Raw genomic sequence first — 57,671 nt, forward strand, 5'->3', positions numbered from 1 at the left:
ATATTGCTCATCTGCGCCCGGCTTGGCCAGGCATTGAGGTCCACTGCGAAGCGGTGCTTGAGTCGTCTCATGAGCGAACATTGCGCTTTGCTGTGCAGGCTTCCCAGCAGGGGCAAGTGGTGATGAGAGGGCATCATGAAAGGGTGCGTGTCGAATTGAATCGTTTCCAACCGCCTGCACCAGAAGCTCATTTGGTTGGCGAGCTCGACTTTTTCTTCGACTTTCACAGCCCATGGTGCTACTTGGCGATACCACGACTGCGGGAGATATGTGCAGCCCATGGGTATTTGATCCGTTGGCGGCCTATGCATTTGGCTAACCTTATTGACCGCATCCAGGGACGCAGGCCATTGGAGGCGTCAGAAGCATTCGTGAGTTGGTTTAAGCAGGACATGCAGGACTGGGCACGGTTGAGGCGATTGACCGTTCGATACCATCCAGCCTTTCCGCTACGTCCGGCGCGTGCGCTACGAGCGAGTCTCTACGCAGTGGAGCAGGGGCTGGGAGCGGAATTCATCTCTCGTGTGATGCAGGCTTACTGGAGTGATAGTCAGGATATAAGTGACCTTGAAGTCATTGGGGATCTGGCTGCCGCTGTAGGGCTGAGCCGAGAAGGGGCTATTCAGGCTGCGGGGGATGAGCGTTTCAAGCGGGCGTTAGAAGACACTACGTCCGAAGCAATTGAACAGGGGGTATTTGGAGCGCCCACCATGGTCGTGCACGACAAATTATTCTGGGGAAATGATCGGTTGGAGATGTTGAATGGTTTTTTGGCAGCCACCCCTCCCGCTTTGCAGGCCACGTCAGATTGCTGACTAGGTTTGTGACTGCACTTACTCTCTATTCTTTGTGAGTAGCTGATGGTGACTTTCGGCGAGGGAGTGAAAGTCGCGCATCTCCCGTGATCGCTCTCGGCGTTGACTGGGCGCGCTACGTATTGAGCGTGATCCGGGCTCGAAACGTGCCGGCGACACCCTGGTGCAAGCGTATTACCAGTCGGTGTTGTTCAGCGACAAAGTGGTCTTGCTGACGGGCATTACACTGGCGGTTGTGGTGTCGATCTCGGCTTTCTCACTCATCAAGTTCCTGGCCGACATGGGTATTTTGTTGGCGTGCATGTTCCTGGTGAAAATGCTCGGCGCATTGATCCTGCTTTTTGCTGCTGCTGCAGAAGGTCTTGGCAAAAAAGCCTGAGGCGACGCTGACCACGGAGTTAGTCCAGCAGCGCTCAAGCGTTTGACAACGTGGCACGCCGCGGCAATGCGCCGGGAGTTCCGCAGCGTTGTCGCATTGGGATCGATTCGGCAGTCAATAGGCTGGCTATGACCGGAACCAGTGGATTCACCAGATCTAGTCTTTGTCGCAGAGTCTTAACGACAGCAGGGAGGAGCGTTCCGCAAATGATATGGTATGGCTAGCCTTATTCCACCGTACCCCAGAGACCGATAAGCGTTTGGCTAGTGCCATGATGCTCTCATTCGCTACAAGCTGTGTGAGCTCGCCATAACATGCCCCCGCGCGCATGAGAGAGATTTTCCATGCCTGTATTTCAGACATGTGGGGCTGAGACACACGAATTACCTCTTTGTGCCCTGAGCGGACGAAATGGATCTCATACTGGCTATCCATGCATGCGTCCTTCACCATTCAACCAATTCCTACGTTCCGACGTTACAGATCAGAGTCGATAGCGGCCATTTGCCTTAATTAATGGCGGATATTGAAATTTTCTATAAGTTGCTGTTCGCGTTGTCAGATGTGACCTCCCAAGCGGGGTAAGTGTCGTGACCAACCGCAAAGACTAGGTCAGCGTGGCTTATTGGCGTTAACGTGTCCTGTGGACGCGCTTGGTAACGGTAGAGTGTGATTCGGTAGATCAGCCGCTAGGGGCTGAGATTCTACAATGTCTTCAGCTAGGTGGGGAACTTATGATCTGTCCTAGCATTACTAGAAACCGGAAAAATACAACGACGTGCCACGTCAAGGAGCTTTAATGTTGTGTTCAAGCGCCAGCGAATATTTTTGAGCCCAGGCTTAAGGGCGGGGACACCAAGCCCCGGGTGTACTTATCTAAAAGCCTGGGCTCCGACGGCGTGCGGAAGGAGCATGACAATCCGTTGTAGCTAGTTTAGATAATCTGTATGTTGGTCCTGTATTTGCGGCCTTTTATGTCCAAGCACATCCCGACTTGCGTGCCTCATTCGACCCAACCTATTGCGGTATTAGAAGCGACATCAGACTCATCCAGCTTCGAAGCAAACATGCTCACAGCCTCAACGGCATCACTCGTTCCAGTGCGGATTTGAAGAATTACGAGGCCGGCCTGATCTGCTAGCGTGACACCTCGCTGCGCTCCATCTTGGGTTGCACTCATACTGGTTACAGCGTCTCTGGTTTCAGAAAGTATCTTGCTGATTAGATCGGCAATTTCGGCTGTTGATCGACTTGTTCGTCCTGCCAGTTGTCGCACCTCATCGGCAACCACGGCAAATCCTCTTCCTTGTTCGCCTGCTCTGGCAGCCTCAATGGCTGCGTTTAGGGCAAGTAAATTGGTTTGATCGGCGATGCCTCGGATGGTGTTGACGATGGCAGTGATTTGTTCAGAGCGATCACCCAATTGTCCTACCAGCCGTGCCGAAGTACCAATGTTCTCTGCAATCAGGCGCATCTCTCTTGCCGTCTGTTGAATAACTTCAGCGCCTTGTCCGGCGACCTTTTCGGTTTCGGTGGAGATATGGTACGCCCGCGATGCGCTGCGTGAATCCTCTTCAAATCGCTCAACTCGTTCGGTGATGTCACTGGCAAACTTTACGATTTTTCCCAATTTTCCATCGGCGTCGTAGACAGGGTTGTAGGTCGCTTCCAGCCAGACAACCCTGCCGTGTTTACCGATGCGCTTGAACTGGCCGCTGAAAAATTCACCTGTATTCAAACGACGCCAGAATTCGCCATACTCGTTGCTGTTAACTAAACTGGGCTCACAAAACAATCGGTGGTGTGTGCCCTTCAGCTCCTTGGCGGTGTAACCCATTGTATTAAGGAAATTGTCGTTTGCAGTCAGAACATTCCCGTTCAAATCAAACTCAATCACTGACATGGCGCGATCCAGCGCTGCCAGCTTCGCACGTGATTCCGTATCCTTAGTCACCTGTTGGGTAACGTCCAGCGCGTACTTGACCACCTTGAAGACCTCCCCGCGCTCATCCTTCACGGGGTTATAGCTAGCTTCCAGCCAGATACTCCGCCCTTTCCCGCTGAAGCGTTGAAACGTTCCTGACACAAATGTTCCCGCTCGCAGTTGACTCCAAAAATCGTTGTACTCAGCACTGCGCACCAAGGCGGGGGAGCAGAAATCACGGTGCGACATGCTTGACACTTGATCTGCTCGGTAACCCATGGCATTGAGAAAATTGTCGTTGGCTCGCAGAACCTTGCCATCCAGACTGAACTCGACTATCGCCATTGAACGGTCTAAAGCAGCAATCAACCCTTTGTAAGCAGCAACCTCTGATGTCCTGGCTGCCAATTCACGTTTCAGCGCCCGATTGAACATGACATTACTCCAGAATGTAGATTGGCTTACGGTCTGATTTGGCGGTTAGCAATGAAACCTTTATGTGACGTCACCCACCTCACTGCACGGGGTATTCGTTACTCGGTAGGGAAACCTGAATAGACTTCAGTGATTTTGTCGAGGTAGCAGCCAATCGGCATGACTACAATCAATGTATTTAAGCCGCTCTAACAGGTCGAAAAACTCCTGCTCACCGCTGAGTATGCGCGTAAAGGCAGCACACTGACAGACAAGCGAATCCAGCAACAATCGCTGCTCTAATGCAGTGCTGCACTCTATAACGCCCGAAAGAATGAGCGCGTATGCACGCTCCGCATGAATGCTGGGCTTGGTCGCATTTTCGGCATGATCCATACCGGCACCTCCATGGTTGCTTGAGCCACCGTCGAAAGCGAATGGTGGCGACCCGCAGGGGTGAGAAACCGGCAAGAGTCCACCGGCCAGGCGCGAACGCCTGCCCTGCGGACCGCCATAACGCGACCCGCAGACTCTTGATCGGGTTCTCACACCCGGCGCCGATGAGCGGCGCATGGCAAGGATTGCACAAGGCCAATTGCCTGGGCAACTAAAAGCTTGAAATCTCAAGGTTATACTTGGTGATGCAGCCCATCTTTGTCGTTCCAAGTGGTATGTACAGCAGGCAGGGTACTCGCTTGCATTGAATCGTCCGGGAGCTTGTCGAGACTTTCGAATGGCTGGGCTTGGCCACTTGGAATTTTTAAGGAGGGAGAGGGGCGTTAGCAGCTACTCAAAGATATTTTTTGAATGTCGCCGCAGTGATTGCCACCATACATCCAAAAAACGCAGCACATGGCAGCAACACCCAGTTGGGATTGAGCGACCAGGGGAGGGAAAGGTAGATCATCCAGGGGGTGACGATCAGGGGGAGCAGTGCCCGTTTCGCTCGGTGGTAGACGAAGCTGCTCTCACGGCCTGCCCCAAACTTACGCAGATCGCGGCGCATCAATCCGTCGACCGCGCCGGTGATTGCAGCCATTAGGAACAGTGGCATGGCCAGCGTAAGGACGGCCACGCGAACTATAAATGTGAGGACGGTGAATAGGGCTGCCAGCAGATACTCCTGTACCGCAACGTATGCCTGAGCAAGCTCCCCCTTTAGCGACGTCTCGCGGCTGAACAGCTGCAGTTGGGCGTCGGATCGAGCCCATCCAGAGCGAGCCCAGACCCAGTCATTCAGATGCTCAAGAATGTTGGCGATCGCTTGCGCTGGATCTTGTACGAGCAGCGATCGCTTGAAGTGGTCGCTGAGCCAGCCCAGTTCACGGACCCACATCGCATGGCTGTGATGCCAACCTTGCTCTGGCCAGAACCACAGCATACCCACAAGCTCTAGCCCGATGGAAAATAACAGCGAAGCAAACAACAGGCCGAGCATACATAGGCACAACTCGACGATGCCGATGATGAGTCCTGGGCGTCGCGGTGCTGGACGAGGGATGGCTGTGGTGGTGGGCATAGGAACTCCAAATAATCGGCTGTCGGCGCGAGGCTCATGCGGCACGTCTGCGCCCAGGTGGTGGTATCTCGGGATCAAAATCGATCGTAGGCGCACCGCCTGAGCTGCTCCACCAACTCCCCGCATTGGCGTTGTATGACTCGCGCATGCGCGCAGCCAGGGTCTGCAGATCCGCAGGCATCGCATCGTCGCTGGCTGGCTTCGGTAGTGGCATGCGCACCTTCCACAGCTGGCCGCCTTCCTGTAACGAGAACATCTGCCCCTTGGGCAAGGCGATAATGTGCGCCGGTTCGATCAGCGGTACCGCAGTGGTGGTGACCCGGTCCTGCGAGGACGAAGTGAAGTCGGTTCGCGCATCAGGATCTGCGGTGTCCGTCGCCCCGGACACCAGGGTGCGTGTCTGCACGTTGACCTTGGGCAACTGATTGGTCAACAGTTCCGCGGTCGCGGTTTCCCGTACGCGCAGCATCTGCAAGGTGTTGAAGTTGCCGATGACCTGGCCAGCTTTGGCCCGGTTGCCGATCCGTGCCTCGATGTCGCTCAAGGTCTGGGTGTAGGCGGTGACTTGGATACCGGCACCGCCACCCTTGTTGATCAGCGGGATAAACTCGTCGCCCATCAACTCGTTGAACTCGTCGGCGTGCAGGTTGATCGGCACCTTGTCTGCTGCGCTGGAGGAGCCTGGCAAGCCGTGGTCGATGCCGTGCTTGTAGATGTGGCCAGCGACAGAGACCAGGTCGGCGAACATCGAGTTGCCGACGGCGGCAGCCACTTCGGCATCCGACAACGCATCCAGGCCAACGTAGACGATGCCGCGTTTGCGGATGACCTGTAGCCAGTCGAAGATCGGCCGCGGGTCCTCCAGGTCGGAATAGTTCGGTGCCAGCAGCTGCGCGGTCTTGCCGCTGGTGAGCTTTTCCAGCAGCGGCAGCAGCGACGCCACGATCTTGTCGAAGTAGGTGCGGTCGTAACGCACGGCCGAGCGCAGGCCGTCCATGACGGGGTCGAAAATACGCTTGGCGCTCAGGTACTGCTCAATGGCAACGACGCGCTTTTCCCGGCCAACCATGTGCCGCGGAATGTTCTTCTCGTTTAGGCGGCCTTCGATCTGCACGATCGCTTCCCAGGCCTGAGGATCATGGCGGGCGAAGAAGTGTTGGGCGTACTCGATGAACAGTGCATCGATGTTCACCACATGGCGCTGGATCTGCAGGTAGTCCGGACGCCGGCCAAGTTCGATCAGCGCCCGGGCGATGATGTTGACGAAGCGCCAGGCGAACTCGCGGAAGGCCGCCGAATTGCCCTCGCCACTCAGCTGGCCGGCGATCCGGGTGGCCACCTCCGAAATCCGCCCGAAGCGGCCGATGGCGTTGTAGCGTGCGGAGATCTCCGGCCAGCCTAGGTGGAACACATAGAACTCGTGCTCACGGCCGGCGCGACGGGCCTCGACGTACATGCGCTTGAGCAGGTCGGCATCGCCCTTGGGGTCGAAGACGATGACCACTTCCCGGCTCGGTCGATGGATGTCCTGGGTGATATACACCTCGGCTAGGCGCGTCTTGCCCACCCGTGTGGTGCCCAGCACCAGGGTATGGCCGACGCGCTCGCCGAGCGGCAGGCTGGCTTCCTGTTCCTTCGGTTCGACGCCGTGCAGCAATGGCGAGCCACCCACCGGCGGCAGAGGACGTACCGGGTTGAACGGGCTGTCCCAGGCGGTCAGGCGAGGCAGCAGCGACAGCCCCGGCGGTGCCTTCTCCAGCAGCTGTTCCATCCGTCGCGCCCACAGGTGGGCAGCCGACTGGTTGACGTAGTGGGCCAGCGCCGGGTCCTGAGCTTCGAGCAGGCGCTGTGTGTGCAGGCGCGTCCAGCGGAAGCCGCGGCCCATGAACAGGCGCTTGCCGCTCACCGGAATCTGCCGGCTGGTCAGCGAGTAACGCGGCAGGCGGCGGATATTGCGCCGGTAGCGCAGGACGATCCGCGCCTCATTGAGCCGCTTCAGACCGAACGCGGTGTACGCCAGGGCCATGCCAGCCCCCACCTCAGGCGACAGGGCCACGGCCCAGGGCGAGTGCAGGCACAGCGCACCGGCGCCGGCGCAGATGCCCACGGTGTAAAGTTCCACCGCCGGGCGCAGCAGGGATTCCATCGCGTGCTCGGCCATGAGGTGTCCTCACTGTTCCAAGCCGGTGGGCGTGATCAGCACCGGGTAGTGCTCCAGCTCCAACCGCTCGGCGATGTCGTCACCGCTGACCGGCCAGATGTTCAGCTCGGGCGCAGTCATCTGGATGCGGCGCAGCGCCCGCACGTCGTCCACATCAACCGCCAACCCATTAGCGCCCAAGTCTTGTAGCGCCTGGGCGTGCCGCGACAGCCACTCCAGGGAAGTAGTGTCCTGCCCAACCATAAATAGCGGCGTCATGCTGGGAAGGCTCAATGCCCTGGGCGGCACGATTCCGGGCGAGAGGCGAGCGCTGCGCACCGGCAGCACCCAGTTCAGCGTGGTGGGGGCGGGCAGACTGCTGGGCTCAGCGCTCGCGGCAAACGACAGCCAAGGGCAGAGGGCCAGGGCCACCAAGCGCAAGCAGCTCATGGCAGCGACCCTCCTGGTGCAGCCGCGATTGACTGGACGCGTTGCCAATGACGGCTGAATTGCCGGCGATAGCGCGCCGCAGGATCACCACCGGCAGGCCGATGATAGCGGCCGGCAGCGACAACCCAGTCACCGGTGTCGGCATAGTGCGCGCGCAACAGTTCGGCGGTGACCGCGAGGTTGGCGCGGGGATCGAGGGCATCGCAGGCGCTCGGGTAGCGGTCGGGGTGATATCCCAGGTTGGTCTGTCCCAGCCCGACATCGATACGCTTGGGATCGTGGCGACTGAGTGCTTCTCTGAGTGCGGCACACGCCTCGTCGCGTCGAGCAAACCGCAGCGGTGACCCAGCGACATTCAGGGTCCAGGGCCAGGGCATGAGGTGACCGCGCAGCGGCGTGCCACTTTCCTGCAGAGCAATGGCGAACAGCACCGAGGCGGGGATACCGGCACGCGCGGCCGCCATTTGATACGCCGGCGGCGGCAAGGTACCTGCGTGAGCGGCGGTGGCGCCGACCATCGCCAGGGCGAGAATCAGTCGAGGCGCTGCCATTTTCCATCCACCTGCTGGTAGCGGGCTGGCAGGGGCCGGCTGGCACCCAATGCAAACCAGCGGCCGCGGTCATGGTTCAAGGTGACCTGGCCGCCGCTGACTTGGGCGACAGTGATGCCTGCGCCCTGCGCCCATTGGCGCAATCGCGTGTCGTTGCCTTGGCTGCCGACCAGGTACACATCCAGCCGCGCACCGGCCTGTAGCCATCGCTGGAGGCTGCTCACACAGGCTGTGCAGTGCTCTTCCACGAACAGTGCCGTGCGGCTGCGGCTTGAAGGGCCAGCATCATCGCTCATCCCCTGCACGGGCTGCAGCCCCGGAAACAGCCGTGCCCAGGCTGCGGTGTAGGCTTTTTGGTAGGCCAGTTCGCGCTCGGCACGCCTAGCTTCCAGACGGACCTGCAGCTCGGCGTAGCGCTGCCGGTCCTGATCCGAGTTGGCCTCGACACCCAGGGTGGTGAGCGGGTCAAGTTGCGGCGACCAGTAATGGCGGGGACCGGTCTGCAGGCGCTCAAAGGTGGCCCATTCGTCATCTGTCAGGCCCCAGGCCTTGGCTTGGTCAGCTGCAGACGCCTGCCGCACCAGCGGCGACTGCTCGCTGAACTGCACCTGAGCGTCGGCATGCTTGGGGACGCTCGAGCCCTGATCGGAGAACACGTAAGCCGGCAGCAGGATGAGCGCAACAGCGGAATACCTAGTCACGTTCACCTCCTCACGGGATGGGCAGGATGCGATCGCCATGGCCAGGGACGTGGAACACGGCCTGGCCCTCGCGAATCGCCCGCAGTTGCCAGCCGTTCAAGCTGTCACCGGGCTGGAGCAGATGCACGGTGGACAGTGCATGGGCGCCGGCAGGCAACGCGGTCACGAACCTGATGGTGCCGCGCGTCTCGATACCCTGCAGGGTGAAAGGCGGCTGCAGCGCCTTGATTATTGGTTTTTCGCGGATGGAGGCAGATTGGGATGCGGCGGTAGCTTCTGGCACCTTAGGCCCGGTCGACAGCTTCTCAAGTGCCGCTTCTGCCACGCCCATGCGTTGCGCCAGGGCAGTCAGATCGGCTCTGCTCGGTCCTGGCGGTAGCGCTTGCAGGACCCTGACGGAGGTCGCCAGCTCGTCGAGTTGCTGGCCGAGCGTTGTCTGCGCACTGGTGTGCTGGTGCTGGGCGTCTTTCAGGGCCGCGACCTGTGGCGACAGCGTGGACAGCGTGGTGTGCAATTCGCCGATGTCGCGACGCAGTGACGGGCTGGGGTCGTCCGGCGCATTGCGCGCTGCAGTCTGCAGTTCAGCCAGTTGCTGATGCTGGTTGTAGCTTTCAGCCGCGAGGACGGCAGCACCCAGGCACAGCACGCCGATCACCAAGGCCTGAAAATGGTGAACCTTCATGGTGCGGTCTCCAGTGTCGAGAAGGGTGGTTCGGGCGTGGGCAGGCGCAGGGCGTAGCACACGATCCGCTCGACCGGATCAATATCGAGTCGCCAGGCGGGGCCGCCAATGATGGTCAAGGCATCCAACAGCGAGATCGGCCCGAGGTCGTGATGCACGGCCGGCAAGGGGCGGCGGAACAACCGCGTCACGGCAGGGTTGTCGGGACAGAGGGAGTAGCCCGAGTGCTGCAGCACGTGGTGCAGCGCTTCACCGACCGTTGCGTGCAGCGCGGGCACGATCTGGACGTTGATCAGCTGATACAGCGGTTGGCGCTGCTCCAGTGTTGGCTGGGTGCTGGCCAGGGTGTAGCGGTCCTGTCGGACCCAGGCGGGTACCGGGGACATTGGCTTGGCCACTGAGGCCGGGGCGGGTGTGGGTGGTGCAGGGGCGGGCGCCGGTGGCGGCGTGCTGCAGCCCAGCAACGAGAACATCAGTCCGAGCAAGAATAACGTGGGGGTATGCATGACCAGGTCTCGACAAAAGATGCCGACACCATGGCGAAATCCAGAGCGTGCCCCCACTGAAAAACCGAATTTCGCCGACCGGATTATGCTGGCGTGACCATGAAAAAAAGGCGCCCAGGGGGCGCCTTGAGGTCAGTCTTCGGTGAACAGGGGGAGCTCGGGCAGCGAGGTAGCATCGGGGTCAAAGATCAACAGGCGGGTGTCGGCCTCACCGGCCAGCAACAGCAGGCGCCGCAGCACCGGTGGTACATGATCTGCGCGCAGGCGTGCAGTCACTTCCTCGGCGCTGCAGTAGCTGCCGCCCGCGGCGATGTTTTTGAGCCACGGCGTCGAGTACAGCTTGCAGCCCACCGCGTTGTTGCTGCTCAGCTCGAAGCACTCGAAGTAACCCGACGGTGAGCGGCACCAGGCGCACACCTGCAGGAACTGGAACTCATCTGCTGGTAGGTGCGCACTGCTGATTTCCCAGTTGCGGCTGTAGTGCCCGGTGGCGAATGACAGCTGCTCAATCAAGTGCTGTGCAGCTTCTTCGCTGGGGAGATCGCTGACGTGTTGGCGGCGGCCATGGTGCACACCTGTGACCTGATAGAGCACCTGGCTGACGATGCCGTCGGCAGGGCACGGCATACGGACAAACTCGGGCACGCTTTCGCCGTCGGTGATCACCGCGAAGTCATCATCGAACAGGCACGGCTGGAAATTGATGCCGTCATCCGGCAGGTCATGCAGCGCAGGGTGAAGGGATCGGTAGCAGGGCGGGCAATCGTCGGCGTAGCTGATCTGTACCACGCGTTCGTAACTCAGGTCCTGGAAGCCGCGGAGGAATGGATTGCGAAGAGGTGTGGACATGATGGCGCTCCGAAAATGTGAAGGTCACCCCGTACAGGCGGTGACCCTTCAAGTGGTGGGTGTGGTCAGATCCAGCCGTAATCGGCCAACGACAGCGGCGTGCCTTCACCCACGATGATGTGGTCCAGCACACGCACCTCAACCAGGGCCAAGGCCTCGATCAAGCGGTTGGTGAGCACCCGATCAGCGCCGCTTGGTTCCGAGCAGCCGGAGGGATGGTTGTGGCTGAAAATCACCGCAGCAGCGTTGTGCTCGAGTGCTTTGACGACCACCTGGCGCGGGTACACGGAGGCACCGTCGATGCTGCCGGTGAAGAGGATGTCGAAGCTCAGCACGCGGTGCTGCGAGTCCAGGCAGAGCAGCGCAAACACCTCATGGTGATAGGGTGCCAGCTGCAATTTCAGATAGGACGCTGCATCGCACGGTGAGATCAGTTGCTCGCCGCGCTGGAAATAACGTTGATCCAGCAACTCCAGCGCTTCGGTCAGTAGCGCATCCTCGCGGGCACGCTGGGCCAATGCAGGTTTGAGTCGCTCGACCCGGTTGTGGGCAGTGTTCATGGGCAATTCCTCGTGGGAGGCGGAGCGCCCCCTGGGGGAGTGCCCCAGGCTGGTGAGAGAGGTGAGTCACAGACGTGTAAAACGATGACGCGCACCGTGCAGCGGGCTGTGGCAGACCTCGCACGGGTGGGTGGAAAAGGCCTGAATGCCTGCGCCGCTGTGCGGATCGAAATCGGCGCTCAGGGGCAGCAAGGCCTGCAGTTCGATGCGCAAATGGGTGATGCGTTGTTCAACTTCAGCCCCGCTGTAGTAGAGCGACAGCGCGCTGAAGTCGTCGTAGGCAATCGCCTGCAGGCAGTCCTCACAGAGCCAGAAGCTCTCCATGGTGACCTCCGACATAGGTGAGTTACAGACGCTCGCGAGAGCGCCTGTAAGTGGGAGTCAAACTGCCTCAGGCAGACTGACGGGCTGCGGTGGGTTTGCGCGCGGCGGTCGGAGTTCGCTGACCCTGATCGGAGTCACCGTCAGTGTCTGCCTTATCTCCATCCGTCTCCGCGTGCTCAGCTCCCTCAGCAGCGGCGGCAGCGTCGGTGCGGGCGGGCGCACGGTAGCTGAACTGGCCATCGACCTTGATCCACTCGATGAAGATCAGTCGGCCTTTGAGGCTGGCGCCGGGTTGTCCCTTGCGTTCGCCTTTCTCATACAGGAACGGATCGACCCAAAGATCGCCGATGCGAAACGCGATGAGGACCTTGCGTTTCGCGCGGACGTCTTCCAAGTGCTCACGGATCAGCCTATCGGCTTCGCCGCCGGCGACCTTGCAATCGAAGCGGGTGTACTCGACGTCGTCCGAGGCACCGTGCAAGGCAGCGATGTCACAGGCCATGAACGCTTGTCCGCGGCGGACCGGGACTTCGCGAACACGGTTCAGATAACCAATGCCTTGGGTGTGCAGATTGAAGTAGGTGGTGGGGGCGTTATTACTTGCATTAGTCATGGTGGAGCTCCTGTTCAGCAGAAACGCGGACATCCACCGGCCCTGGCGGCTGGTGAGTTCCGCAAGGGAGAGGTGCAAAAACGTGATCGGTGTAGAGGGCGCTCATCACCGACGGATCGGCGACCGTGCGAGCTGCCGAGCGCGAGTCGCACTTGGGGAGAACCACCCGAAGCGGGCGCAGCCTTGAAGGTCCTGGCTACCTGGGTGCTGTCAACGACAGCGGAGTGCAACTCATCTATAAAACGCTGCAAAAGGCGCGTCAACCGGACATTGCAGGCAGTCTGGGCGAGCGGAAGTGGGTGGTTCTCAGTGGATTAATGACGGCGAAAAAATAGCCTGACGGTCATCAGGCTAAGAGGAGAGGGACCACCTTTGACCCGGCGATGTGACACCGGAGTTCGTCGCTAAATCTCCGTTGCCGATCCACCTGGATCAACCGACCCTTGTCGTGGCCTGGGCCGGAACCAACTGGCACGCATCCGCGCACAAAAGGTGCCCAGTATTTCGCCGGCGGGCACCGGGGCTGAGCATCGTCGCCGAAGCGGATGACCCGTACGGCCTAGTGCAAGCTGCATGGGTCATCCGCCTAGAGGACTTGGAACGCTGAGAAGGCCTCCGAAGAGGTGGTGAGGGTGGCTCCGAACTCAATGAGTCTGACCGAACTGCCCGAAGCGAATCGGTCTGGGGTCGCCAAGCGGCGAGGGGCCTGATCACTACACCAGCGCTGCGGGGTGCCGTCAAGTCATGCTTTTTTTGCCCGCTTGGGTTTTGCCACCGGCTTTGTGCCCTTGCATTCCGGATAGCGGATGCAGGACCAGAAGGTGCCGCTACGGCCTTTGCGCTGACGCATGGCGCTGCGGCATACCGGACAATAAGGCCCCTTGCTGGGTGGTGTGCGCAGGGTGAGCGAGGCGTTACTGCGCACCAATCGGGTCAGCCACTCGGCCTGCTTGGCGAGAAAGCTCTCCACGCTCAACTGTCCCGACTCGATGCGGTCTAGTGCCTGTTCCCACAGCGCCGTCAGCACCGCGTCGGCCACTTCCGGCGGCACCGCTTCGATCAGGGTGTGGGCCGCGGCTGAGGCGGCCAGGCTGCGTTTCTTCTTGGACAGGTAACCATGGTCGATCAGGCCCTGGATGATCGCCGCGCGGGTGGCTTCGGTGCCGAGACCGCAGCTGTCTTTGAGCTTCTGCTTGAGTCGCGGATCGTTCACCTGGTTGGCGATAGTCTTCATCGCCTTGACCAGCGTGCCTTCGGTGTAGGCTTTCGGCGGCTGCGTGCGCTGGGCAATGGCAGCGGCGTCAGTCAGCGCCACCGAAACGGACTCGCGGAGTGTGGGCAAGCGCTGCGTCTGTTCGCCGGGCTCATTGCCGTGGGTTTCGTTGATCACCGCTTTCCAGCCGCGGGCTAGGATCTGCTTGCCGCGCGCGAGTAGTGGGTCGGCTTGGCACTGCAGCAGCACCTGGGTCTTCAGGTACTCATGCTCAGGGAGAAACTGCGCGAGGTAACGGGCGCGTATCAGTGCATAGACCGACCGTTCAGATTCGGAAAGCTGCGTCAGGTCGAGCGTGATCGCGGTAGGAATGATGGCGTGGTGCGCGGTGATCTTGCCGTTGTTCCAAGCACGAGAGCGCCGGCAAGGGTCGATCTCTTTAATCGCCTGCCCCAGTGAAGGGCTGGCGGCGACCAGGGCATGGAGGATGCGGGGCATGTCGTCGAACATGGTCTCGGGCAGGTAGCCGCAATCGGTTCGCGGATAAGTCGTGGCTTTGTGGGTTTCGTACAGGGCCTGGGCGATCCCCAAGGTTTCCTGGGCACCAAGCCCGAGTTTGGCCGAGCAGACCTCCTGCAGCGTGCCCAGGTCGAACGGCAGCGGCGGGCTCTCACGGACCTGTTCGACCTCGATACTCTGAACACAGGCCGTCCGTTGTTGGCACAGGCGCAGTGCGGTTTGCTTCGCGGCCGCTTCATCGAGGCAGCGGCCAGCGTCATCGCAGACCGTCGCTGGCGGTTGCCACTGAGCTTTAAAACTGACGCCGTCAGCCTCCAGCTGAGCGTCAACTCTCCAGAAGGGTTGCGGCACAAAGCTCGCAATCGCTCGGTCGCGCTCGACCACCAGGCGCAAGGTGGGGGTCTGTACGCGGCCCACCGGCAACAACCCATCGAAACCGGCACGGCGACCGAGGAGAGTAAACAGTCGGCTCAGGTTGATGCCCACCAACCAATCCGCGCGGGAGCGGGCCAGCGCACAGTGATACAGCGGCAAGGTCTGTTCTCCCGGGAGCAGGCTGGCCAGCGCCCGGCGAATCGAAGCCTCATCCAAGGCGGACAGCCACAGGCGCAGGATCGGCCCTTGGTACTGACAGCGCTCGAGAATCTCCCGTGCGATCATCTCACCCTCACGATCCGCATCGGTGGCGATGACTACTTCGGCACAGGTGCGCAGCAGTTGGCTGATCACCTTCAACTGGGCGGCAACCTTCGGCTTGGCCACCAGCTGCCAGCAGTCGGGAATGATCGGCAGATCGTCCAGCGACCAGCGTTTGTAAGCGCCATAGGCTTCAGGTGGGGCGGTTTCCAATAGGTGTCCAACGCACCAGGTGACGGTGACATTCGGGCCCTGCAGGCAGCCATCGCCCCGCCGGCTGGCCTGCAGCACCCGAGCGATGTCGCGGGCTTGAGATGGTTTCTCGCAAATGAACAAGCGCATACGCAGACCCTCTCGGTGGGTACCGACAGGGTGGGGGAATGGGAAGAGAACGCTAGGGTAAAGCCGAAATCGGCGAGATCAGTTCGCCGGCTGGTGCACACGTTACTTCCATTGAGCGAGATCGCTCGCCAGGATCTTCGGAAATTTCAGGGCGAATTGCTTATCGGGGGGCAGCTTCTTGATGATCTAAGTAATTTGGTGCCCAGGTCCTGAGGGTGGGGACTGATGGTCAGCAGCTCATCGGCCAGGCATCCTTACAGGTCGGCCAACTGCGGCAGTTTCGTCACGGAAAGGTCAACCAGTCCATTCGCCTCATGTGATTGATTACCCACCCCGAGATAAGAATGACTCAGAGAGATGCCCCTTATGAGGCATAGCACCAAAAACAAGCGTATGACCGACCCGTCCGCACTGAGGGATCTTGCACCGATCACACCAGAGTCAAGCAGATAAGCTAGCGATCAAGGCCTACGAGTTGTTCATGCCACCCATCTGGAACCCGACACTCCGCGAGTGCGAGTGGAGTTGATCGCCTGGATTCAGGAGATCCGGCGCACTAGCGGGCACTCCTTGCCCTGGACCAGTGCCTGGCGGAAATGAAGGAGTTGCTGGATAGTGAGCAGCGTGAGAAAGCCCGGCGAAGTTGAACCTGCAGCAAGGCTCAGTGCTGCACGCCGGGGGAGCTGCGCAGCCCCTGCGAAAGCGCGCAGTGACCGATTGTTCCACTGAGTTCCACGGATCAGACGGCCTTGCGCGGGGCCTTCTTGCCACCGCCTTTACCATTGGCGCTGGGTTTATCCTGGGCTTTCTCACGCATGGTTACCGACGCCAAGCGGTGCGGCAGGATACCAATGCGCCGCGCCTCGACTTTGAACGTCACTCGCGCGTTGTCGTCGCTGTCCTCCCATTCCTCCTTGACCGTGCGGCCTTCGACCAGGACGCGCATGCCTTTTTGAAACAGCGTGCTCCAGTGTTCGGCGTCGCGGTGCCAGAGCTCGACGGGCGCCCAATAACCCCCGCGGTCCTCGTAACCACTCTCGCGCGGTACCGGGTTGTCGAAGTAGACGTTGAGCCGCAGCAGGCGTCGCGGTTCATCCGGGTTGGTGTTGAACTCCTGGTATTCCGGAACGCTGCCGATGTTGCCTTCACCAACAAACAAAGTACTCATGCGGATTACTCCTCGGAGGGGGAATGGGAAAGGGCGAGCTCGGCGGCCTGGAGCTTGCTGGCACCGGTAATGGCCTGGCGATACAGCGACTGCAGGCTGCTCATCTGCAGGTTCAGCACCACGCGGTTGGTCTCCAGCTGGTACAGCGCCTGCCGCAGACCAGCGTGCAGATGCGGCTGAACCACCGTCTCCTGCCACACCTGCACGCCCATGCGCTGAAAGTCCGGGCTACGCCAACGCAGGAAGTCAGTGCCCGTCGCGCTGTGCTGCACCACCAAGCGCAGATTCAGCAATGTGAAGGGTGGCTGCGCCATGATCGCCAGCATCACCGCCATCAACTCGGCGACCTGGGTGCGCAGGCGCAGGATCGTCTCGGCGAACTGCTGCAGCTCTCCCTTACCCTTAAAAGGCTTTAAAAGGCCTTTTAGGGAGGCACTTTGTGCGAGCTCGCGATAGGCATCTGCTGACAAGCGCCGGGCGATTGCATCGGCCAGGGTCATGGTTCACCCCCTTCGGACGGCTCATCCGGTGTCGGGAGCGCCTCGGCCTCTGGCGGGTCCGGTTGATCTGCTTGACCCAGCTCATCGGGAGTTGGGCCGCTAGTGCTTCGTGTGATCGGTGGGGCGAATTGGGAGCGGTGGCTGCCTTCGAGCACTTTGCGCGGGGGCGTGCCGAACTTGTCGATCGCGTCACGGGCGCGAGCATTGTTGGCGGCCATGTCCTCCCGGCTCACGCCGGCCAGTCGATAGCGCTGGGCCAGACCGAACAGGCTGCGCAGCTCGTGGGCACCGCGATCGATCCAGGTTTCCATGTCAGGACGACCGATCAAAGCCGTGTGGTGGGCGAGTAATACGCGCCGCACCAGGGTGTCGTAGTCGGTCAGCAGGTAGACCGCGAGAAAGCCGAGCTGGCTGCCGATGAACAGCGGCAGGGTGACGGGATGGATGTTGAGGTTTTTGCCGATATCGATCTGGGTGGGCAGGGCGCGCTCCACTCGACTGACCTGTTTGGTCAGCGCGCGCATTTCGGCCTTGGCCTGCAGCAGCTTGTCCTCCAGTTGCAGCATGAACCAATCAGCAAACGGATCATCCTGGCTGCTGGCATGCTTGAGCAGGTTGGTGACGCCGATGTAGCCGGCCATGCCCATGATCGGATGCACGCCTTCGCGGCCCATGCGGCCTTGCCATAGCCGCGCCGCGTGGTGGGTGTGCAGGGTGAGGGTGATGCTGCTGCGCAGGGAGCCCAGATTGAGCTGGTAGTGATCGGCCATCGCCAGTTACCTCGCCGTCGGAATGACGCCGACGATGGGCTGATCCGTAGAATCCGACGCGGATCAACGCGAAGGTGGTTCGCTCGCATTTTCAAGTAGTGGACGTCCCTGGATTTGATGGCATTGGCATCAAATCCACTGAGCTCCACTCCCTAGGTTGCTGTGCCGATGCCGCGGCAACGTTGCTTGAGTTCCTCCAGGCAGGAAAGGGCGAGGGGCGAGGCCGTGCGCTGACCACTGCGCTTGCTTCGTTCGGCTGGCTCTGTGGGTGTGGGGCTCACTGTGCGCGAAGGCGGGGTCTTGGGGGCCGAGGTCTCGGCACGAGCCGCCCACAGGGTGAATTCGCCCTGGCAGGCGCGCTTGATCAAACCCATCAGGTAGGCGACCGGTTTTCGGATCTCGCCGTGGGCGCAGCGAACCGCAGCTTCATTGATCACCGCTTGTTGCTGTTCGGGTTCGAGCTGACGCATCGCCTGGGTGGCCATGCGCCGCTCGTTCGAACTCAGCGGTAAATCCTCTGGCCATCGTGCCCGGCCGAACTCCACCTGCGCCAGTACCGTACTTTTTTTGCTTTGGTCTTTCTGTACTGTACGGCCGGCGTCGGCATTCCGAATCACAGCCGAAACCGGTGCATTGCGGCAGGGTTCGGAATCGGTGGCCGAGGGCTGAGAATTCCGAACGGGGTGGCACTGGCTTGGTTCGGAATTTTCTGCATACGCCCCTTCGTTCATTAACGGCAGTGCACGCTGCTGTGCTGGCGGCAGCGAGCCGAGTCTGTCCTTGTCGATCTGGGCGACCTTTGGGTCGGCTTGAATCTCGGCGATTACATGCTGTGTGACATCACGCACGCCCTTGGTGGCGTGGCTGAGATTCTGCTGTAGCAGCCCCGCATAGCCGCCATCCAGTTCCAACTGCTCGGCTGCGGTCAATGGATCGCCGTGCAAGACATAGACGCAACCGCGCAGGCAGCCCTGGGCATCACGCGAGCGGTCGACCAAGCTCAGCCAGCGGGTGGTTCTCAGGACGTTGAGTGCGCGGGCGATGGTCTCGCGCGATGCCTGGTTACCGCAGGGGCTGGCGGCCAGATACGGCTGCAGGTCCTCATACCGTGGCGTTTTGACCTGGCGCTCGGTGATCAGCCAGCGCAGCACCTGCCACGTGTTGCGCTCCAGCGGGGTCAGCCGACGATCGAGGAGTAATGCGTGTGGTAAGGGATTGTTGTCTCCGTAGTAGATCGTGCGCATTGCCGGCGGCGTAGCTGCGGACGCCTCTTGAGCTCTCGCCGCCTGCCATTCATTGCGACGCCGAAGGGCGTCGTAGCACTGACGCACCACATCCTGCCAGTCAACCTCGTAGAAGCTCAGCATGTCGTGCCTCCGTATAGCTCAACCTGTTGCCAGACCAGGGTTAGGCTGATGTGTTGTTCCTCGGCCAGCATCATCATGGTGTCCAGTGGGTCGTTGTCTGGATCCTCCGTGCGCAACTGGCTCCAGCGGTTCCACACGGCATGTTCCTGCGCTTCACTGAGCTGGACTGGCCGGCCGCGGTGGGTTTCGATTTTCAGCACGCGACGGCGCAGCGCTGTTTCCGAATGGTCCAGACCGAAGCAGCGGTACATGATGTTGGAGCTGGCGCCGAGCTTGAGGGCCCGGTTGATCAGGCGTTCGTTCTGTTCGTCGCGCTCGGCCTGGGCGATCAGCCGGCGAAGTACGGTGATATCGACCTTGACTTCGACCCAGGCGATTGAGGAGTGCGCCAGGTGGGACAGGGTGGTCGGCGGCAGCGACTGCAGGACCTCGATGTCTTCGTCGGCCAGGCCCAGGGCTTTGCAGCGCTGCAGGCGGCCATGGCGCAGCTCATGCAGCACCTGGTTCAACATCGCATGGTTCAATAGGTTGAAGGTCGTGCTCAAGAGGTAATTCCTCATGTTAACGATTGGACGACAGCGTCAGCTCGATCAACTGCCGGGCGTGGCGAATCAGGGAGTACAACTGCTCCAACTGGGCGTCGGGGAGTCGCTCAAGGCCCACGGTCAGGGCAGGGCGCTCGGCGAAGGGCAGGTCGTAGGCGCCAATCAACAACTGGCCAAACAGCGCGGCCGGCAGTTGCTGGCGTTGTTGCCAAGTCACGTCGTCCTGCAGGCGCAGCAAAGCCGAGAGCAACAGCTGAATGCCGGTGTGCCGGGGACTGAGGTTTCCGCCGTGTTCGAGCGTGAGAGTGAAACCCAAGCCGTCTGCGTGCGGGCAGACCATGGCACTGGCATCGGCATACTTGGCCAGGCCCGTGGCCAGCACGGCACAGCGCTCGCGCAAGATATTGATGTCATCCTGAGCTGGGGCAGGGGGAGAGAGTGAGCTCGAATGTGATTTGCTGATCTCAACGGTGGTTACCGGGGCCGCGATGAGTGGCTCGTCATCATTCAACGCCTCGCGGATAGTGGGTAGGCGGAGCTCCGGGGGCATCCAACTGTCATCGGCGCTGCTCTCCGGGTCCGCTACGGGCAGCTCACGGGCAGTTTCTGGCGTGTCCTCGATGGCAGGGGGCGGAGAGGACTCGGCGTGTGTCTCCTGCCTCAGCGCCTGAGGCATGTCCGCAGGAGGTGGTGAGCGTTGAGGCTCCTGATGCATCTCCAAGGCAAGCAAACGAGGTGTTTGCTTCAAAAAGACTGCCATTTTGGCAATCAGCTCGTCTTGCAGCTCACTTGAATCCAGTTCAGGCTTTTCACCGTCAAATGCTGACAGCACTTCAAACCACAGCAGCGCGAAGTGCTGAGGATTCCCCAGATACTGGTTCCAGATCGTCTCCGCCCGGCGTCGCAAGTTGATGATACGGCCGATGGCTGGTTTGCCAAGGCCTGCATATAACACTTGCGGAATGACCGGTAGCAGGTGTTCAAGCGTATCGAACATGCGGCTGATATGTGATTGCGAGATCGGGTAACCGCCCTTGCTCAACCGTGTGGAGAGCTCACGCTGGCTGAGTGGAGCACCCGGCGCCTGGAACATGTCCTGGAGTTTCGCCACCGCTAGGGCACGCTCGATGAACGTGAGCTGTCCATGCAGATCGCTCTCGGTCAGGTGCCCAAGCAAAGCATCCGACTCGGATTGCCAAGGGCGGAATAGGCAGTGGATGCGAAAGAAACGCTCGTCACGGGTTTCCTGCCAAAGTTCGCCGAGGATACTCAAGCGTGTGTTGCCGCCGTTGCGAATGATGAAGTGCGCCTCACCCGGGCGGCGGGTAATCGCAGGCGGTTGATCCAGGCCGCGCTCGCGGATCGACGCCTTGATGTCATCGTATAGCGGGTTGCGGACGACGCGCGGGTTGAGCTCGTAAGGACGCAGCTGTTCTAGGCTGACCAGCATGGGCGTGTCGCCGACTGGCGCCGGGGAAATCTCGCGACCATGCTTTTGCGGAAAATGCGTCTTCTGCAGTTGACGGGTGATGTCATCGGGCGTCAGCGGCTTCATCACTCACCCTCCAATCAGCCGCGACGGAGCAGTCGGCGGCCGGCAATTGAGGGTTGGCCGGATGCATGCGTGCTCGAGGCGGCCAGTCGCTCAGCCCACTGCGGGAACAACTCGACTGCAAGGGCGCGCATGACTGCTGCGGCGCAAGGACTGCGACCGCCAGGCGGCGGAGTGGGTTCGACACGGTGCGCAGGCAGCCCCAGTGAAGCGGCATTGGTATAGGCGACACGGTCTGGAATCACCGTGGTGCAGATGTTGACATGGGGATCGTCCTGGAAGGAGGCCTGTAGGCTCTGCATGATCAAGCGAGTGTCGCTGCGGTTGGCATTGACCTGATTGAGCAGCAGCTTCATCGGCGGCAAGGCGATGCCTAAATAGCGGTAAGGCTCCAACTCTTCAAACAGCCCCAGCGTGCCCCGGCGCAGCTCGCGCGCGGCGAGCATTTCTGGCTGGACCGGGCACAGTGCGCAATCGGAGGCGAGGATCACCATTTCCACGACCACGCTGCGCGCGCCTTGAGTATCGATGATCAGCACGTCGTAGTGATCCTCAAAGGCCGGCAGCAGGTTGCGCAGGCGCAGGCGCCCATCGGCCGCGTGCAGCAGGAGGGTACTGATGTGCCCGGCGCGGTCGTTGGACACGATGAGATCCAGGTGTTGGATCACGGTAGCGGAAATCACCTGCTCAGGTGCCGTGAGTCGCTGCGTGATGAGCTCGTAGCTGCCGGACTCTCGGGCTTCGCGCAAAGCGTAATAGCTGGACAGGGTTGGCTGGCTGTCCAAATCCAGTAGCAGGACATGCAAGCCGGCGTCAGCCAGTACACCGCCCAGGTTAGCGGCGACGGTTGTCTTGCCTGCGCCGCCCTTGGTCGAGATCAGCGAGAGGACGTCCATGATTCAGAGCCCGCTAGACAGCCGGTCCTGTACCCACTGCTCGATTTCCAGTGAGTCCCAACCCACGGCGCGCGTGCCGATGCGTCGACACTGCGGGAACTGGCCAGCCTTCATCAGGTTGTAGATGTGCGAGCGCTTGAAGCCTGTTTTTTGCTCCACTTCATCGCGGCGCATGATGTGCCGATCGGCAGTCAACGGTGCAGGGCTAGATGGTTGCATGATGTCACTCCTTAGCACCGGATGGCGCATGGTGGGATGTGACATTCAGTCAACAACGTGACTCGTTAAAAGTCATTGCCGGGCAACACGAAAGCATTGCCAGGCAACGCTCATTCATGGCTTGGGATAAAGGCTTCGGTTCGCTTCAGCGAAATGCCGATCTAAGGACCGCTTGCTAAGTCCGGCAACATCAGGATAGCGAATCATGATCTCATCAACGATCGCGGCTTGGCTTTTGAAACGGGACAGTGCCTGTCCGCTACTTGAAGTACCCAGCAAGAGTTGCAACAGTGCCGCGATTGCTCGATTTTTCACTGTCGCGCCTTGTTCACTCAGTGGCTCATGCTGCTCCAGTCGTGCTGCTAACACATTGCATTCGAGGTTTTTCGCTTCAAGTGCCTCTACTAGGTTTCGGCATTCATGACGGGTAGCAAGCAGCTCGCGTTCAGCATGTTTTTTGTCAGACAGCAGGCATAAATGAGCGCCCAAACTCACGTCGATTCGAGGATGATCACAGTGCTCAAATAGAAACCTGGGTAGGTCATCCGGATAGTAAAGCGTCACCCAGCGTCGTAGGTCAGTATGGCGAACGGTGAGAAAGGCACGTTCGATCGGCTGTCCCGGGGGAATAGCGTGGCCCAGCCAGCTGGCAGGAAGGTCATTCCACTCAATCGCATCGTATATACGGTCGATGTATTTTGGGAGATCAGGCCATTGAGGAAACAATAGACTCAGCTTTTCCGGGTATCGGCCAGCAGCCACTAGGATTTCGTGCTCATGTGTAATGAGATTGCTCCATCTCACGGCTGCTTCGAGCGGGGTGTAGTAGGTTTTGGATGAGTCCACGATTGACCTCCCTTCCTGGGAATGGACCGGTATGTTAAAAGGGGATCGTCAGCTCCCTAACCTTTTTCAAATGTGAGATGGGCGCTCTGGGTAGGCCTTCTCAGTTAATCCATTAGTTGGATGCATGCATGAAGACCGCAAATGGCTTTTTTGGTTCAGCGTCTACTGTGGTTAAGCGAATGAAAATAGAAAAAAATCATGGCCGTAGGGAAGTGGATATGGACTTTAAAATTAGATGTTCATTCTTTTTCAGGGAGTTAGGTGTCTTGATGCATTGGTAGTCAAAAAATAATGTAGAAGTGCTTTACCTTTTCTCGTTGGTGTGATGTGCCAGTGCCATCGGCAAGGTCACCAGGTAACACTCGTATTCCAGATTTTCCGGCTAACAAGCGAGTCCATGTGGTCTCGGCGCCACATCCCAGTGGCCCAACGATGCCTATTCCTGTCACCACGATTCGTTTTGTATTTTGAGTGCTCATATCATCACCGCTCATTTCATCTGTGCGACGTCTCACAACGAGCACTGTTGGGTAAATTCTCAAATTGCCAATTTGATTAGGCTCCGCGCTTCTCGCCGGCCTTCAATCAGTGGTTGCGACGTCGAAGATAAAGCAGGTTGTCGTTGCATGGGCGTACAGCTTGCCTTGCTCATCTTCGATGTGAGCTTCGGCCGTAGCGAGACGCCTGCCTCCGTGGATCAAGCGACCAGTCGCGCGAAGTGGGCCGGTCTTGTGTGAGGCCGGCCGCACGATGTTGATATTCAGTCCGGCCGTCCTGTAGGAACGCCCGGCGGGCAGCATAGTCTGTACCGCGCAACCTAGCACCGAGTCCATAAGCGCGGAAAACCACCCACCATGCACGCTTCCTAGCGGGTTGTAGTGCTGTAGCAGTGGAATACCCTGAAACACCGCATGCCCCTCGCCGACCTCCAGCAGCGTCATATTCATGGTTTCATTCATGGGCGGGTAAGGCAGTTCGCCGGACATCATGGCCTCAAGAATCTCTCGGCCGCTCTTGCCGACGAGCTGCTCCATTTGAGCGAGACCAGGTAATCCACCGCCATCGCGAATACGCTGCATCGCGTCTGCCTGTTGGCGTCTCCATAGAGGTGTTGCCTGATTATTCCCCATGACTGTCTCCTATACGTTCTACAAACGATCCATTCCTATGCGCGTTCAGAACTCGCATCGAAGGTTTGGGATTTAGCGATGGCTGCGGGCGATGTGTTCACCGGCAAGCACAGGACTGCGGTGAGCAGTGACAAGCCGATATGGCACAGATAGATGGCATTGAAGTCGGCGCGCTCCAAGCTGGGACTGCCGAGGAGCAGAACGGTCAGTGCAACGCCCATGACCGATCCGATCTGTCGTATGGCCTGGTTGATCGCGCCGCCCACGGCATAGTGGTCAGCCGGCAGGCGACTGACGGCCGCGCCCGACAGCGACGGCATCACCATGCCGATGCCGACTCCACTGAGTAACATGCCCGGCAGCCACTGCGTGAGGTAGGCTGGCTCAACGCCTGGTACGAACAGAAACCACAAGGCACTGACCGCATAAATCAGGCACCCGGTCAGCAGCAGCGGACGGTGCCCGTACCTGCCCGCCACGCGACCCGAAAGCGCTGCTACCGGCACCACCGTCAGTGGTCCAGGCATCATGGCCAGGCCGGCCAATGGCAGCGGATACTTCCAGATCGCGCTCATGTAGAAGAAGAATGCGAAAAACATCATCGAGAACGCGATGCCGAAGCTCAACGTTGCGAGATTGACGTAGCGGTATGTGCGGTTGCGGAACAAGCGCAAATCAACGAGCGGGGCAGAGGCAGTCTGCGCCCAAACGACGAAGCCGATGATGCAAACCAGCCCGATGCTCGCTGCGCCCAGCAGTTCATGGCGTGACCATGCCTGGGACTCCGACTGCACAATCGACAGTGCCAAAGCGCCGATGCCGGTGATCAGCAAGCACATGCCGACTAGATCCAACGGGCGTCCCTTGGTCTGTAGCTTCGTCTCCGTTAGCAGCCTGGCTCCTTGCCAGATCGCCAGAATCCCCACAGGCACGTTCAGGTAGAACGCTAACTGCCAACCAAACGATGCGATCACGAACGAACCCAGGCTGGGGCCGACCGCCGCAGCCAGACCGCCGACCGCACCCCATAGACTCACTGCCACCGCGCGCTTGGTGGTTGGGAACGCTGCCAGCACAAGCGAGAGCGAGGCGGGCGTGAGCAAGGCGGCGCCAATAGCTTGCAGAGCTCTTGCTGCCACCAGCCATTCCACACTGTTCGCAAGGCCGCAGGCAACGGAGGCCGCCACGAACAGTGCGACACCTCCGAGGAACACCTTCTTACGCCCGTGCCTGTCCGCCAATCCGCCCGCCGGAATCAGCATCGCCGAATAGACTACAGTGTACGCATTGAGCACCCAGGATAGGTCTGCCGGCGTGGCTTGCGGAAATCCCACCCGCAAGGCATTGAATGCCGCGAAAAGCATGGTGCCATCCATGGACACGAGAAACACTGCGACGCTGACCACCCAGAACACCGGCCATGGCGAAATGGCGCCGGGCGGATTGAATGTGGGGGCCTGTTCGCTGCGGGGCGGCGAGGCTAGGGTGGTATGGCTGTCCAGGGGGGGCATGGCGCGGCTCCGCTTATTGGGTGCAATTGATCTCTCGGAGCTGAGCGTATGGAGTGATCGCCGCTACGATATGGCACGGATTGGCTCAGGCTAACCCAAACGTCTTTCTCAACCCCTTCCCGACGGGGCCGGCAGGCATGAAGCGGCGCAGCTTGGCCAGAAGCGATGCTTTTCCTTTGGGGGTGCGTCGCATCTTCCAGGCCCCCAACGCCGCATCGACGATCGTGCTGGCCACGCCTTCAGGGTCGGGCGCCTTCTGGACATTCTTCTGGATGGCCTGGGTGACCATGCCGAACTGTTGGCTGTAGTCCGGGATCTTGCGAACGGTCTGCGGTGCGTTGAGATCCAGGTTCGTCCTGGTGAATGAGGGTTCAACCAGTACGACACGAACCCCAAACTGGCGCACCTCGTGATCCAGGGTTTCGGAGAGTCCTTCCACAGCGTGCTTGGATGCTGAGTAAAGCGCCATGTATGGCGCCGGCAGAAAGCCCAGCACGGAACTCACATTGACGATGCGACCGGAGCCTTGCGTGCGCATGTGGGGCAGTACTGCCTGGATCGTGCGAAGCAGGCCGTAGAGGTTGGTGTCGAACAACGTCTGAGCTTCGGCAACTGACGTTTCTTCCATTGCGCCGAGCAGGGTGACGCCTGCGCTGTTGACCAGGACGTCGATCCGCGCGGCCTGTGCAATGATGGACTCGATGCCACGTCGCACCGATTCTCCACTGCGGACATCCATTTCGATGAGCGTCACGCCGGAGATCGCCTGTGCCTTTCCCGTATTGCGCACGGTGCCGAACACGCGGCAGCCATGTGCTGCAAACTCGATAGCGGTAGCGCGTCCGATACCCGTTGATACGCCTGTGATGAGAACGACTTTGGATTTAGACATGGCGGATCCTTTTTGTGTGATGGGTTGGAGAGAGGCGATCAGCTTTGCGAAGGAGCCGGTCTGATCTTGAACCAGATGGAGTACATTGCCGGCAGGAACACTAAGGTCATGATCGTGCCCACGAACGTGCCGCCAATCAGGGTGTAGGCCAAGGTGCCCCAGAACACCGAGTGTGTAAGCGGGATGAACGCCAGGATGGCGGCCAGCGCCGTGAGCAGAACCGGCCGTGCGCGTTGCACCGTTGCCTCGACCACGGCGTCGAAGGGCGCAAGGCCTTCGAGCTGGTTGTGTTGAATCTGGCCAATCAGGATCAACGTGTTGCGCATTAGAATCCCTGAAAGCGCAATCAAGCCAACCAGTGCGTTGATCCCGAAGGGCTGCCCGAATAGCAGCAGCACCGGTACCACACCGATCAATCCCAGCGGCGAGGTCAGGAACACCATGACCATTGCAGAGATCGAGCGCACCTGCAGGATAATGGTCAGCAACGTCAGGGCAATCATGATCGGCAGCAGCGGAACAATTGTCTGGCTTGCCTTGCCCGACTCCTCGGTGGAGCCAGCCATTTCGATCTTGTAGCCGCTTGGCAGCGAGCTGATGATCGGCTGCAGGTCTTTCCAGATGGCAGCGGATACATCAGGTGGCTGCAGCCCCTCGGCGATATCGCCGCGCACAGTCATGGTCGGCGTGCGGTCGCGGCGGCGCAGGATGGGGTCTTCCATACGGATACCCACCTCGCCGATTTGCGAAACCGGAACTCGCTGGCCGTTCGCGCCCACCAGGGTAAAGCTTTCGATCTGGGCAGGGTCGAGCCTGACCCGGCCAGCGGCGCGGCCGACAACCTGCACCGAGCGGATATCTTCCCTGACCGAGGTGATCGGCACGCCGTTCAGCAGAAACTGCAGCTGCTGCGACACCGAGGCGGACGTCAGGCCAACCGACTGCAGGCGGTCCTGGTTCAGCGCGAAATGCAGCGTAGGCACCAGCGGGCCCCAGTCGGTGTTGACGGTCTTCATCATCGGGCTTGCCTGCAGCACGCCTTGAACCTGGGCTGCAATCTGGCGCAGTTGCGCGGTGTCGGGGCCCATCACCCGGTACGCGACGGGGTAGGGTGAGTAGGGGCCAAACACCAGCTGTGCGACCCGAACTTGAGCTTCCGGCGCCAAACCTTCGGAGGCTGCCTCCCGCAAGCGATGCTTGAGGCGTTCGCGAGCGTCCTGGTTTTCCGTCAGCACGACGATCTTGGCGAAGGACGGGTCGGGCAGCTCAGGTGCCATGGCCAGGAAGAAACGCGGTGGGCCCTGGCCGATGTAACTGGTGACAATCCTGGCTTCTTCCTGCTTGCGCAGCCAGGCCTCGACCTTGATTGCGGTGGCATTGGTCTGCTCGATGGAAGTGCCGTAGGGTAGCTGCAACTCCACCAGTACTTCGGGGCGGTCGGAGGTTGGGAAGAATTGTTTCTTCACCACCCCCATGCCCAGCACGGCAATGACAAACGTGGACACCACGGAGCCTGCTACGAGCCATTTGTGGGCGATCACCCAGCCCAGTAAAAGGCGGAAGCGGTTGTAGTGACGGGTGTTGTAGATAGCCGCGTGGCCGCCTTCGACCGTCTTGATCTGCGGCAGCAACTTCACCCCCAGATAAGGCGTGAAGGCGACTGCCACCACCCAGGACGCAATCAAGGCGATGCCGACAATCCAGAACATGTTGCTGGTGTATTCGCCGGCGGTGGACTGGGCAAAACCGTTGGGCATAAAGCCGATTGCGGTGACCAGGGTGCCGGCGAGCATTGGGGCAGCAGTATGGCTCCAGGCATAGGCCGACGCCTTGATGCGGTCGTAGCCTTCCTCCATTTTCACCACCATCATTTCGATGGCGATGATTGCATCGTCGACCAGCAGCCCCAATGCCAGGATCAGCGAGCCGAGGGTGATCCGGTCGAAGTTCTTGCCCGTTGCGGCCATCACCACGAAGACGATCGCCAGGGTCAATGGCACCGCGGCTGCCACCACGACACCGACGCGCCAGCCCATGCTGACGAAGCACACCAGCATCACCACCAGCAAGGCCACGAAGAACTTGACCATGAACTCGTCGACGGACGAGGTGATGTTTACCGCCTGGTCGGTCACCTTGCTCAGCGTCATGCCCAACGGCATCGCTGCGTTTATCTGGGCGGTTTCCTGCTGCAGGGCTTTGCCCAGGTCCAGGCCGTTCCAGCCTTCGCGCATGACAATACCCAGCAGCAGCGCCGGTTCTCCGTCATGGCGTACCAGGAATGTCGCGGGGTCTTCGTAGCCACGTTCGACGCTGGCCACATCGGCAAGCTTGAGTGTGCGGCCCTTGGTCACCACCGGCGTTTCGCGGATTTTTGCCAGTTGGTCGAAGGCGCCATCGACCCGCACCACCACTTGCGGGCCGCGGGTTTCAACGGACCCTGCCGGCGACAGCGCATTCTGGCTGTCCAGCGCGGCAAAAATATCCTGCGGGGTGACCCCGAGCGTGGCCAGGCGGTCATGGGAAAACGACACGAAGATCCGCTCGGCCTGCTCGCCAATGATGTTGACCTTCTTGACGCCGGGCACATGCAGCAGTTGCTGGCGCAGGGTTTCGGCATCGCGTACCAGTTCGCGCTGGGGCTCGCCCTTGGCCTTCAGCGCGTACACGGCAAAGGTGACGTCGGAAAACTCGTCGTTGAGCATCGGGCCAAGCACACCGGCAGGCATGAGCCTGGCTTGGTCACCGACTTTCTTGCGGGCCTGGTAGAACTCTTCCTGCACGGCGGACGGCGGCGTCTTGTCCAGCAGCGAAACCATGGTGAAGGCCAGGCCAGGTCGGGTGTAGGTTTCGCTGCGGTCGTACCAGCGCAGTTCCTGCATGCGCTTTTCCAGGGGTTCGGCGACCAGGTCCTGCATCTGCTGCGCAGTGGCGCCGGGCCAGGCAGTGATGATGGTCATCTGCTTGACGGTGAAGGGCGGGTCTTCGGCACGACCCAGCTTGAAGAAAGCGAGCGTGCCCGCAAAGGCGATCAGCAGGATCAGGAATAGGGTGATCGACCGCTCGCGGACTGCCAGCGCCGACAGGTTGAAACGCGACTGGCTCATCGCGGCTGCTCCGTGGCCTGGGCGACCTGAGCCTGTTCCATGACCTCGGCACCGTCGCGCAGCAGGTGCGCACCCAGCGCCACCACCCGGTCGCCGGGGTTCAACTCTCCCTTCACTACAGCGTTCTCGTCACTGACACTCAGTACATCGACTGCGCGTCTGGTCACCTTGGCCGGCTCGCCAGCAATCACCCACACGCTTGCACCTGCGCCCTGGTCAAAGAGTGCACCGACGGGCACCTGTCTGGCCCCGGATGGGCTACTGGCCTTGGCAATATCAAGCGTGACGGTTGCCCCCAGCGGGGCGCTCGCCAAAGCCCCGGTCAGCACGTACCGGGCCTCGAATGTCCGCGTGGCGGGATCGGCGGCATCGGAAAGCAGGCGCAACTTAGCGGGCAAGGCCTGCGCGGGCTTGCCGAACAGCGTTGCAACGGCGGTAGAACCTAATTCCGGTCGCAGGGTTTCCGGCAAGTGCACGACAGCTTCGCGCTGGCCGGCCCGGGCGACTCTCACCACGGCCTGGCCCGCGGCGACGACCTGGCCGGGTTCGGCGAAGGTATCCATCACCACACCCTCGGCATCGGCCAGCAGTACGGCGTAGTCGGTGGCGTTTCTGGCAACGTCAGCCTGTGCCTGCGCGGCACTGAGCTGGGCCTTTGCAGAATCCGCTGCAGCTTTGAGCTGGTCGTAGTAAGAGGCCGAGACCGCCCCCTCGGCCACCAGCCCACGATAACGCGCTTCGTCGTCAGCGGTCTGCCTGGCCCGTGCCCGGGCCGCCGCCACCGCTTCCTGCTGGGCGCGTGCCTGCAGATTCAAGTCCACCGGGTCCAGGCGCATCAAAGGCTGCCCGCGCTTGACTGTTTCGCCGGTGTCGACCAGGCGTTGCAGGACCTTGCCGGAGACGCGAAAGCCGAGGTCACTCTGGGTGCGCGCGACGACTACTCCGGTAAAGGAACGTGCAGGCTCTACGGCGTCCTGCACAACCGCAGCCCTGACCACCGGCGGCTTGTCTCGCGGGTCTTTGGCAGGGGCTGAATCGCCGCAGGCGACGAGGGTGAGGGGCAGTAAGCAACCGACTATTGCGGCAGGACGCAGGCGCATGGGATCCCTTTCTCAAAAAGCGATGTAGGAATCCCATTTTTATACTAGTGACCAAATATGTCAATGGTCACGATGTCTCAAGGCGCGAGACTTCTGAGTATCAACGCTGGCAGTTGAATGATCGCGTCCTGCAGCGTGTCCAGGTTGTGCTGCAGCAGCGCGGCATTCACGTAAGGCCGCATGATCAGGAAAATTCCCAGCGTCGACTCGTCCTGCGGGGTCTTGCGCTCGAACTCTCCGGCGTCACGCCCCTGTGCAAGGATCTGCTGAATGATTTGGCTGATAGTGGCTTCATGGGCTTTGACCGACGACCACTGATCGCGCGATGCCACGGCAGCTATGTCGTAGAGCTTGCGGTCGTGAAAGAAAAGATCGGAGCCACCCTCGGCAACGGCCCGGAACAGACGCCTTAGCTTTTCGGAGGCGGTGGGCGCATCGCCGGTCGCGGCCTCGATACGCTGCCTGATCAGCGCTAGTCGGCTGGAACAGATCACCTCGCCGATGGCTTGCTTGGATTCAAAGAACTTGTAGATGTAGGCCTTTGAAAAGCCGATCGCCTTGGCCAGGTCAGAGACCGTGGTCTTGTCATAGCCATAGTGGGCGAAGTGCTCCATGGCCGCCTGGATGATCTGATCCCTCACGTCGTGGTCAGCAGGCCCCCGCGCCGGCGAGGGTGGAGAAGATTTAGTCATTCTTGAAACATCCTGGAACTGATTGACAGCTTGTGACCAAAATATAATATGGTCACAACCCTTCTTGGTCTACGAGAATCATCATGCTGCCCTATCGAACGCTTGCTCTGTTGTTGAGCTCCAGTCTCACAGCAGGGTGCATGGTTGGCCCGGATTATAAACAGCCAGAGGTTCCGCTGGCCGATCATTACATCACCGCCGCGCAGGTGAATGCTGCCGGTGGTACCCCGTCCGTCAACCTGGATACCTGGTGGGAAAGCTTTGCAGACCCTGTGTTGACCAGGCTTATGGGCCAGGCGCTGGAGCAGAACCTGGGTTTGGCGCAGGCACAGGCCCGAGTCGTTCAGGCACGCGCTGTGCTGGGGTCAGCTAACGCCGCCCTGGTGCCGTCGGCAGCGATTGATGGCCAGGCTGCGCGCGCGCGCCAGTCGGTGGAAACGCCACTGGGGCAGGTGCTGAATTCGATGCCCGGCTATGACCGCTACGGCAACAGCTATGAACTCGAATTGGGGGCAAGTTGGGAAGTCGACCTGTTTGGCGGGCTGCGCCGTGACCGGGAAGCGGCCTTTGGCGAGTACCAGGCGTCTGCAGCGGGCGCGGTTGCAACGCGCCTGGCAGTTGCTGCGCAAACCGCAGATATCTACACCACGGCAAGGGGGCTGCAAGCGCGCCTGGCTATCGCGCAGAAGCAGGTGCAAACGCAACAGGACCTTCTGGCCAAAGTCAGCCTGCTCAACCGTAAAGGCGTGGCGGCCGATTTCGAGGTTCGTCAAACCGAAGGTGAGCTGGCGCAGGTCGAGGCGACTGTACCGGTACTGCGCGCGGGCCTGGAGGGTGCGCTGAATGCCCTGGACGTCATGCTGGGGACTGCGCCGGGTACCCATCGAGCGTTGATGGCAACTGCCTCGCCCATCCCAGAGGTGCCTGCGCTTGCGCAAATCGGCGCACCGGCTGATCTGCTCCGTCGTCGCCCCGACCTGATCGCGGCCGAGCGCAGGCTGATGTCTACCAATGCCATGATTGGCAGTGCGATCAGCGAGTACTACCCCAAGTTCTCGTTAGGCGCCATGATCGGCAGCGCCTCGACTTCGGCAGGAGCGCTGTTCAGCGGCGATGCCAACCAGTCAGCAGTTTTGCTGGGCCTGAGGTGGCGACTATTCGACTTTGGCCGCATCAATGCACAGTTAGACCAGGCCAAAGGGCGCGAAGCTGAAGCGCTGGCCTTCTATAAGCAATCGGTATTGAGCGCTTCGCAAGACGTTGAAACCGCTTTGTCTGCATTGGTCAACCGCCAGGCGCAGGCACGGGCACTGAAAAGCGCTGAGGTGTCACTGGAGCGCGCTCGTCGGTCGTCCTTCGTAGCCTTCGAGAATGGTGCGGCAAGCCTGATCAACGTGTTGAACGCCGATCAACAGTTGCTCCGGGCGTCGGACTCGCGAGCAGTTGCTCAAACCGAAGCAGTGCGTGCTGCGATCGCTACCTACCGTGCTCTAGGCGGTGGATGGTCACTTAATTCAGAAATGGCACAGCGATAATCTGACTGCTCAATGTCCTGGTCGAGAGCAGTTGGGAGCGGCGATCCCGGCCGGGACGTATCGCTGTCGCCCTTTGCATAGATCCGTTGATGCGGAACTATCGCATGCGGCCTCTGCCTGGGGTAGGTGGCGCGTAGTGATCCAGGTGATATGAATTTGCATTTCTGGGGGTGTAATAAGGGGGTGGCAAGACGTGCGTAACGCCACCACTGAAATGGGAGGCGCTGTGGATTCAGACAATAGTTCAGAATCTTTCTTCGGCAGAGCGCGGCACGGAAGAACCTGTCGGTGCGTATCCCGGCGTTCCGGAACACGTGCTAGGTCGCAAATGAGTCCAGAGTTGAGGCTATTACCGTTTCAGGGATAGCTGAAAAATTTCAGATTTCAAAGGCTCGCAGGCCCGATGCGAGTCTCGTTTCCCGCTCAGCATTCATCGCCCGCAGACGATTCTTACCGGGCATGCGGGCATTTCGCCTAATCCGTATGCGCTAACAGCGCAGCATTTTTGCGTAGTTGATCCAAGTAATTTGCCCATTGTTGTGCCGCCTCGCGGCGCTGTGGCAGCAGTTGGGCGCGCGCGTAAACCGCGCCCAGCGCGCCCGGCATGCGGTGAGACAAAGACAACTCCAATACAATCGGATCGACGCCCAAATGCTCGTGGGCGATAGTGCGGTAGGTGGCGCGGAATCCGTGCGCGGTGATGGGGTAGTCCGGCCATATCCGCTGATAGGCTTTGGCCAAGGACGTGGCGTCAATTGGGTAGCCCGGATAGACCGGTGAGACAAAGACCCAGCCATTCCCCGCCTCATCCACCACTCGCCGTTCATGGAGCTCACGCAACAGCACAAGGGCCTGCTCCGGCAGTGGCACGATGTGTTTGCTCTTGTCCAGATGGCGGGTCTTCCCAACAATATAACGCCAATCGGCGCTGACCAGATCGACGTCTTCCCAGCGCATTTTCACCAGCTCGCCAGGGCGAACGGGCAGCATGACTAGCATGCGCATCGCTGTGCTCACACTGCTTGGGTTTAGTTGATCCAGACGCAGCAGAAAGTGACCCAAATCGGCTGGTCGTTCGATCGCTGGATTGCTGATCACCACATGGCGAACCTTAAGCTCTTCGGTGTTGCTCAGGGCCACGTTGCGCTCCACCCAGCCACGGCCCTCGGCAAAGCCGAGGACGGCGCGGATGATGGTACGCACGCGCTTTGCCATGGCCAGTGTGCGTGCGCGGCGCAGGGTAGCGATGATCTCGATGATGTGGTCCAGCTTGATCTCGCTGACGGGGATGCTGCCGATCGTGGGCAGGATGTGATTGTTCAACGCGCCGCGGAAGCCCGCGAGGGATTTGCTCACGAGGTCGTGCGATTTGAAGGCCAGCCACTGTTCGGCTACGTAACTGAAGGTGCGTTCCTCATTGAGTAACTGCTCGGCGATTTTCTTGCGTTTGGCCTTCAGCGGGGCGACGTGATGGGCTACGTTCTGGCGCGCGGCTCGGGCCAAGTCGCGGGCGTCTTTCAAGCCAATGTCGGGATAGCGGCCGATTGCGTACACGTTCTCCTTACCATGTAGGCGATACCTCATCCGCCAATATTTAGCAGCAGGCTTGTTCGACTTCTGCGAGGCCTGGACATGAAGGTACAGACCGGGCACCTCGCCGTCAGCGTACTTGCCGGGCTCGGCAATGGCGCGCAGGAAAGCATCGCTGAGTTTTCGCCGCAGTCCAGGCGTAGGGAGGGAAGTCGTCATGTGCGGGTACTTTTTTTCGAAACAGAAAAAGTACCCAAAAATATACCCGCAGACGCGTTGGAAATGGGCGGAATACGACGGACGGCATTGGGCTTGAGGTGAAGTTAAGATGCTGAATTTATTGGAATTTCTGGATCTCAGTGGAAGTCAGTCACAAGCTATCGGGATCCCCGAAGAACATCTGGATCCTCGACCGTAACCACCGCTCCGCCGGGTCGTTATCCTGCGCTCCACGCCAAGCCATGTGCAGCTCGAAACTGCGCACGGGTATCGGCAAGTCCTCGGCACGCAAACCACCCGCCGCCGTCAGTGCATCGGCCGTGTAGTCCGGCACCGTCGCCACGATATCCGTGCCTGCCAGCAAGCTTCCCAGCCCGTTGAACTGCGGCACCGCCAGCACCACATGGCGCTTGCAACCAATCTCTTCCAGCGCTTCGTCGATAAACCCGGAAAGGTCCCCGGCAAACGACACCAGCGCATGCGGGCGCGCACAGAAGTCGTCCAGGGTGATGCTGCCGGGCACGCTGTCGGCCCGCAGCAGTTTCGGCATGCTGCGGCGCAGTACTTTGCGCTTGGCGTTGGCCGGCAGTTCGCTGGTGTAGCTGACGCCCACCGAAATCTCGCCCGAAGCCAGCAACGTCGGCATCAGCAGGTAATTGACCCGCCGCACCACCAGCACGATACCAGGCGCTTCTGCGCGAATGCGCTTGAGCAACTGTGGCAGCAGGGCGAACTCGGCGTCGTCCGACAGGCCGATGCGGAAGACGGCATTGCTGGTGGCGGGGTCGAACTCGGCCGCGCGGCTCACCGCCGTGGAAATGGAGTCCAGCGCCGGCGACAGCAGGGCGAAGATCTCGTGGGCCCGCGCCGAGGGCTCCATGCTGCGGCCGGTGCGTACGAACAGCGGGTCGTCGAACAGGTTGCGCAGGCGCGACAGGGCCGCGCTGATGGCCGGTTGGCCGAGGAACAGTTTTTCCGCGGCACGGGTCACGCTGCGCTCGTGCATCAGCGTTTCGAACACGATCAGCAGGTTGAGGTCTACGCGACGCAGGTCGTTTCGATTCATCGGTGCGCTTCGCCTAAAGTGGGGCAGGGATGAATCTTAAGGCCAAAGGCTGTTACCCTGCACGGGTTTAGGGGGACCAATTGCAGGGAAAGTGAGGTGCCCAATCGATGACAAGCATGTCGACTATTAATGACCGCTGATGGTCTAACCGGTAAAGCCCGGATAGAGTCAGTGGTAATTAGAGGTTCACAAAGGCGAGGTATGCGATGTCCCGCATGATCCGTTTCCACAAGTTCGGCGCTGCCGATGTGCTCCGTTGCGAGGAGCAGACCGAACCGTCACCCGCTGCCGACGAGGTTCAGATCCGCGTCCAGGCGGTTGGCGTCAGCTGGTATGACGTGCTTTGGCGCCAGAACCTGGCGCCGTCCCAGGCACGCCTGCCTGCGGGGATCGGCCACGAAATGGCCGGGGTGGTGACGGCGGTCGGTGAAGGGGTCGAAGACATTGCCGTCGGTGATCGGGTTGCCAGCTTCCCGGCTACCAGTGCCAACGACCACCCGGTGTATGGTGATGTCATCGTGCTGCCGCGCTCAGCCATTACCCGCTATCCGGATGTACTGACCCCGATCGAGGCCAGCGTGCATTATACGCCGCTGTTGATCGCCTATTTCGCCTACGTCGACCTGGCGCGGGCCAAGGCCGGGCAGACTGCGCTGGTCACCGATGCCAGCCATTGCGCCGGCCCTGCCTTCGTGCAGCTGGGCAAGGCATTGGGGCTGAAAGTGTTTGCGGCCACCAAGGAAGCGGATCAGCGTGAGTACCTGCTGGGCCTGGGCGCCGACAAAGTGATTGTCACCGAAGAGCAGGACTTGCTGCTGCAGGTTGGCAAGTATACCGATGGCCGCGGCGTGGACATGGTTCTCGATGGCATGGGCGGCCCGCAGATGTCGCTGCTGGGCGACGTGCTGGCACCGCGTGGCAGCCTGGTGCTGTATGGCCTGCAAGGCGGCAATCAGACGCCGTTCCCGGCGTGCGCGGCTTTCCAGAAGAACATCCAGTTCTATGTGCATTGCATTGGCAACTTCACCGGCAAGCCAGAACTTGGCATCAGCCAGGACCAAGTGGCCTTGCAGCGCGCCTTGCGCGACATCAACCAGTTCACCGCCGACCAGTTGCTGACACCGCAGATCATCAAGGTGTACCCGTTCGAGCAGGTGGTAGAGGCGCATCGCTACATGGACCAATGCCCGTGCGGCGGGCGGGTGGTGCTGGACATGGCACAACACTGACGGTTGCATGCGTTACTGGAAAACCCGGGCGAGTCCCGGGTTTTTTTGTCTGCGGGGTGGGGTTGAAATATTAAAAATAGGAACGTTCCTACAATTGAATGTGACAAGTACTACATCTAAGTGGATTGGTTTTTAAGTGTCGTAAATATTTCGCCAAATAATCTGGCTTGAACGCATTCGCCATGCGCTTCAATGTGCACCCGTACTTCTGGTGAATGGTTTTTTTACCGCTATCTGTATCTTCAATTCGCTCTGCATCCCTCGATAATGGCCCGGTAGTAGTTTGCGCAAGGAGCGTGAAATGAGCATGGCTATGCCCAGGCGAAGGCAATGTGCGTTAGCGATAGAGCATCGTGGCGGAGGGCTTTTCTCGATGGCTTGGCGACAGTGAAGGGTTACGTCATTACTTCCATTTGATTGTAGGAAATTTCTTCTGGGTAGTTTTGGCACAGGTTCAAGCTCAATACAGTGGGCTCGGCATGTGTCGGCTGAATGAAGTGGGTGAGGTGATTTCGTGACAGCTATTCACGACCAGGCAATGCATTACGTCTACGAACAAGTGCTTGAACGCTTGCTGAGCCACATGTCACAGTCGCAGCGTGCTTCTCTGCAGTTGCTGATACAACGGCTGCTGGTTGCGGCAGGCGGGCTCGAGTACATCGGGACCTTCCGCTTGCAGGTGTTGCAGGGCGGCGATCGCAACAGTGCCAGGCTGTTGGCGATGCTGCGTGCCGCACAATTGAGTATCGCCCTGCGTGCGCCGGTAACCTTCCAGCTGCGGGTGCTGGTGGTCAGTCTACCGGTTGCGGACAGCGCCAGGCTGGACGCGCATGAGCGCAGCTTCAGCGCACTGTTCATGCAGGATGACCTGCGGGTGCAGCTGCAGATGATCGAGGGTGGCGCAGTGGTACCGTTTCGCCGCCAGCCCTCGGCCAGGCCCGAGCGTTGGGCACTGGCGAAAGACGCCTTGTTGATGTTCGGCCACTTGGTCGACGCCAGGCCTGAAGCCTTGCTGGGTAGCCGTCTGCACCTGGAGTTGGCGGGGGCTATAGGTTTTGCCTTGCAGGCACAGGCACCTGCCGATGCATTGGTCACCGCCATACCCGGTGCCCAGCGGCGCCGATACCTGGCATGGGCCCGGCGTAGCCTGCGCCTGTCCGGTGAGCGCGGCCCGTATGCGATGCACCAGTGCCTGGCGGTGCTGGCCCAAGGTCTGGGCCGGTTGCACGGGCTTGTCGGGGGCGCCCCCACTAGCCAGCCGGCATTGGGCGACGCAACGGAAAGGGAGATGGTGCGGCTGATTGCCCTTGATGACCTGCTACCGTACGTGGTCGAAGCACAGCCGCTTGATAGCATGCTGGCTTTTAGCATCGAGAACGCCCCGAATGCCTGGCCACTGTCGGCATTCGTCGATCCGCAAGCCGCAGTACAGTTGCATGAACTGCGTGCACGCAGCCTGGATCCCCAGTCCAGCCGCCCCGCGTTGCGCCTGGCCGGGCAGTCGGGCGGTAGCAAGCAACACGAAATGCATCAGTCGCAACTCGGCAAAATCTACGGCATCAATCAGACGCAGCTGGTGTGCTTGCTCTTCAGCCCTTTTGCCCGGCAAGGGAAGAACCTTGAACGTTTCCTGCAATGCCGGCATGCCGACATGTTGGTGGCGTTGCCGTATCTTCACCGGGCGTTGCAGGGCAAACCCTGCCCAGATGCGGTGAAAGCCTGGCTGGTGAACACCAGTGGCCTGCCGCTGGTGCAGTTGCGGGCGATTTATAGCGGGCAGTTGCCGCTGACCGCCTGGCGCCTGCTGAACAACCTGGCCCGCCGCGACGTGCACTTGAGGTTGATGCCTCGGCAGGCGTCGGGGCTGAGGCGCGGTTTTGTGGGGTTGTCCTGATGGGGCGAGTGGCCCCCGGCGAGTTCGCGTATCGCCAGGTATATCGCTACCTGGAAGCCTTGATCGACCAGGCGGCAAGCGGTGGTCCATGCCGCTTGCCGTCACTGCGCACACTGTCGCGACGGCTGCGGGTGTCGTTGGCAACCGTGCAGAGTGCCTACAGCCTGCTGGAAGAGGAGGGCCGTGTACGCTGCTTGCCGAGGTCGGGTTATTACGTACAACACGCCGGCACAGTGCAAGCGGTGATCACGCCCTGCCTGCCCCCCCCCGTGCAACCGCTGCTGGAACGTGCCCTGTTTGGCCACGAACGGCGTTTCGCCCGCCAGCGGGACCGCAGCGTCGAGCCTTGGGGGGCACTTGGCAGCACCCGCCTGCGCAGTGCATTGGCAGAGCGCTATACCCGTTCTTCCAGCCAGTACTGGTGTCGCGATGACGTGCAACTGGCACCTGATGTGCCGGCGTTGCTGGAGACGCTGCTGGCGGCGCTGGCCTTGCAGGGCGGTACCGTGCTGGTGCATTCACCCTGTTGCCGGCAAGTGCTGCGCGCCCTGACGCGTGCAGGCATGCGTGTGCTAGAGGTACCACCGGATGCCCGTGGTAATCCGGACCTGCACAACTTGGCCACGCTGCTGGGGAGCGAGCCTGTAAAGATGCTGGTCATGCCATCGTGCCTGGGCATGCCGCAAGGGCGGCTGGTTTCACCGTACTATCAGCAACAGCTTGGCCTGTTGCTAGGCCAACACCCTGTTTGGCTGCTGGAAAACGACCTGGACAGTGAGCTCTGTTACAACGGGCCACCCAAAAAGCGCCTGCGCGACTGGGTCGACCCGCGCTGGCTGCTGGTGATGGGCACGTTCGAGCCTGCGGTAGGGGCCGAAGCACCGTATGCCTATGTGTTGAGCAAAGACGCCGTGCTGGCCAAGGCGTTCGCCGAACGTGCGTTTCGGCTTGCGCCACTGCGTCTGCAGGCGCTTGCGCATATGCTCGGCAAGGGGGAAATGGACGTACAACTGGTACACCTGCGCACAGACCTGCAAAGGCGCACTCACGGCCTGGCGCATGTGCTTGAGCTGCAATTTGGCCAACAGGTGAGGTTTGAGATGCCGCAAGGTGGGCACATGCTGTGGGTATGCTTTCGCCAGCCGCTGGTATGGGAGCGTGTTGCCGCAGCCTTGGCAGGTTCAGCGTTGCATGCGCTACCGGGCGCGCAGTTCTGCCTGCAGGGGCGTTACCCGCAATACTTGGCGTTGATGTGGTCGGGCGGGCTGCCGGACGACCTGCACCAAGCGGTGGAGCGTTTGGCGCAAGCGCTGGAGCAAGGCTGTCGGCGCCGTGCCCGCTTCTCACATTGAAATCGAAGTGCCTGCAAGGGCAGCACAGGGCTGCGCTTGCAGGCGGTGCAAGCGTGCGTGTTGCTCAGTGTTTTTCCTGCCCTTGGCGCAGGCGGGTGCTGACCAGTGCCGCCACTACCAGCAACGCAGCAATGACCCACAAACCATTGCGGGTGCTGCCGGTGGTCTGCTCGATGAGCCCCATCACCGAAGGCCCGACGAAGCCGCCAAACAGACCGCAGGTGGTAACGAAGGCCAGGCCGGCCGCCAGCGCATTGCCGCTCAGGCGGCTCGAGGGGAAGACGAAGATGATCGATTGCACCACGAACAGCATCAGCGCCGTCAGGGAGAACCCGATCAGGCCAAGGAACGAGTTGGCCAGCGAGGCCAGCAGCAGCCCGGCCGCCATGGTCAGCAGGCCGAAGAACAGCAAGGTGCGGCAGCGGCGTGGTGAGGTGGCCAGCCGTGGGAAGGTGGCGGCACCGATGGCGGCGGCAACCCATGGCACCGCAGTCAGCAGGCCAACCTGGAAAGGCGAAAGCGCAGCGTATGTGCCGATAATACCCGGCAAGAAGAAAATCACCGTGTAGATGGTGATCTGGTGCACGAAGTACACCACGATCGCCAGCCAGATCTGCCGGTCGCGGAACATCTGTCCCAACTTGCTTTGCTGTGGCGCACCAGCCCGCTCCGCAGCCAGGCGGCGTTCGATATCCTTGGCATCGGCAGCCGACAGCCAAGGCGCCGATGCGGGGCCGTCCGGTAGCTTCTTCCACACCACGAAGGCCAAGGCCACGGCGGGCAGGCCCTCGAGTACGAACAGCCATTGCCAGCCATGCCAGCCAAGTACGCCGTCCATTTCCAGCAGGGCACCGCCCAGTGGCCCGCTGAGGATATTGGCCAGGCACACGCCCAGCAGGAAATACCCCGTCGCACGGGCGCGCTGTTCCCGGTCGAACCAGTAGGTCAGGTACAACATGACACCCGGGAACAGGCCCGCTTCGGCTACGCCCAGCAACAGGCGCATGATGTAGAACGAGGTTTCACCCTGGACGAAGGCCATGCCCGCCGAAAGCAGACCCCACGTAATCATGATGCGGGTGATCCAGAAGCGCGCGCCCACCCGATGCATGATCAGGTTGCTGGGCACTTCGGCCAGCGCATAGGTAAGGAAGAACAGGCCGGCACCCAGGCCGTACGCCGCTGCCGACAGGCCCAGGTCGATGCCCATGCTGGCTTTCGCCAGGGCGATGTTGGTGCGGTCAAGAAAGCTCATCACATAGACGACGATGAGCAGTGGCATCAATTTGCGCAACAGCAGGCCGTTCAGGCGCTGCTCTGTGGTGGCGGCAGGGGCCGAAGCCGCTGCACGGGTGAGGGTTGTCATTGTTTTTTTCCCCGTGAAATGTGCTGGTGACGTGTCGCGTAACCGCGACACGCCAAGGTCTGTGAGTCAGGAGCGGTTGATGTCGAGCCACACGGCGCCGTTGGGGTACTGGTAGCGCTCCAGGGTTTCGGCGTGCATTTCGATGCTGTAGCCCGGGCGTTGTGGCGGCATGTAGCGCCCGCGGCGTATCACCACCGGGTCGATGAAGTGCTCGTGCAGGTGGTCGACGTACTCCAGCACCCGGTTGTGCAGCGAGGCAGACACTGCGATGTAGTCGAACAGGGCGATGTTCTGCACATATTCGCACAGCCCGACGCCACCACCGTGCGGGCACACCGGTACGTTGTACTTGGCCGCCATCAGCAGCACGATCAGCACCTCGTTCAGGCCGCCCAGGCGGGCAGCGTCCAGCTGGCAGAAGTCCAGCGCACCGGCCTGGAACATTTGCTTGAACATGACACGGTTGTGGCAATGTTCACCGGTAGCCACGCCAATGGGCGCGATGCGCTGGCGAATGGTGGCGTGGCCGAGAATGTCGTCCGGGCTGGTCGGCTCTTCGATCCACAGGGGTTCGAAGGCGGCCAGGCGGCGCATGTTGGTGATCGACTCCTCGACCCCCCACACTTGGTTGGCATCCATCATCAGGGTGCGCTCCCAGCCGATTTCGTCGCGCAGGATACTGGCGCGGCGGATGTCTTCTTCCAGGTCGGCACCGATCTTCTGCTTGATGTGGGTCCAGCCATCTTCCACGGCCTCGCGGGCCAGTTTGCGCATTTTCTCTTCGCTGTAGCCCAACCAGCCTGGCGCGGTGGTGTAGCCGGGGTAGCCCTCACGCAGCATCTGCGCCTCGCGCTGGGCTTTGCCTGGCGCCTGGCGTCGCAGCAGGGCAATGGCTTCTTCGGGGGTGAGCACGTCGGTGACATAGCTGAAGTCCAGGCAGCGCACCAGTTGCTCCGGCGTCATGTCGGCCAGCAGTTTCCACACGGGCTTGCCTTCGTGCTTGGCCCACAGGTCCCACACGGCGTTGATGATGGCGGCCGTGGCCAGGTGGATCACGCCCTTTTCCGGGCCCAGCCAGCGCAGTTGGCTGTCGCTGACGGTAAAGCGGTGCCAGAAGCCGCCCATGTCGGCGGTGATTTCATCGAGGGTGAGGCCGACGATCAAGGGCGCCAGTGACTGCACCGCCGCCGCGCATATCTCGTTGCCGCGGCCGATGGTGAACGTCAGGCCGTGGCCTTCGAGGGCCTCGGCATCGGTGTGCAGCACCACATAGGCCGCAGAATAGTCGGGGGCGCTGTTCATGGCGTCTGAGCCATCCAGCGACAGTGAAGTGGGGAAGCGGATGTCACGTACGCTGAGGTGGGTAATACGAATGCTCATGGTCGGCTCTTGTTCTGTTCAAGCACTGGGAGCGCTGACTGTAGGTTGTCGAGCGATACAGGCATAATCGCCAAATCTTAACCAGCGATACCGGATTCGATATGTCTCGCTTGCTGCCCGATAACGCCCAGGTGCCTGCCAGCCTCGGCGCACTGAAAATCTCCAGCCGGCAGATCACGCTGCTCAATGCATTGGGCGAGTTTGGCAACCTGCGCCGCGCTGCGGCAGCGATGCACACCACGCAACCGGCGGCCAGCCTGTTGCTGCAGCAACTGGAGGAGCGTCTTGGCGTACGTTTGTTCGAGCGTTTGCCAAGGGGCATGCAAGCAACGCTGTACGGCGAGGTGATGATCCGCTACGCACAGAACGCGTTGCATGAGTTCGAACATGCCCAGGCGCAAATCGCCGAGCTGGCGCGCGGGGCCTTGGGCCTGGTGCGGGTGGGTAGCGTCATGGGGCCGGTGCCGGGCGTGCTGACCAAGGCGATACTGGCTTACAAGCACGACCACCCCAAGGTACGCATCGCCCTGGAAGTGGGTACCAGCGATACTTTGCTGCCCGCCTTGCTGCGCGGTGACTTCGACATGGTGGTGGGGCGCCTGCCGGAGCAGAGCGACAGCCAGGCGCTGAACATCGAGCTGTTCGAAGGCGGTGAGCAGATGCGCGTGATTGCCCGCGCAGGCCACCCCTTGGCCCGCGCCACCGGGCTGCAGTTGGCCGACCTGGTGAGCTTGACCTGGATCCTGCATCCCATTGGCAGCCCGATGCGCCGCCGTGTCGAAAGCGCACTGCAGGCCGGCGGCATGGTGCAGTCGCTGGACATCGTCGAAACCGCCTCGATCCTGGCGACCACGGCCATGCTTGAAACCTCTGAAATGATTGCAGTGGTGCCCAACGACGTGGCCGAGCATTATGCCCGCTATGGCATGGTCGCCATCCTGCCGGTGGAGCTGCCGCTGGCCATGGCCAACCTCGGTGTACTCACCTTGAGTTCACGGCCCCACTCGGTTGCCCTCGATACTTTGCTGCGCTACTTGCGGGCGCAATGACCTTCACCCTGCATGAGGCCCTGCGTCTATGCCGCCGGACATGACCCATTCCAGCTTTTGCAATTGGATCCGCTACAAGCACCTGGTGCTGATCGACACCCTGGCGCGCACGCGCAACATGCATGCAACCGCCACCCGCATGAACCTTAGCCAGCCGGCCCTGAGCAAGATGCTGCGCGACCTTGAGGAGCAGTTCGGCTTCGCCCTGTTCGAGCGCCTGCCGCGCAGCATGCCACCTACCGAACTGGGCGAATACGTAGTGCGTTACGCACAGGGTGCGCTGGCCGAGTCGCAGCAGTTCGTCGACCAGGTCAACCGCTTGCGCAACGGCGGGCACGGCTTTATTCGGGTTGGCGGTATCTTTGCCGCGACTGCATTGGTTCTGCCGCAGGCCATCGCCGCCATCAAGGCGCGCAGCCCGTTACTGTCGATTGAGGTGGTGGAGCACTCCAGCGATCACCTGCTGGCCATGCTCGAGCAGAACAAGCTGGACATCATGATTGGCCGCTTTACCGAGGAACGCTACAGCCAGCTGTTCGACTTCCAGCCCTTGGAGCCCGAACCTTTCAGCCTGGTGGTGAACAGCGAGCACCCGCTCAACCTGCTCGACAGCACCCCCCTTGAAGCGCTGGGCGACTGGCCGTGGGTGCTGTATCCGGTGGGCACGCCGATCCGCAACCGCCTGGAGCAAGCGTTCCGGGTGGCCGGTATCGCCACGCCTGCCGACAGCGTCGAGACTATCTCCATGCCGATGTTCCTGCAACTGCTGCAATCGGCACCGATGATTGCCATGTTGCCGCGCTCGATGGTTGCTGCACAGCTGGCCAGCGGGCAATTCAAGGAGCTGAGCAGCCCCTTGCATGTACCTGCGCTGGAGTATGGCGTGGTCACCCGTAAGGATGAACCGCTGAGCGCTTCGGCCCGGGCGTTTGTCGAGATCCTGCTGGAGGGCGCACAGCGTCGCAGGGCCGTGCAGAGGTAGCCCCGAGGGCCATATGGCGCCGCCCTCATGGCCCCCAGGTGATTGATGATCAGGTGCTGAAATCCGCTTGCGATAACGCCAGGTTATCGCTTGATCGGATCATCTCATTGGGAATGCCACGCAAGGCTTCTTAAAGTGGCCACAGCCATAACAAGAAGTCAGCCGCACCGCCCTGAGAGGTCCCATGCAACTGATTGCCAAATCCGGTGACCCTGCCGTCATCCGCTTAAACCCGCTGGACAATGTACTGATCGCCCGTCAGCCGCTGCCGCAAGGCCTGCGCCTGGAAGCCGAGGCGATTACTGTGCGCCAGCCTATCCCTTCGGGCCACAAGCTCGCCACGGTTCGTGTGGAGCAGGGCCAGCCGCTGCGCCGGTATGGCCAGATCATCGGTTTTGCATCGCAGGCCATCGACGCTGGCGACCATGTGCATGTGCACAACGTCCAGATGGGTGATTTTGCCCGCGACTATGCCTTCGGTGTTGATACCCGCAGCCAGCCGGGCAGCGCAGCGCAGTTCCAGGGCATCGTGCGCGCCGATGGCCGGGTCGCCACCCGCAACTACATCGGCATTCTCACATCGGTGAACTGCTCGGCAACGGTGGCCCGGGCGGTGGCCGACCATTTCCGCCGCGACATCCACCCCGAAGCGCTTGCCGACTACCCGAACATCGACGGGGTGGTGGCCCTGACCCACGGTGCCGGCTGCGCCGTGGACCCCAGCGGCGAAGCCCTTGGCCTACTGCGCCGAACCCTGGCCGGGTACGCCGTGCACCCCAACTTCGCGGCCGTACTGATCATCGGCCTGGGCTGCGAAACCAACCAGATCGAAAGCCTGCTGGAAACCCAGGGCCTGCAGGGCAGCGCACAGTTGCGTGCCTTCACGATCCAGGGCATCGGTGGCACCTCGAAAACCATCGCGGCGGGCATCGAGCAGGTTCGCAGCCTGCTGGCCGAGGCCAACCAAGTGAGGCGCCAACCGGTCAGCGCACAGCATCTGGTCGTCGGCTTGCAATGCGGCGGCTCCGATGGCTACTCGGGGATTACCGCCAACCCCGCACTGGGCAATGCGGTTGACCGTTTGGTGGCGGCCGGTGGTACCGCGATCCTTTCCGAAACCCCGGAAATCTACGGCGCCGAGCACTTGCTGACGCGCCGCGCGGTCAGCCGTGAGGTGGGGGAGAAACTGGTGGCGCGCATTCGCTGGTGGGAAGACTACTGCCAACGTATGAACGCCGAACTGAACAACAACCCTTCGGCCGGTAACAAGGCAGGCGGGCTGACCACCATCCTCGAGAAATCCCTCGGTGCGGTGGCCAAGGCGGGCTCCAGCAACCTGGTCGATGTGTATCAGTATGCCGAAGCCGTGCGCGCACAAGGCCTGGTGTTCATGGACACCCCCGGCTACGACCCGGTCTCGGCCACCGGCCAGGTGGCCGGCGGTGCCAACCTGATCGCGTTCACCACTGGTCGAGGTTCGGCATACGGCTGTGCCCCGGCGCCGTCGATCAAGTTGGCCACCAACAACCGGGTATTCGAGCACCAGCAAGAAGACATGGACGTCAATTGCGGTGGCATCGCCGATGGCTCCACCAGCATCGAGGAGCGGGGTGCTTACATCTTCGAGCAGATGCTGCGCATTGCCTCCGGGGCGCGCAGCAAAAGCGAACAGCACGGCTATGGGCAGAACGAATTCGTGCCCTGGCAGATTGGCGCCGTGACCTGATCGTCCGCTCCCGTCCCTTTTTTGAGGCAACCGTAATGACTCAAATCACACGTTACAACGTGCAAGCGCTCATCGCCTTTGTCGAGCAACTGTTCGTAAAGGCCGGTGCCGATAGCGAAGTCGCCCAGGTGGTCACCCGGGTGCTGCTCGAAGGCGAGCTGCTCGGGCACCGTACTCATGGCCTGAATCTGGTCAGCCGTTACATCGATGGCATGCTCAGCGGGCAGGTCAAGGCCCGCGCACAGGCACTGGAGCAGGTGTCGGACAGTGGTGTTTCCAGCGTGTTCGACGGCCATTATGTACTGGGGCCCTACTGCGTCAGCCGTGCACTGGACTGCGCAGCCAAAGGTGCGGTGGCGCAGGGCATCGGTATCGCCGTGGTGCGCCGGGCTTCGCACATAGGTTGCTTGGCCGCTTATCTGAAGCCCTATACCGACCAAGGCCTGGTGGCCATGGTCTACTCGTCGGACCCCTCTGTGGCGCTGGTCTGCGCCCATGGCGGCGTGGAGCCGGTATACACCCCCAACCCGATTGCTGCCGGTATACCGACCCAGGGCGAGCCGATACTGCTGGACGTCAGCATGTCCACGGTCACCCTCGGGTTGGTGGGCCAATGCCGCGATGCCGGCAGCCGCCTGCCGCACCCGGTGCTGGTGAGCAACGACGGGCAACTGAGTGATGACCCGCGTGATTTCTTCACTACCCCGCCAGGCAGCATCCTGCCTTTGGGGGGGCAGGCCTTTGGTCACAAAGGCTTCGCCCTGGCGCTGCTGGTCGAAGCCCTGACCTCGGGCCTGGCCGGTCATGGACGCAAGGACGAACCCACCCAGTGGGGCGCCTCGGCCACTGCCGTGGTCATTGACCCACGCTTCTTCGGTGGCCTGGAGGCGTTCACCCACGAAACCAGCTTCCTTGGCCGCCTGATCCTGGCGAGCCGCCCGCTCGATCCCGAACGCCCGGTACGCCTGCCCGGGCAGGCCGGCCTTGCCCTGCGTCGCCAGGCACTGGCGCAGGGCGTGAGCCTGTCGCCACAGTTGATGGCCGACCTCGACCGCCTGGCCGGGCTGCTGGAACTGCCGACATTTTCCCAATAATGCACAGTAAGGGTACACAGATGACTGATGAACGATCGAACACCCATCAACCGCTACCGCTAAGTTGTGATGCCAGCGTGTTCGACAGTGGCAGTTGGGTAGGGCGCGTCTGGTTGCCGGAACAGGGGCCGGCGGTGGTGCGGGTGAAGGCTGGCGCCGTCTACGATATCAGCACCCATGTGGCGACGGTCTCGGCGCTGCTTGAAGTGGACGACCCGGCCGCTTACCTGCGTGGCTTGCCGTTGGCCGAGCCGCTCATCGCGCTACCGGCGTTACTGGCCAACAGCGACCCCGCCCGGCGCGACCCGCGCCAGCCATGGCTGTTGGCACCCATCGACCTGCAGGCGGTGAAGGCCGCTGGTGTGACGTTCGCCACCAGCCTGCTGGAGCGTGTGGTTGAAGAGCAGGCCAAGGGCGACCCGGCCAAGGCCGATGCTATCCGTGACACCTTGGCCAGCCGGATTGGCGCCGACCTGTCGCAGATCGTGCCGGGTTCGGCCCAGGCCGAAGCGCTGCGCAAGGTGCTGGTGGAGCAGGGCCTGTGGTCGCAATACCTGGAAGTGGGCATTGGCCCGGATGCCGAAGTGTTCACCAAGGCCCAGCCGCTGTCGGCGGTTGGCCATGGCGCGGACATCGGCATCCACCCCAAGTCCAGCTGGAACAACCCGGAGCCGGAAGTGGTGCTGGCGGTGTCCAGCGATGGCAGCATCAAGGGCGCCATGCTCGGCAACGACGTCAACCTGCGCGACTTTGAAGGGCGTAGTGCCTTGCTGCTGTCCAAAGCCAAGGACAACAACGCCTCCACTGCATTGGGGCCGCTGCTGCGGCTGTTTGACGAAAGCTTCGGGCTGGACGACGTACGCGCTGCCGACGTGGACCTGCGGGTCGAAGGTGAAGACGGTTTCGTGCTGTCGGGTCGCAGCTCCATGCGCCAGATCAGCCGCGACCCGCAAGACCTGGTGCAGCAGACGCTTAACGAAAACCATCAATACCCCGACGGCCTGGTGCTGTTCCTTGGCACCCTGTTCGCGCCCAAGCAGGACCGCGACCAGTCGGGTAACGGCTTTACCCACAAGCCGGGCGATGTGGTGAGCATCAGCAACCCGCAACTGGGTACCCTGTGCAACCGCGTGACCACCAGCGACCTGGCCCCGCAATGGGCGTTTGGCCTGCGCGCGCTGATCGACAACCTTGGCCGGCGTGGCCTGCTGGAGGTTGCAGCCACTGCACGCAGGCCCTGAACGACAGGCTGCGCCAGGGAGGGGCGCAGCATCAACGAGGGATCGTCAAGGCGCTGACAGCGCGGCAACAATAATAATAAAGGTCGACACATGAACCCTATGAAGAAGTACCAGCGCATCACCGTCGTGTTCCTGCTGCTGATCGGCATCGTCAACTACCTGGACCGTAGTGCGCTGTCGATCGCCAACACCTCCATCCAGAAAGACATGATGATCAGCCCTTCGCAGATGGGCATCCTGTTGTCGGCGTTTTCCATCGCCTATGCCTTTGCCCAACTGCCGATGGGCATGATCATCGACCGCCTGGGCAGCAAGATCGCCCTCGGTGCCTCGTTGCTGGGCTGGTCGGTTGCCCAGGCCGCGTTCGGCATGGTCAGCAGTTTTGCCGGTTTCATGGGCCTGCGAGTATTGCTGGGGATTGGCGAGGCGCCGATGTTCCCGTCGGCCGCCAAGGCCTTGTCGGAGTGGTTCGATGCCAACGAACGCGGCACACCAACCGGCGTGGTGTGGTCGTCGACCTGTCTTGGCCCCTGCCTGGCACCGCCGTTGCTGACGCTGTTCATGGTCAACTTCGGCTGGCGCGGCATGTTCATCATTACCGGCGTGATCGGCGTGGTACTGGCGGTGTGCTGGCTGAGCTTCTACAAAAGCAAGGCGCGATACCTGGCCGAGCTGGCCGCCGAAGGCAAACCGCTGCCGGATGAGCACCTGGCGCCTGCGGCCTCGGTTCATGCGCCGAAGCCTTCCTACTTTGCCGGCTGGCTCGACCTGTTCAAGCACCGCAGCACCTGGGGGGCGGTACTGGGCTTCATGGGTGTGATCTACATGCTGTGGCTGCACCTGACCTGGTTGCCGGGTTACTTCGAGCGTGAGCACGGCCTTGACCTGTACAAGACCGCCTGGGTCGTGTCGCTGGCCTACGGTTTTGGCGCGGCAGGTACCATCGTTGCCGGCCGCTTCTGCGACTGGCTGGTAAAGCGTGGCATGAGTGTTCTGGGCAGCCGCAAGTTCAGTGTCATCACCGGTCTGGTGCTGGCAGCACTGTTCACCTTGCCGCTGTCGTTCGTCACCGGCCTGACCGGCTGCATCATCCTGCTGTGCCTGGCGCTGTTCAGCATCAACATGGCCAGCGCAACGGCCTGGATGATCGTCAACACCATCGTCGACAGCCAGCGCGTGGCCTCGTTCGGTTCGATCCAGAACTTCGGCGGTTATATCGCCGGCTCTGTCGCGCCGATCGTGACCGGCTTCAGCATCCAGTATTCGGGCTCGTTCGCCACGGCGTTCATGATCAGTGCGGTGGTGGCGCTGTGCTCGGCGGTGGCTTACTTCCTGCTGCTGCAGGCGCCGCTTGGCAGCGTGAAGGCAGAGGCGGGGGACATGGTCACCGCGACGGAGTGACTCACGGTACTTGCCAGGCGTGCTAGTCTGTATGTATAACCAGTATTTGTTCCAGCCGCCTGACTCTGTATTTGTGATCGCTCATTCCGTCGACGACCCGTTCTACTACCTGCACAATTTCCGCCAGGTGCTGCTGTGGGTAGAACAGCGCTACCAGGACCTGCTCGATGAACAGGAGCTGGCGTTCATCCAGGCCTTCAACCAACTGGAGGCGCCAGCTCAGGCCTTGATGGTGCGCATGGTCATGCGCAAGGGCGAGTTGTTTCGCAGCGACCGGCTGGACTACGTCGAAATCGGCGATACCGTGCTGGCGCTGCAGCCGTTGCAGGCGCTCGGCTGGGTACGCGAGTCCGAGCAACTGGCGCTGGAGCAACTGTTCGCCTTGCTGCGCAAAGACGAGCTGGCCCATTGCTTCGCCCCGCTATTGACCCGCCCCCGCGCCGCCAAGCAGGACCTGCTGGCACAGCTGCAACCCTTGAAACTGGCTGCCCGACCACTGAGCGAGTGGTTCCCCGACAGCGAAGTACGCATTGTCCAGTGGTGCCTGCAGCCCCTGTGCGACCGCATGCGCTTGCTGTTTTTCGGCAACCTGTACCAGGACTGGTCTGACTTCGTCCTCGCCGACCTGGGGGTGCTGCGGTACGAGCAGGTACCGTTCAGCACCGATTCACGCGCCTTGCAGCAACGTGCCGAAGTCGACCTGGCCATGGCGCTGCACCAGTGCGCCGAGCGGCTGGAGCAGGGCGGCGACCCGCTGCCCATCCTCGCCGCCTTGCAGGGCCTGCACAGCGACAACCCCTGGCTGGCCCGGCGCCATGCGCGGCTGCAATTCGCCCTGGGCCAACACTGCGAGCGCCTGGCTGAATGGGACCTGGCCATGGCCGTGTATGCGCAGTGCAACCATGCCCAGGCGCGTATCCGCCAGGTGCGGGTGCTGGAGCGCAGCGAACAGTGGCCCCAGGCCCACGCATTGGCGTTGCAGCTGGCTGCGGCACCTGCCAATGCGCTGGAAGTGCAGGCGCTGGAGCGCATGCTGCCGCGCCTGGCGCGAAAACTCGGCGGCCCGCCACAGCGGCGCCAGCGGGTTGCGCCACTGGAGCTGATCGAACTCGAACTGCCCCGCGAGCACGCAGCACTCGGCGTGGAGGAAGCCGTCCGCCAGCATCTGGCACAAGCGGGAGGCCAGGCACACTACGTGGAGAACACGCTGTTCAACAGCCTGTTTGGCCTGTTGTGCTGGGAGGCCATCTTCGCGCCGGTGCCCGGCGCGTTCTTCAACCCGTTCCAGGCAGGGCCGCAAGACCTGCACGACAGCGACTTCCAGCAACGGCGCAGTGCGCTGTTCGATCACTGCCTCGGTCGGCTCGACGATGGCAGCCATCACCAGGCGATTCTCGACTGCTACAAGGCCAAGCAGGGTTTGCAGTCGCCATTCGTGTTCTGGTCCATGCTCAGCGAGGAACTGCTGGAACAGGCCTTGGCTTGCCTGCCAGCGGCCCAGTTGAAGCAGTGCTTCCTGCGCCTGTTGCAGGACATTCGCAGCAACCGTGCCGGCATGCCCGACCTGATCCAGTTCTGGCCCGAGCAGGGCCGTTATCGCATGGTCGAGGTGAAGGGCCCAGGTGACCGCCTGCAGGATAACCAACTGCGCTGGCTGGAATTCTGCCGGCAACACGGGCTACCGGTCGCGGTGTGCCATGTGCGCTGGTGCGACACACCTTGAGCTACAGCGTGGCGGTGCGCGCCTTGTGCGAGTTCAGTGCCAAGGTGGGTGACCTGGACCTGCGCTTCACCCCGTCGCCCACCGCTCAAGAGGGCATTGAAGGGCACCAGCGGGTAGTGGCACGGCGTGCTGCCGGCTACGAGTCGGAAATTACCCTCGAAGGCCAGTTCGAAACCCTCAAGGTGCGCGGCCGTGCCGACGGTTATGACCCGGCCAGCAATCGCCTGGAAGAGATCAAGACACACCGTGGCGACCTCGCGCGCCAGCCGGCCAACCACCGGCAGTTGCACTGGGCGCAGGCCAAGGTCTATGGCTGGCTGATGTGTCAGGCACGTCAACTGCCAGCCATTGAGGTGACGTTGGTGTACCTGGACGTCGACAGCGATGGGCAGACGCTGTTCAGTGAGCATTACACGGCGACTGAACTGCGGGCCTTCTTCGAAATCCAGTGTCAGCGCTTTCTGGGCTGGGCTCAATGCCAGCAACGACGTCTGGCCGAACGCGACCAGGGCCTTCAGGCACTGAGCTTTCCCTACCCACAGTTCCGCCAGGGCCAACGGCAATTGGCCGAAACCTTGTACAAGGCGGTGAGTACCGGCCGTTGCCTGATGGCCCAGGCCAGCACCGGCATTGGCAAGACCCTCGGGACCTTGTTCCCGCTGCTCAAGGCCATGGTGCCGCAGCAGCTGGACAAACTGTTCTTTCTTACGGCCAAGACGCCGGGCCGGGCGCTGGCGCTGGATGCCATGCGCCAGATTACCGAAGCAACGCCGCAGCCCGCGTTGCGCACACTGGAGCTGATCGCCCGCGACAAAGCCTGCGAGCACCCGGACAAGGCCTGTCATGGCGAGTCCTGCCCATTGGCGGCGGGTTTCTACGACCGCTTGCCGGCGGCGCGCGAAGCGGCGGCAGCACGGCCGCTGCTCGACCGCGCCAACCTGCGCGAAGTGGCCTTGGCACATCAGGTATGCCCTTACTACCTGGGCCAGGAGATGGCCCGCTGGGTCGACGTGCTGGTCGCCGACTACAACTACTACTTCGATGCGCATGCGCTGCTGTACAGCCTTGCCCAGCTCAACCAGTGGCGCGTTGCCGTGCTGGTGGACGAGGCGCACAACCTGGTCGAGCGTGGGCGCGGCATGTACAGCGCCAGCCTCGACCAGGGCCAGTTGCTGGCGTTACGCCAGAGCAAACCACCCGGGCTTGGCAGTGCGCTGGACCGGCTGAACCGCCAATGGAATGCACTGTATAAAGAGCAGCGTGCACCGTACAAGGCCAGCGAGTCGGTGCCCGAAGGCTTGCTGCGTACCTTGCAGCAGTGCATCGGGCTGATTCATGATCAGATGAACCAGGCGCCCGCACACTTGGACCCGCAGGTGTTGCAGTTCTTCTACCAAGCCTTGCAATTCACCCGGGTGGCCGAGCTGTTCGACGAGCACTTCCTGTTCGACATCAGCCAGCGCCAGGGCCCACGCAAGCGCCGGCTGGCCACGCTGTGCCTGCGCAATGTCACCCCCGCGCGCCTACTGGCCCCGCGCATGCAGGCGGCGCGTAGCGTGACGCTGTTTTCCGCCACATTGACCCCGCGGCATTTCTACAGCGACCTGCTGGGCATGCCAGCCGACACCGCCTGGCTGGAAGTGGCTGCGCCGTTTCGCGCAGAGCAACTTGAGGTGCGGATTGCCAGCCAGGTGTCTACCCGCTACCAGCAGCGTCACGCCTCTCTGGCGCCAATCGTCGAGCTGATGGCCCGGCAGTATGAGCGGATGCCGGGCAACTACCTGGCGTTCTTCAGCAGTTTCGAATACCTGCGGCAGGTGGCAGGGCTGTTGGCAGAGCAGCATGCGCAGATTCCGCAATGGGCTCAGGAACCGGGCATGGACGAGGCGGCCCGTCAGGCATTTCTCGATCGTTTTGTCAGCGACGGGCAGGGCATCGGCTTTGCCGTATTGGGCGGTGCTTTCGGTGAGGGGGTGGATTTACCGGGCACGCGGCTGATCGGCGCCTTTGTCGCCACTCTCGGGCTGCCGCAGGTCAACCCGGTCAACGAGCAGTTCAAGCAGCGCCTTGGGCGGCAGTTTGGTGCGGGGTTCGATTACGCCTATCTCTACCCGGGGGTGCGCAAGGTGATCCAGGCGGCGGGCCGGGTTATCCGAGGTGACCAGGACCGTGGCGTACTGGTGCTGATTGATGAGCGCTTCGCCGAGCCCCGGGTGCAGCAGATGTTCCCAGGGTGGTGGCCGACGGCCATTTAGTTGGCTGGCCGGCTTAGCGCCGTACGGGCGGCCCTCGACGCTGTAAATGGGTTAAGATCTGGCCCGTTCAGCTATAAGTCCCTGAATATCAAGATGATGGCACTGCTTCGGGTTCGAATGGCGTGCGCTTGAAACGTCATTGGCCCTTGTTCATCAATCGTTTCGACTTGCTTCAGATGCTGGCCGGCTCAATACCGGCCGCCGCTTCGCTACAGGATTCACGTTTTGTCCGATCTCTCCAACAATCCCCTGCTGCAGTACATGGCCCGCCTGGCCCCATCCAGCCAGCAAACCATGCGCTACATCCTTCAGGACGCCGCCGACCGGCTGGGCTTTGTCGACTGCAACATCGTCGATGTGCCTTGGCATCGGCTCGAACCCGGCCATGTGATTGCGCTGGTGGCTGCCCTGCGTGCCGACGGATATGCCCCCAACAGCTCGTCGCTGTACGTCAACGCGATTCGCGGGGTGATGAACGAGGCCTGGCGGCAGGGCCTGATCGATCATGAGCAGCTGTTGCGCATTCGCGAGGTCAAGCCGGCCACTGGCACTCGCCTGCCACCCGGGCGCAACTTGCGGCGCAGCCTGATTCGCGAGCTGATGGATGTGTGCGCGGCCGACCCTCGGCCGCAAGGCGTACGCGATGCCGCGATCATTGCCTTGCTGTACGGTACCGGCATGCGCAAGTCGGAGTCGGTCGACATCGACCTGAACCAGGTCGATTTCCAGGCGCGTAGCCTGCAGGTGGTGGGCAAGGGCAACCACCAATTGGTCAAGTATGCCCCGCCATGGGCATTCGAGAAGTTGCAGGCTTGGCTCGACCTGCGCCGCCAGGACCTGCCTGCCGGTGCGGAAGATGACCCGTTCCTGTTCAACCGCATCCGCCGTGGCAGCCACATTACCCGGGCGCGCATTACCAAACATGCCATCTACTACATCGCCCGCCAGCGCGGTGCGCAGGTGGGGGTGAAGATCATGCCGCATGACTTCCGTCGGGCATTCATTACCCGGGTGATCGAAGAGCACGACCTGTCGATTGCGCAGAAGCTGGCACACCATGCCAATATCCAGACCACGGCCATCTACGACCGGCGCGATGACAACGAACGCCGCCGTGCGGTGGACCGCTTCGACTACTGAGTCTTGATGTATTCGGGGCCGCTTTGCAGCCCCGATTGCATTTCTGCTGGCACCGAAACAGGGCCAGTGCGCGCCCCCGCTTTGTGCGCAATTCCCCCGTATGCCCTGTGCCAGAGCGGCTTTGAGAAAAGTTTCATCTGCCTTCACCTGCGAAGTTGGCCCGCAAACTGCTATATCCAGCCTGCGAATTTGATCGAGTGGTCAGGCCGTGCGCGCTAGCAGCCGCCCGCGCCGGACCCTCTAAACGGCCAGCAGGCCACGAATTTCAGGGGCCGCAGGATGTCGCTCGCGGAGCAGATCGAACAACAACAAGACGATGCAGGCTGGAGCGCCCACCTGCAGTTGCGCTTTGTCAGGCGCGACGACGTGACCCGCCTTGGTGCGTGGCGCCATTTCGGACCTCTTTTGGTGCAGCGGCCTTTCTATCCTGAAGGTGCCCCGTGCCATGTCTATGTGTTGCACCCGCCGGGAGGCATCGTCGCCGGCGACCGCCTGGAACTGGATATCCACCTGGAACCTGGCAGCCACGCGCTGCTGACCATGCCCGGCGCCAGCAAGTTCTACCGCAGCATCGGCCCCACCGCACGGCTGACCCAGCGTTTTCGGCTGGCGGCGGGCAGCACCCTGGAATGGCTGCCGCAAGACAGCATTTTCTTCTCCGGCGCCCGCGCCAGCCTCGACAGCCGTTTCACCCTGGAACCCGGGGCGCGGCTGCTGGCCTGGGAAACCTTGTGTCTCGGGCGCCCGGTCATGAACGAGCGTTTCGAGCAGGGCAGGCTGGACAGCCGTTTGCACATTGAACTGCCCGACGAAGTCGGCCTGCACGAACGCCTGCGCATCGAAGGCGGGCGCCTGGACAAGCTCGGCGGCCACCCGCTGCTCGCCACGTTCTGTGCAGCACCGGCCGACCAGGCGGTGCTGGAGCAAGTTCGCCCGCTGCTGGATGAGCTGGCCACCCCGGCCGGCGCGACCCTGCTGGGTTCGTTGCTGGTCATCCGTGTGCTCGACCACGACAACCAACACCTGCAACGCACCCTGCAACGCCTGTGGCATGTGCTGCGCCCGGCCGTCCTTGGCCTGCCAGCTTGCCCACCACGCATTTGGGCCACCTGAGAGAGCGCCATGGAGCTGACCCCGAGAGAGAAAGACAAACTGCTGCTGTTTACCGCCGCACTGCTGGCGGAACGGCGCCTGGCCCGTGGCCTGAAGCTGAACTACCCGGAAGCGGTGGCGCTGATCAGCGCCGCCGTGCTCGAAGGCGCACGCGATGGCCGCACCGTGGCCGAGTTGATGAGCCTGGGGCGCGAAGTGCTGACCCGCGAGCAGGTGATGCCCGGCATTGCCGAAATGCTCCACGACGTGCAGGTCGAAGCGACCTTCCCGGATGGCACCAAGCTGGTGACCGTGCATGACCCCATCGTCTGAACCTGCCAAGGAGCCCCGCATGATTCCAGGTGAAATCCAGGTCGCTGCTGGCGACATCGAACTGAACAGTGGCCGGGAAACCGTCAGCGTCAGCGTGGCCAACCACGGTGACCGGCCGGTGCAGGTCGGCTCGCATTACCACTTCTACGAAGTCAACGACGCGTTGGTGTTCGACAGAGCGCCCACCCTGGGCTTTCGTCTGGACATTCCGGCCGGCACTGCCGTGCGTTTCGAGCCAGGCCAGGCGCGCACCGTGCAATTGGTGGCCTACGCCGGCAAGCGTGAGGTCTACGGCTTCCAGGGCAAGGTGATGGGTGCACTGGAGGGCAAGGTATGAGCCGTATTTCCCGCCAGGCCTATGCCGACATGTTCGGCCCCACGGTGGGCGACCGCGTGCGGCTGGCCGACACGGCGCTGTGGGTTGAGGTAGAGAAGGACTTCACGATCTATGGCGAAGAAGTGAAGTTCGGCGGCGGCAAGGTGATCCGCGACGGCATGGGGCAAGGTCAGATGCTGGCCGCCGAAGCCATGGACCTGGTGCTGACCAACGCGCTGATCATCGACCACTGGGGCATCGTCAAGGCCGATATCGGCATCAAGCACGGGCGTATCGCGGTGATCGGCAAGGCCGG

53 protein-coding genes and 1 pseudogene (2 of these 54 cut by a window edge) are annotated in these 57,671 nt (G+C 61.5%); 19 read left to right on the top strand and 35 right to left on the bottom strand.

Going from position 1 to position 57,671, the window contains the following annotated elements:
- Together APH36_RS12835 and APH36_RS32670 are read left to right on the top strand one after the other, a co-directional pair.
- On the top strand, positions 1 to 815 hold the 3' portion of the coding sequence (locus APH36_RS12835; RefSeq protein ID WP_060498920.1) for a DsbA family protein. 199 nt of this gene lie to the left of the window's left edge; only the last 815 of its 1,014 coding nucleotides appear in the window; the start codon falls outside the window, past its left edge; its stop codon occupies positions 813 to 815.
- A gap of 163 nt (positions 816 to 978) precedes the next feature.
- Complete coding sequence (locus APH36_RS32670) at positions 979 to 1,194, top strand: hypothetical protein (RefSeq protein WP_060498921.1); 216 nt, start codon at positions 979 to 981, stop codon at positions 1,192 to 1,194.
- A 1,003-nt stretch (positions 1,195 to 2,197) separates the two neighbouring features.
- Here the strand turns inward: APH36_RS32670 and APH36_RS33180 are convergent.
- The 31 genes and pseudogenes from APH36_RS33180 to APH36_RS12985 all read right to left on the bottom strand — a co-directional run bounded on the left by APH36_RS33180 (position 2,198) and on the right by APH36_RS12985 (position 31,432).
- Positions 2,198 to 2,794 (bottom strand): methyl-accepting chemotaxis protein, encoded by a 597-nt coding sequence (locus APH36_RS33180; protein WP_374754794.1) that lies wholly within the window; start codon positions 2,792 to 2,794, stop codon positions 2,198 to 2,200.
- Positions 2,786 to 3,553: pseudogene (locus APH36_RS33185) on the bottom strand (PAS domain-containing protein); the annotation flags it as partial. The gene APH36_RS33180 and the pseudogene APH36_RS33185, both read right to left, overlap by 9 nt.
- 126 nt (positions 3,554 to 3,679) lie before the next feature.
- Entirely contained in the window at positions 3,680 to 3,928 is a 249-nt protein-coding gene (locus APH36_RS12855; protein ID WP_060498924.1) for a hypothetical protein, read from the bottom strand.
- A gap of 394 nt (positions 3,929 to 4,322) precedes the next feature.
- Positions 4,323 to 5,051: a TIGR03747 family integrating conjugative element membrane protein gene (locus tag APH36_RS12860; protein WP_060498925.1), complete on the bottom strand. Its 729-nt coding sequence runs from the start codon at positions 5,049 to 5,051 to the stop codon at positions 4,323 to 4,325.
- A gap of 34 nt (positions 5,052 to 5,085) precedes the next feature.
- Positions 5,086 to 7,212, bottom strand: coding sequence for a type IV conjugative transfer system coupling protein TraD (gene traD, locus APH36_RS12865; protein WP_060498926.1), 2,127 nt, complete (start codon positions 7,210 to 7,212; stop codon positions 5,086 to 5,088).
- Between the two features lie 9 nt (positions 7,213 to 7,221).
- Positions 7,222 to 7,641: an integrating conjugative element protein gene (locus APH36_RS12870; RefSeq protein WP_082426384.1), complete on the bottom strand. Its 420-nt coding sequence runs from the start codon at positions 7,639 to 7,641 to the stop codon at positions 7,222 to 7,224.
- Positions 7,638 to 8,192 carry a transglycosylase gene (locus APH36_RS12875; RefSeq protein WP_060498927.1) on the bottom strand — a complete coding sequence of 185 codons (555 nt, stop codon included), beginning with the start codon at positions 8,190 to 8,192 and terminating at the stop codon, positions 7,638 to 7,640. Before APH36_RS12875 ends, APH36_RS12870 begins: the two co-directional genes overlap by 4 nt.
- Positions 8,174 to 8,893, bottom strand: coding sequence for a TIGR03759 family integrating conjugative element protein (locus APH36_RS12880; RefSeq protein ID WP_060498928.1), 720 nt, complete (start codon positions 8,891 to 8,893; stop codon positions 8,174 to 8,176). Before APH36_RS12880 ends, APH36_RS12875 begins: the two co-directional genes overlap by 19 nt.
- A 10-nt stretch (positions 8,894 to 8,903) precedes the next feature.
- Positions 8,904 to 9,575, bottom strand: a complete 672-nt coding sequence (locus APH36_RS12885; protein WP_060498929.1) for a hypothetical protein — start codon at positions 9,573 to 9,575, stop codon at positions 8,904 to 8,906.
- The gene (locus APH36_RS12890) at positions 9,572 to 10,081 is read right to left on the bottom strand and encodes a PilL N-terminal domain-containing protein (protein ID WP_082426386.1); all 510 of its coding nucleotides are present in this window, start codon (positions 10,079 to 10,081) and stop codon (positions 9,572 to 9,574) included. Before APH36_RS12890 ends, APH36_RS12885 begins: the two co-directional genes overlap by 4 nt.
- A 132-nt stretch (positions 10,082 to 10,213) precedes the next feature.
- Complete coding sequence (locus tag APH36_RS12895) at positions 10,214 to 10,930, bottom strand: hypothetical protein (RefSeq protein ID WP_060498931.1); 717 nt, start codon at positions 10,928 to 10,930, stop codon at positions 10,214 to 10,216.
- A gap of 65 nt (positions 10,931 to 10,995) precedes the next feature.
- Positions 10,996 to 11,490 carry a JAB domain-containing protein gene (locus tag APH36_RS12900; RefSeq protein ID WP_060498932.1) on the bottom strand — a complete coding sequence of 165 codons (495 nt, stop codon included), beginning with the start codon at positions 11,488 to 11,490 and terminating at the stop codon, positions 10,996 to 10,998.
- 66 nt (positions 11,491 to 11,556) lie between these two features.
- Positions 11,557 to 11,814, bottom strand: coding sequence for a hypothetical protein (locus APH36_RS12905; RefSeq protein ID WP_060499045.1), 258 nt, complete (start codon positions 11,812 to 11,814; stop codon positions 11,557 to 11,559).
- 67 nt (positions 11,815 to 11,881) lie between these two features.
- Positions 11,882 to 12,427, bottom strand: a complete 546-nt coding sequence (locus APH36_RS12910; RefSeq protein ID WP_060498933.1) for an STY4534 family ICE replication protein — start codon at positions 12,425 to 12,427, stop codon at positions 11,882 to 11,884.
- Between the two features lie 742 nt (positions 12,428 to 13,169).
- Complete coding sequence (locus APH36_RS12915; protein WP_060498934.1) at positions 13,170 to 15,137, bottom strand: DNA topoisomerase III; 1,968 nt, start codon at positions 15,135 to 15,137, stop codon at positions 13,170 to 13,172.
- Positions 15,138 to 15,876: 739 nt separating this feature from the next.
- Complete coding sequence (locus APH36_RS12920) at positions 15,877 to 16,305, bottom strand: single-stranded DNA-binding protein (protein ID WP_060498935.1); 429 nt, start codon at positions 16,303 to 16,305, stop codon at positions 15,877 to 15,879.
- Positions 16,306 to 16,310: 5 nt separating this feature from the next.
- A complete protein-coding gene (locus tag APH36_RS12925; protein WP_060498936.1) occupies positions 16,311 to 16,805 on the bottom strand; it encodes a DUF3158 family protein in 495 nt (164 codons plus the stop codon).
- Positions 16,802 to 17,575, bottom strand: a complete 774-nt coding sequence (locus tag APH36_RS12930; RefSeq protein WP_060498937.1) for a PFL_4669 family integrating conjugative element protein — start codon at positions 17,573 to 17,575, stop codon at positions 16,802 to 16,804. The genes APH36_RS12925 and APH36_RS12930 overlap by 4 nt, the downstream gene beginning before the upstream one ends.
- A gap of 152 nt (positions 17,576 to 17,727) precedes the next feature.
- A complete protein-coding gene (locus tag APH36_RS12935) occupies positions 17,728 to 18,942 on the bottom strand; it encodes an STY4528 family pathogenicity island replication protein (RefSeq protein ID WP_060498938.1) in 1,215 nt (404 codons plus the stop codon).
- On the bottom strand, positions 18,936 to 19,487 hold the full coding sequence (locus APH36_RS12940) for a DUF2857 domain-containing protein (RefSeq protein ID WP_060498939.1): 552 nt from the start codon (positions 19,485 to 19,487) through the stop codon (positions 18,936 to 18,938). The genes APH36_RS12935 and APH36_RS12940 overlap by 7 nt, the downstream gene beginning before the upstream one ends.
- Positions 19,488 to 19,503: 16 nt before the next feature.
- Positions 19,504 to 21,042 (bottom strand): ParB family protein, encoded by a 1,539-nt coding sequence (locus tag APH36_RS12945; protein ID WP_060498940.1) that lies wholly within the window; start codon positions 21,040 to 21,042, stop codon positions 19,504 to 19,506.
- 14 nt (positions 21,043 to 21,056) lie between these two features.
- Entirely contained in the window at positions 21,057 to 21,935 is an 879-nt protein-coding gene (locus APH36_RS12950; protein WP_060498941.1) for a ParA family protein, read from the bottom strand.
- A 3-nt stretch (positions 21,936 to 21,938) separates the two neighbouring features.
- Positions 21,939 to 22,154, bottom strand: a complete 216-nt coding sequence (locus APH36_RS12955) for an AlpA family transcriptional regulator (protein ID WP_060498942.1) — start codon at positions 22,152 to 22,154, stop codon at positions 21,939 to 21,941.
- A gap of 114 nt (positions 22,155 to 22,268) precedes the next feature.
- Positions 22,269 to 23,000: a hypothetical protein gene (locus tag APH36_RS31660; protein WP_156342138.1), complete on the bottom strand. Its 732-nt coding sequence runs from the start codon at positions 22,998 to 23,000 to the stop codon at positions 22,269 to 22,271.
- Positions 23,001 to 23,281: 281 nt separating this feature from the next.
- Positions 23,282 to 23,494 (bottom strand): beta-ketoacyl synthase N-terminal-like domain-containing protein, encoded by a 213-nt coding sequence (locus APH36_RS30755; protein ID WP_374754795.1) that lies wholly within the window; start codon positions 23,492 to 23,494, stop codon positions 23,282 to 23,284.
- A gap of 87 nt (positions 23,495 to 23,581) precedes the next feature.
- Complete coding sequence (locus APH36_RS12960; protein ID WP_218187325.1) at positions 23,582 to 24,079, bottom strand: PaaI family thioesterase; 498 nt, start codon at positions 24,077 to 24,079, stop codon at positions 23,582 to 23,584.
- 86 nt (positions 24,080 to 24,165) lie between these two features.
- On the bottom strand, positions 24,166 to 25,641 hold the full coding sequence (locus APH36_RS12965) for an MFS transporter (protein WP_060498944.1): 1,476 nt from the start codon (positions 25,639 to 25,641) through the stop codon (positions 24,166 to 24,168).
- 85 nt (positions 25,642 to 25,726) lie between these two features.
- Complete coding sequence (locus APH36_RS12970; protein WP_060498945.1) at positions 25,727 to 26,533, bottom strand: oxidoreductase; 807 nt, start codon at positions 26,531 to 26,533, stop codon at positions 25,727 to 25,729.
- A 38-nt stretch (positions 26,534 to 26,571) separates the two neighbouring features.
- Complete coding sequence (locus APH36_RS12975) at positions 26,572 to 29,640, bottom strand: efflux RND transporter permease subunit (RefSeq protein ID WP_060498946.1); 3,069 nt, start codon at positions 29,638 to 29,640, stop codon at positions 26,572 to 26,574.
- Positions 29,637 to 30,740: an efflux RND transporter periplasmic adaptor subunit gene (locus APH36_RS12980; RefSeq protein ID WP_060498947.1), complete on the bottom strand. Its 1,104-nt coding sequence runs from the start codon at positions 30,738 to 30,740 to the stop codon at positions 29,637 to 29,639. The genes APH36_RS12975 and APH36_RS12980 overlap by 4 nt, the downstream gene beginning before the upstream one ends.
- Positions 30,741 to 30,817: 77 nt before the next feature.
- A complete protein-coding gene (locus APH36_RS12985; protein ID WP_060498948.1) occupies positions 30,818 to 31,432 on the bottom strand; it encodes a TetR/AcrR family transcriptional regulator in 615 nt (204 codons plus the stop codon).
- Between the two features lie 83 nt (positions 31,433 to 31,515).
- On the opposite strand from APH36_RS12985, the gene APH36_RS12990 reads away from it, so the two are divergent.
- On the top strand, positions 31,516 to 32,967 hold the full coding sequence (locus tag APH36_RS12990; RefSeq protein WP_060498949.1) for an efflux transporter outer membrane subunit: 1,452 nt from the start codon (positions 31,516 to 31,518) through the stop codon (positions 32,965 to 32,967).
- A gap of 474 nt (positions 32,968 to 33,441) precedes the next feature.
- Here the strand turns inward: APH36_RS12990 and APH36_RS12995 are convergent, their stop codons facing one another.
- Together APH36_RS12995 and APH36_RS13000 are read right to left on the bottom strand one after the other, a co-directional pair.
- Positions 33,442 to 34,716 carry an integrase arm-type DNA-binding domain-containing protein gene (locus APH36_RS12995; protein ID WP_060498950.1) on the bottom strand — a complete coding sequence of 425 codons (1,275 nt, stop codon included), beginning with the start codon at positions 34,714 to 34,716 and terminating at the stop codon, positions 33,442 to 33,444.
- Positions 34,717 to 34,867: 151 nt separating this feature from the next.
- Complete coding sequence (locus tag APH36_RS13000; RefSeq protein WP_060498951.1) at positions 34,868 to 35,782, bottom strand: LysR family transcriptional regulator; 915 nt, start codon at positions 35,780 to 35,782, stop codon at positions 34,868 to 34,870.
- A 206-nt stretch (positions 35,783 to 35,988) separates the two neighbouring features.
- On the opposite strand from APH36_RS13000, the gene APH36_RS13005 reads away from it, so the two are divergent.
- From APH36_RS13005 to APH36_RS13015, 3 genes are all read left to right on the top strand, one after another.
- Complete coding sequence (locus tag APH36_RS13005) at positions 35,989 to 37,011, top strand: zinc-dependent alcohol dehydrogenase family protein (protein WP_060498952.1); 1,023 nt, start codon at positions 35,989 to 35,991, stop codon at positions 37,009 to 37,011.
- A 514-nt stretch (positions 37,012 to 37,525) separates the two neighbouring features.
- Positions 37,526 to 38,905: a hypothetical protein gene (locus APH36_RS13010; RefSeq protein WP_060498953.1), complete on the top strand. Its 1,380-nt coding sequence runs from the start codon at positions 37,526 to 37,528 to the stop codon at positions 38,903 to 38,905.
- Positions 38,905 to 40,257 (top strand): GntR family transcriptional regulator, encoded by a 1,353-nt coding sequence (locus APH36_RS13015; RefSeq protein WP_060498954.1) that lies wholly within the window; start codon positions 38,905 to 38,907, stop codon positions 40,255 to 40,257. The genes APH36_RS13010 and APH36_RS13015 overlap by 1 nt, the downstream gene beginning before the upstream one ends.
- Positions 40,258 to 40,321: 64 nt before the next feature.
- On the opposite strand, the gene APH36_RS13020 is transcribed toward APH36_RS13015, so the two are convergent.
- Positions 40,322 to 41,623 carry an MFS transporter gene (locus APH36_RS13020; protein ID WP_060498955.1) on the bottom strand — a complete coding sequence of 434 codons (1,302 nt, stop codon included), beginning with the start codon at positions 41,621 to 41,623 and terminating at the stop codon, positions 40,322 to 40,324.
- Between the two features lie 66 nt (positions 41,624 to 41,689).
- Positions 41,690 to 43,003 carry an L-fuconate dehydratase gene (locus tag APH36_RS13025; protein WP_060498956.1) on the bottom strand — a complete coding sequence of 438 codons (1,314 nt, stop codon included), beginning with the start codon at positions 43,001 to 43,003 and terminating at the stop codon, positions 41,690 to 41,692.
- A gap of 101 nt (positions 43,004 to 43,104) precedes the next feature.
- Between APH36_RS13025 and APH36_RS13030 the strand changes: the two genes are divergently transcribed.
- The 13 genes from APH36_RS13030 to ureC form a co-directional block, all read left to right on the top strand.
- A complete protein-coding gene (locus APH36_RS13030; protein WP_060498957.1) occupies positions 43,105 to 44,052 on the top strand; it encodes a LysR family transcriptional regulator in 948 nt (315 codons plus the stop codon).
- Between the two features lie 28 nt (positions 44,053 to 44,080).
- Positions 44,081 to 45,034, top strand: coding sequence for a LysR family transcriptional regulator (locus tag APH36_RS13035; protein ID WP_060498958.1), 954 nt, complete (start codon positions 44,081 to 44,083; stop codon positions 45,032 to 45,034).
- Between the two features lie 184 nt (positions 45,035 to 45,218).
- Positions 45,219 to 46,760, top strand: coding sequence for a UxaA family hydrolase (locus APH36_RS13040; RefSeq protein WP_060498959.1), 1,542 nt, complete (start codon positions 45,219 to 45,221; stop codon positions 46,758 to 46,760).
- 35 nt (positions 46,761 to 46,795) lie between these two features.
- Complete coding sequence (locus tag APH36_RS13045) at positions 46,796 to 47,854, top strand: Ldh family oxidoreductase (protein ID WP_060498960.1); 1,059 nt, start codon at positions 46,796 to 46,798, stop codon at positions 47,852 to 47,854.
- A gap of 20 nt (positions 47,855 to 47,874) precedes the next feature.
- Positions 47,875 to 49,095 (top strand): fumarylacetoacetate hydrolase family protein, encoded by a 1,221-nt coding sequence (locus APH36_RS13050; protein WP_060499046.1) that lies wholly within the window; start codon positions 47,875 to 47,877, stop codon positions 49,093 to 49,095.
- 99 nt (positions 49,096 to 49,194) lie between these two features.
- A complete protein-coding gene (locus tag APH36_RS13055; RefSeq protein ID WP_060498961.1) occupies positions 49,195 to 50,496 on the top strand; it encodes an MFS transporter in 1,302 nt (433 codons plus the stop codon).
- Positions 50,497 to 50,569: 73 nt separating this feature from the next.
- Positions 50,570 to 52,219 carry a VRR-NUC domain-containing protein gene (locus tag APH36_RS13060; protein WP_060499047.1) on the top strand — a complete coding sequence of 550 codons (1,650 nt, stop codon included), beginning with the start codon at positions 50,570 to 50,572 and terminating at the stop codon, positions 52,217 to 52,219.
- Positions 52,216 to 54,474 (top strand): ATP-dependent DNA helicase, encoded by a 2,259-nt coding sequence (locus tag APH36_RS13065; RefSeq protein WP_060498962.1) that lies wholly within the window; start codon positions 52,216 to 52,218, stop codon positions 54,472 to 54,474. Before APH36_RS13060 ends, APH36_RS13065 begins: the two co-directional genes overlap by 4 nt.
- A gap of 225 nt (positions 54,475 to 54,699) precedes the next feature.
- Entirely contained in the window at positions 54,700 to 55,614 is a 915-nt protein-coding gene (gene xerC, locus APH36_RS13070; RefSeq protein WP_060498963.1) for a tyrosine recombinase XerC, read from the top strand.
- A gap of 279 nt (positions 55,615 to 55,893) precedes the next feature.
- Positions 55,894 to 56,727, top strand: coding sequence for an urease accessory protein UreD (locus APH36_RS13075; protein WP_060498964.1), 834 nt, complete (start codon positions 55,894 to 55,896; stop codon positions 56,725 to 56,727).
- Between the two features lie 9 nt (positions 56,728 to 56,736).
- Positions 56,737 to 57,039, top strand: coding sequence for an urease subunit gamma (locus tag APH36_RS13080; RefSeq protein ID WP_003253929.1), 303 nt, complete (start codon positions 56,737 to 56,739; stop codon positions 57,037 to 57,039).
- Between the two features lie 19 nt (positions 57,040 to 57,058).
- Complete coding sequence (locus APH36_RS13085) at positions 57,059 to 57,376, top strand: urease subunit beta (RefSeq protein ID WP_060498965.1); 318 nt, start codon at positions 57,059 to 57,061, stop codon at positions 57,374 to 57,376.
- Positions 57,373 to 57,671 carry the 5' end (the start) of an urease subunit alpha gene (gene ureC / locus APH36_RS13090; RefSeq protein ID WP_060498966.1) on the top strand. It continues 1,405 nt past the right edge of the window, so only the first 299 of its 1,704 coding nucleotides appear in the window; its start codon is at positions 57,373 to 57,375; its stop codon lies beyond the right edge, outside the window. Before APH36_RS13085 ends, ureC begins: the two co-directional genes overlap by 4 nt.

It is taken from the genome of Pseudomonas sp. NBRC 111133, from assembly GCF_001320605.1.
In the GTDB taxonomy this organism is placed as follows: Bacteria; Pseudomonadota; Gammaproteobacteria; order Pseudomonadales; family Pseudomonadaceae; genus Aquipseudomonas; species Aquipseudomonas monteilii.

Bases quoted from the DNA above. Each gene is read 5' to 3' on its own strand.
- APH36_RS12855 (WP_060498924.1), bottom strand. From the start codon at position 3,928: ATGGATCATGCCGAAAATGCGACCAAGCCCAGCATTCATGCGGAGCGT.
- APH36_RS12860 (WP_060498925.1), bottom strand. From the start codon at position 5,051: ATGCCCACCACCACAGCCATCCCTCGTCCAGCACCGCGACGCCCAGGA.
- traD (WP_060498926.1), bottom strand. From the start codon at position 7,212: ATGGCCGAGCACGCGATGGAATCCCTGCTGCGCCCGGCGGTGGAACTT.
- APH36_RS12870 (WP_082426384.1), bottom strand. From the start codon at position 7,641: ATGAGCTGCTTGCGCTTGGTGGCCCTGGCCCTCTGCCCTTGGCTGTCG.
- APH36_RS12875 (WP_060498927.1), bottom strand. From the start codon at position 8,192: ATGGCAGCGCCTCGACTGATTCTCGCCCTGGCGATGGTCGGCGCCACC.
- APH36_RS12885 (WP_060498929.1), bottom strand. From the start codon at position 9,575: ATGAAGGTTCACCATTTTCAGGCCTTGGTGATCGGCGTGCTGTGCCTG.
- APH36_RS12890 (WP_082426386.1), bottom strand. From the start codon at position 10,081: ATGCATACCCCCACGTTATTCTTGCTCGGACTGATGTTCTCGTTGCTG.
- APH36_RS12895 (WP_060498931.1), bottom strand. From the start codon at position 10,930: ATGTCCACACCTCTTCGCAATCCATTCCTCCGCGGCTTCCAGGACCTG.
- APH36_RS12900 (WP_060498932.1), bottom strand. From the start codon at position 11,490: ATGAACACTGCCCACAACCGGGTCGAGCGACTCAAACCTGCATTGGCC.
- APH36_RS12905 (WP_060499045.1), bottom strand. From the start codon at position 11,814: ATGGAGAGCTTCTGGCTCTGTGAGGACTGCCTGCAGGCGATTGCCTAC.
- APH36_RS12910 (WP_060498933.1), bottom strand. From the start codon at position 12,427: ATGACTAATGCAAGTAATAACGCCCCCACCACCTACTTCAATCTGCAC.
- APH36_RS12915 (WP_060498934.1), bottom strand. From the start codon at position 15,137: ATGCGCTTGTTCATTTGCGAGAAACCATCTCAAGCCCGCGACATCGCT.
- APH36_RS12920 (WP_060498935.1), bottom strand. From the start codon at position 16,305: ATGAGTACTTTGTTTGTTGGTGAAGGCAACATCGGCAGCGTTCCGGAA.
- APH36_RS12925 (WP_060498936.1), bottom strand. From the start codon at position 16,805: ATGACCCTGGCCGATGCAATCGCCCGGCGCTTGTCAGCAGATGCCTAT.
- APH36_RS12930 (WP_060498937.1), bottom strand. From the start codon at position 17,575: ATGGCCGATCACTACCAGCTCAATCTGGGCTCCCTGCGCAGCAGCATC.
- APH36_RS12935 (WP_060498938.1), bottom strand. From the start codon at position 18,942: ATGCTGAGCTTCTACGAGGTTGACTGGCAGGATGTGGTGCGTCAGTGC.
- APH36_RS12945 (WP_060498940.1), bottom strand. From the start codon at position 21,042: ATGAAGCCGCTGACGCCCGATGACATCACCCGTCAACTGCAGAAGACG.
- APH36_RS12950 (WP_060498941.1), bottom strand. From the start codon at position 21,935: ATGGACGTCCTCTCGCTGATCTCGACCAAGGGCGGCGCAGGCAAGACA.
- APH36_RS12955 (WP_060498942.1), bottom strand. From the start codon at position 22,154: ATGCAACCATCTAGCCCTGCACCGTTGACTGCCGATCGGCACATCATG.
- APH36_RS30755 (WP_374754795.1), bottom strand. From the start codon at position 23,494: ATGAGCGGTGATGATATGAGCACTCAAAATACAAAACGAATCGTGGTG.
- APH36_RS12960 (WP_218187325.1), bottom strand. From the start codon at position 24,079: ATGCAGCGTATTCGCGATGGCGGTGGATTACCTGGTCTCGCTCAAATG.
- APH36_RS12965 (WP_060498944.1), bottom strand. From the start codon at position 25,641: ATGCCCCCCCTGGACAGCCATACCACCCTAGCCTCGCCGCCCCGCAGC.
- APH36_RS12970 (WP_060498945.1), bottom strand. From the start codon at position 26,533: ATGTCTAAATCCAAAGTCGTTCTCATCACAGGCGTATCAACGGGTATC.
- APH36_RS12975 (WP_060498946.1), bottom strand. From the start codon at position 29,640: ATGAGCCAGTCGCGTTTCAACCTGTCGGCGCTGGCAGTCCGCGAGCGG.
- APH36_RS12980 (WP_060498947.1), bottom strand. From the start codon at position 30,740: ATGCGCCTGCGTCCTGCCGCAATAGTCGGTTGCTTACTGCCCCTCACC.
- APH36_RS12985 (WP_060498948.1), bottom strand. From the start codon at position 31,432: ATGACTAAATCTTCTCCACCCTCGCCGGCGCGGGGGCCTGCTGACCAC.
- APH36_RS12990 (WP_060498949.1), top strand. From the start codon at position 31,516: ATGCTGCCCTATCGAACGCTTGCTCTGTTGTTGAGCTCCAGTCTCACA.
- APH36_RS12995 (WP_060498950.1), bottom strand. From the start codon at position 34,716: ATGACGACTTCCCTCCCTACGCCTGGACTGCGGCGAAAACTCAGCGAT.
- APH36_RS13000 (WP_060498951.1), bottom strand. From the start codon at position 35,782: ATGAATCGAAACGACCTGCGTCGCGTAGACCTCAACCTGCTGATCGTG.
- APH36_RS13005 (WP_060498952.1), top strand. From the start codon at position 35,989: ATGTCCCGCATGATCCGTTTCCACAAGTTCGGCGCTGCCGATGTGCTC.
- APH36_RS13015 (WP_060498954.1), top strand. From the start codon at position 38,905: ATGGGGCGAGTGGCCCCCGGCGAGTTCGCGTATCGCCAGGTATATCGC.
- APH36_RS13020 (WP_060498955.1), bottom strand. From the start codon at position 41,623: ATGACAACCCTCACCCGTGCAGCGGCTTCGGCCCCTGCCGCCACCACA.
- APH36_RS13025 (WP_060498956.1), bottom strand. From the start codon at position 43,003: ATGAGCATTCGTATTACCCACCTCAGCGTACGTGACATCCGCTTCCCC.
- APH36_RS13030 (WP_060498957.1), top strand. From the start codon at position 43,105: ATGTCTCGCTTGCTGCCCGATAACGCCCAGGTGCCTGCCAGCCTCGGC.
- APH36_RS13035 (WP_060498958.1), top strand. From the start codon at position 44,081: ATGCCGCCGGACATGACCCATTCCAGCTTTTGCAATTGGATCCGCTAC.
- APH36_RS13040 (WP_060498959.1), top strand. From the start codon at position 45,219: ATGCAACTGATTGCCAAATCCGGTGACCCTGCCGTCATCCGCTTAAAC.
- APH36_RS13045 (WP_060498960.1), top strand. From the start codon at position 46,796: ATGACTCAAATCACACGTTACAACGTGCAAGCGCTCATCGCCTTTGTC.
- APH36_RS13050 (WP_060499046.1), top strand. From the start codon at position 47,875: ATGACTGATGAACGATCGAACACCCATCAACCGCTACCGCTAAGTTGT.
- APH36_RS13055 (WP_060498961.1), top strand. From the start codon at position 49,195: ATGAAGAAGTACCAGCGCATCACCGTCGTGTTCCTGCTGCTGATCGGC.
- APH36_RS13075 (WP_060498964.1), top strand. From the start codon at position 55,894: ATGTCGCTCGCGGAGCAGATCGAACAACAACAAGACGATGCAGGCTGG.
- APH36_RS13080 (WP_003253929.1), top strand. From the start codon at position 56,737: ATGGAGCTGACCCCGAGAGAGAAAGACAAACTGCTGCTGTTTACCGCC.
- APH36_RS13085 (WP_060498965.1), top strand. From the start codon at position 57,059: ATGATTCCAGGTGAAATCCAGGTCGCTGCTGGCGACATCGAACTGAAC.